Genomic DNA, 57,671 nt, shown 5'->3' on the forward strand with positions numbered 1-57,671 from the left:
CACGCTTCTGTCGACGCTCTGGGCGTGGCGCAAATCGGCGCGCCGGTAGGACGGGATACGGCTGAACAGGATGTGGTGATGGCAGCGCTCGATCACGTTGATGGTGTCGATCTGCACATAGCCGAGATGAGCGACCGCGTCCGCGACGGCCTGCGCTCCCTCGCCGAACGGGGCGCGCTCATCCAGCCGCTGGGCATCCAGCCAGATCTGCCGGGCCTGTGTCGTGGTGAGGTGGAGCGGTTTGGGCGCGCGTGACATTGCGGGGAGGAATGTAGCGGGATTCGCGCCAAGAAAAAGAAGAAGAAAAAGAAGACCTCGAGGCAGCAGTCAAAAAAACCGCGCTGCCATCTGCTGACAGCGCGGCCGGATGCGGCGCGCCTCGCGCCTACTTCATCGTCATCGCCTTCTGCGACTTCATATAGTGCATGCAGGCGCTCTTCATCTTGCCGTTGCTCATGTCGGTGTTGGCCATGGCCATTTCCTTGTTCGCCGCCATCTTGGCCGGCGTGTCGGGCGTACCGCCCATCATGGCTGCGGACTTCATCATGTTGTCCTTGGTGCACGCCATCATCGCGGCGGACGCGGGGGACAACGAAAGGGTGAACGCGACAAAGGCTGCAGACGTGAGCAAGATCTTCATCGAAAAGTCTCCTCCGTAAAACAAAACCGGCGTCATGCCGGCCTTCGCAATTACGTATTCTCTCGCGCCGACGTTTCGCGGAGAAGACAATTTTCTTGCTGCGGTGCGAAGGCGGAGGGCCTAGCGGCCATCCTTCGGGGTCTTGGGCCGGTCCCCGAGGCTTCCGGTGGCGACATCCGGCTCGCACAGGGCCTTGCCGCGCCCCTCCGCCTGGCAGCGATAGACGCTGCCGGTGAGGCGGTCGACCAGCCACACGTTCTCGTCGGTCGGCGCTTCGAGTCCGACATAGCGGGAGGTCAGCCCCGTGATCAGCGTCGACAGCAGGATCGCCACCGCGATCATGGCCGCACCGATATAGATGGGCATTGAGCTCAGGGACACTGTCCGATCCGGCGGGCCGCTGCGATTGAAGTAGTCACGCTGATAGTCACTTGGCCTCGGCACTGGACGGAACTCGGCTCCTTCATTCGGAGATTGGCGGGGACAACGTCCTGCTAGGCGCGCATCTGGCCGATTTCTTGTTCACGGCCGGGCCAAGCGGCGACGGCTTTGCGACGATCGGTGTGCAGAGGTTTCCGGCGCCGAGTCTGCCGGCCATCGCCTGCGCCGGGACCCTTGGTCAGCCACCTCCCACGGCACGGAGGGGAATGAGCCTGCTCGCAAGGTGATTTCAATCACACCGGGGATTGCCGCTGCTTGAACCCACACCGCGGAGCGTGCGACGACTGCTATTGGTCCGATCGGCCCTGTCCCCGGGGCCATCGCGAAACGCGCCGGTCCGATGCCCGAACGCCCGGGAATGCGCTAGGATGGGCCCGGAACCGGCTGTAGCCACCGTGACCAAGATCACATCAGGACCTTTGAACCTGCCCTATGCTCGCAGCATCAAATCGCTATCAGGCGTAACAGCGAGGATACGACAATGACCCGTTTTGATAAGTTCTTTGGACTGAACGCGATAACTCTTTCCGCCGCGCTGTCGATGACGGCGGGCCTGGCAGTGGCCGGTGACAACAATGTCTCCACGGGCCAGATCCTGGATGCACTGAAGCCGAAGCCGGCGACCCGCGGCCTGTCCGCCGGTCCGCAGGCCGATCCGGCGGTGCAGGCCAAGGAATCGACATTCCTGAACACCGTGCGCAACCGCTCGACCCGGTCGCTCTCGACGGGCGAGCGCGAGCAGATCGCCGAGCTCGCCGCGACCAAGCCGAAGATCGACCTGGAAATCCAGTTCGACTATAACTCCGCCGATATCGCCAAGACCTCGATGACCTCGGTGCAGGCGCTCGGCAAGGCGCTGTCCGATCCGGCGCTGAAGGGCTCGACCTTTGTGGTCGCCGGCCACACCGATGCGACCGGCGGCGAAGAGTACAATCAAGGCCTCTCCGAACGGCGCGCCGACACCATCAAGAAGTACCTGGTGCAGAACTACGGCCTCAACGGCACCGATCTGGTCACCGTCGGCTACGGCGAGACCAAGCTGAAGGACACTGCCAACGGCGCCGACCCGGTCAACCGCCGCGTCCAGGTCGTGAACATGGACACCAAGACCGCGTCTAAGTGATCTCGATTTGATCGCGACAGAAGACACGCCGCCTGCCACCCCGGCAGGCGGCGATGTCATATCCAGCTCTGGAACAGCATCAGCCGGCTGAAGCTCCGCATCGACGTGCCGATGAAGGCCGCAGAGATCGGCAGCATGACCGCAAAGCCGATCGCGGCGACACCGACATAGGCCCACAGCAGCCAGCGCGGCAGGCCGTCCCGGCGCAGCACATAGACCAGCGCGAGCGACGCCGCGGTGGCGGCCGGCAGGTAGTAGTAGATGAACCCGAGCGTACGCGGCAGCAACGCCCAGGCGAGCCAGGGACCGAAATAGAACGCCGCGATCAGGAACGCATCCCAGCGGCGCAGCACGATGAAATCGCGCAGCACGAGCGCGAGTGCGAGCAGAGCCGGCCACAACACCAGTGGATTGCCGAGGAAGACGATCGCGGAGACGTTGTCCTCTCCCGTCTTGTCGAACAGGAACCACACCGGGCGCGCAAGCTGCGGCCAGGATGGCCACGCGCTCATATAGGTGTGTCCGGCGATCGCGGTGGTGGTGTTGTCGGCGAAGATCCGGCGCTGCGCCTCGATCAGATCCGGCAACGACACGCCGTAGAGCGGAACGAAAGCCGCAAGATATGTCATCGCTGGCAGGACGGCGAAGCAGAGCGCGACATGATGCAGCCTCAGGCCGGGCCAGAGGTCCGGCCGGTACCAGTCGTCCGGCTTCGCGTCGGCGAACAGCGTGCGCCAGCCCTGCATCAGGCGGATCACCGCAACGATGACGATGCAGACGCCGAGCGGAAACAGGCCGCTCCATTTGCAGGCCGCAGCACAACCGAACAGGCTGCCGGCGAGCGCGAACAGCGCCTGCGGCCGCTCCCGTCGAAAGCCGTGCATGAAGGCGGCAGTCGCGAGCAGACCGAAGCCGAGCGCAAAGATATCGAGCATGGCGATGCGCGCCTGCACGTACAGCATCTGGTTCGAGGCGGCGATCAGCGCCGCGGCGATCGCGGGCCCTTGCGCGGAGAACAGCGCGAGGCCGCACAGATAGATTGCGACGATCGCCAATGCGCCGAACAATGTCGCGGGATAACGCCAGCCGAGCGCGTTGTCGCCGAAGGCCGCGATCGAGGCCGCGATCAGTTCCTTGGCAAGCGGCGGATGCATCGGATTGAGCATCGCCTGCGACATCGCCGGTGCCAGCATCTGCCGCGCCGCCGGCACGTAGTGCACCTCGTCGAAGACGAACTTCTCCGGCGTCGTCAGCCCGATCAGCAGCGCGAGATGGGCAGCTAGGAAAATAGCGACAGCAACCACTGCGCTTCGCGACAATCTCGGAACTGCGGACCGTTCAAGCGGCTGCTGTGGGGATGTTTTGCGTGGCAAATTTGCGTCACCGCGGACAAAAATAAGGATCGCGGTTTTCATTGAACGCATTCCGCCGCGGCTGTCACTAAGCATAACGCACGTCCGCGCCGCTTGTGATAATTTCGCCACATCAGAAGCGCGCGCGATCCGGTACGATCAGGGGCACCTCGATCGGTTGTGAAATGAATTTGCGTTTCTGGCTTTTCTCCACCCTGTTGTCGGCCGCACTGTGCGCGGCGCCTGCTGCGCTGGCGCAGACGCGCGTCGGCGAAGCCGTCGTGATCCAGAACGAAGTGGTGCGGGTGGCCGCGGCTACCACGCCGATCAGTGTCGGCGACAGCATGCTGCGCGACGAGACCGTGCGCACCGGCGCCGACAGCGCCGCGCGCTTCGTGATGGCCGACAGCACCAATCTGTCGCTCGGTCCGAGCGCCACGCTCAAGCTCGACCGCACCGTCTTCAACGACGAGCGCAGCTATCGCGACGTCGCGATCCGCATGACAACAGGCGCGTTCCGTTTCGTCACCGGACATTCCGAGAAGACCGCCTACAAGATCACGACGCCGCTTGCGACCATCGGCGTGCGCGGCACCACGCTCGACATCCTCTCGCAGCGGGGACGCTCCGTCGTCGTGCTTCAGGACGGCGCGGCCAGCGTCTGCACAACGAGCTCACAATGCGTGCAGCTCACCCAGCCGGGCGACACCGCAATCATCACATCGACCGGCGGCAAGGTCAGCATCACCAAGACCAACACGCCGCCCTGGACCTTTGCCGCCAACTGCGCCGCAAGTGCCGGGCTGTGCGCGGTGAACCAATATGCGGGCGCCTCGCCGACCATCACGCCGGCCGTCCAGGACGACGGCATGCTGTGCGGGCGCTGACGATGGCGAAAATCAGCTTTCGGCTCTTCGCCCTCACCGGCCTGCTGACCGCGGCCGCTGCGCTGGCGTTTGTCGCGCTCGACATTCGTCCCGCCGCAGCTCAAGCGACCTGCGAAATCGGATGCGGCGAGCCGACGCCCTACCCGACGTATTCACCGTCTCCGACGCCGACATATTCTCCGTCGCCCTCACCCTCCCCTTCGCCGAGCCCCTATCCTTCCCCATCGCCGAGTCCATATCCGTCGCCGAGCCCGACACCGACCGGGGCCGATTCCAGCGGCAATTCGATCGGCGGCCTCGCGGGCCAGCGCTTCAACCAGATGATCACCAACCGGGTGCTCGGCACGGTCCTGCTCGGCGTCAACGAGCAGGTCAATTGCAGCGACTGCATCAGCGCGTTCGGCTCGGCTGGATCGTTCTCGGCCGGCATCCACGGCCGCAAGGAGCTTACCAACAATCTGTCGCTGCTCGCCGGCATCGCCTACACGCACTACAACGAGGGCGGCTACAAGATCACGAGCGCGCCGATCGGCGCCTTTGCGCTGCGCTACGACTTCACCGATTGGGGATCGTCACGTCCGTTCTTCGACGTCGGAACGATCCTGACGCCGTGGGAGAAGGCGCGCTATACCCGCAGCTACAACACCAGCCTCGGTCCGGTGAGCGTGACGAGCTCGACCAACGCTTCGAACTACGCGGTCTACGGCCGCGCCGGCTGGATAAGCCGCGTGTCGCCGCGCGACGAGGTCGCAGCTTCGATCGAGGTCTGGCAGCTCTGGCAGCGCGTGTCCGGCTATAGCGACAATGCCGTGGCCTTCAACCCGTTCGACGCCACCATCGCGACCGGCACCGACCGTACCAGCCTGGTCAAGATCGGCGGCCAGTGGACGCATCTGTTCGGCAGCAACGTCGAGACCAACATCAATGGCGGCTGGGTGCAGTCGTTTGCGAGCCGCAGCGGCATCGTCGCCACCGTGACCGGCGACGGCGTGGTGGTGCCGACCATGGGCAACCAGGGCTGGTTCGAATATGGCGGGCGGCTCGGCTTCCGCGTGCAGAAGGGCTGGGTCGTGGATCTCTTCGCCAACGGCACGCTCGGCCCACAGCCCGTCGGCAACACCATCCACGGCGGCGTGGGGCTACGGATAAATTATTAGCGGCAAGCTCAGTCTCGTAGGGTAGGCAAAGCGAAGCGTGCCCACCAACTCTCTCAAACGGGGATGAATGGTGGACACGGCGCAAGAGCGCCTTTGCCCACCAAACGGCACCTGTGTCGTCGTCACGCCGCCGACTAGCCCTCGAACGCGCGGCGCAGCACGTCGACGTCCAGCTTCACCATCTTCATCATGGCCTGCATCGCGCGCGCGGCCGCCGCCCTGTCCGGGCTCGACAGGAATTCGAACATCACCTTCGGCACGACCTGCCAGGCCACACCCCAGCGATCCCGGAGCCAGCCGCATTGCTCTTCCTTGCCGCCATCGGCGAGGAACGCATTCCAGACGCTGTCGACCTGGGCCTGGTCGTCGCAATGGATCATCAGCGAAATGGCGTGGGTATATTCCATCTTCATCCCGCCGTTGAGCGCGACCAGCGGCTGACCAGCGACCGTGAACTCGACGACGAGCACGGAGCCTTCCTTGCCGGAGGGCCCGTCCGAAACATTGCGCTGAACGTGCGTGATCGTCGAATTCGGCACGAGCGAGACGTAGAACTTCGCGGCTTCCTCGGCATCGCCGTTGAACCACATGCAGGGTACGACCTTGGACATCGTGAATGTTCCTCGTTGGTTTAGCGTTCGACGGGCTGCGATCAGGCATTCGCCATGGCGGGCTGCGGAGGGACGGCCGCCATGTCCAGCCAGTTCACACCCCACATGTGACCATCCGGATCCTCGAAGCTGCGGCCGTACATGAAGCTGTATTCGTCCTTCGGGCTGGGATCGGCCACCCCGCCCGCCGCCTCTGCCTTGCCGACAATCGCGTCGACCTCGTTGCGGGTGTCGGCGGACAGGCAGAACAGCGCCTGGTTCGAGGTCCTGGCATCTGCGATCGGCTTCGGCGTGAACTGGCGGAATTTGTCGTGGGTCGCCAGCATCACGTAGATGGCCTCGGAAAAGACCATGCAGCTCGCCGTGTCGTCGCTGAATTGCGGGTTCCGGGTCGCGCCGACCGCCTCATAGAAGGCGGTCGCACGTTTGAGGTCGGTCACGGGAAGATTGAGGAAGATCATCCTGGGCATCGGAAGCTCCTTGGGCGGGTTCTGCCCAAGGACGGATCGCCGGGGGGCCACCCGACACAGCTTCCGAATATTTTTTCACCCCCCGGAGACGATCGCGCCTCCCATCGCGGGGCGGTCTTACTTCTTCTCGTTCGGATCCCGGTGGATGGGGTCGACCCACAGCACGGTCTCGGGCTTCTCAACCGGCTCGATGTCGAGGTTGATCGCCACCGCCTCGCCGTCGCTGCGCACCAGCACGCATTCAAGCACCTCGTCCGGGCTGGCATTGATCTCCTGATGCGGCACGTAAGGCGGGACGAAAATGAAATCGCCGGGGCCCGCCTCCGCGGTGAATTGCAGGCTCTCGCCCCAGCGCATCCGCGCCTTGCCCTTCACCACGTAGATGACGCTTTCGAGGTGGCCGTGATGGTGTGCGCCGGTCTTGGCATCCGGCTTGATGCTGACGGTGCCGGCCCACAATTTCTGGGCGCCGACGCGCGCGAAATTGATCGCGGCCGCGCGGTCCATGCCCGCCGTCGACGGCACGTTGGTATCGAGCTGGTTACCGGGAATGACGCGCACGCCGTCATGTTTCCAGCGATCGTCGTGATCGTGGTCATGGTGGGAATGCGAATGGTCATGGCCGGTCATGGGACTTGCTTTCTGTTGGTTCCGTGCGCGGCAACCTAACCCGAAGCCGCACTCGCGAGCCATGCCAAAATCGGAACCCTCGTAGCTGCGGGACGTTGTCTTTGCGAGCAGAATGGAAGGAGAGTTTCATGGGTAGCACGACCGACAAGATCAAGGGTAACGCCAACGAGGCGATCGGCAAGGCCAAGCAGGGCATCGGTGAAGCCACCGGTTCCGACCGCATGAAGGGCGAAGGCGTGGTCCAGGAAGTGAAGGGCAAGGGCCAGCAGGCCATGGGCGATGCCAAGGACGCCGCAAAGGACGCGATCGATCGCGCGGCGGCCGGGGCAAAGCGCGCGACGGAATAGCGCGCGCAGGACTGAACGCGAAAAGACCGGCCTTTCGGCCGGTCTTTTTGTTCGTATCGATTATCTCCGTCATGGCCGGGCTTGACCCGGCCATCCAAGTCTTAGCAGCACGAAGAAAGAACGTGGATGCCCGCGACAAGCGCGGGCATGACGACGTGGAGACGTCAGTTATTTCACCGCGAGCAATTCCACGTCGAACATCAGCGTCGCGTTCGGCGGGATCACGCCGCCGGCGCCGCGGGCGCCGTAGCCGAGCTGCGGCGGGATGATCAGCGTGCGCTTGCCGCCGACCTTCATCGAGGCGACGCCCTCGTCCCAGCCGGCGATGACACGGCCCTTGCCGATCGGGAATTCGAACGGCTCCTTGCGATCGACGGAGCTATCGAATTTCTTGCCCTTCTGGCCGTTCTCATAGAGCCAGCCGGTATAGTGCATCACGCAGATCTGGCCGGGCTGCGGCGAGGCACCGGTGCCGACGTTGGAATCGATGATCTGCAAGCCTGAAGCTGTGGTCATGGTCTTTCCTGCGGTCTGGGCCGAGGCCGTGGTGGAAACGAAATGCGACACGCCTGCGATCACCGTGATCGCGAGTGCCGACATCAGGGTGAGGAGCGCGCGCTGGAAACGCTGCATAAGGCACCTTCCGTTTGAGGCGGAAGGTGTCTAGCGCAACGCGGGTGCGGTTTCCACCCCTCACACCTCGATATTTTCCAGCCGAACCGGGAGCTTGCGGATGCGCTGGCCGGTGGCATGGTGGATCGCGTTGCAGATCGCGGCATTGGTGCCGACATTGGCGAGCTCGCCGAGGCCCTTCACGCCGACGGGATTGATGCGGTCATCCTGCTCGGAGAGCAAAATGACCTCGACGCCGGCGACGTCCGCATTCACGGGCACGAGGTAGTCGGCAAGATTGTCATTGACGTAGCGCGCATTGCGCTCGTCGATTTCGGTGCCCTCCAGCAATGCCGACGACATGCCCCAGATCAGTCCGCCCATCAGTTGGCTGCGCGCCGTGCGCGGATTCATGATCCTGCCCGCCGCAAACGCACCGACGAGGCGAGGACAGCGGATTTCGTGGGTGAAGCGATTGACACGGACCTCGACGAACTCGGCGCCGAATGCGTAGGCGATCTGGTCTTTCATGGCGTGACCGCCGACGAGCCGCACCTGCCCGTTGTGCATGGCGCGGAAGGAATCTAGCGGCGCGCCTTCCGGCTTCCACTCGCCATATTCCTCGACGACGCCGACACCGAGCCGATCGAAGGCCTTCTCGATATCGAGCGGACGATCGCCCTTCGCCGCTTGCGTGGCCGGTGTCTGGCCGAGACCCACGGTCTCCTTGGCCCGGTCGGTCAGGCTTTGAGCCGGCATCGCGGCCTTGAACAGGCGCTGGCGAATCTGGTCGCACACCATCATCACCGCCGAGCAGGTACTCGCGGTCGAGTTCGAGCCGCCGGCAACCGGCGCCGGTGGCAGATCGCTGTCACCCATGAAGACGGCAACTTTCTCGAGGGGCACGCCGAGGCGCTCGGCCGCGGTCTGGGCGATGACCGTATAGGCGCCGGTGCCGATCTCGTGGCCGGCGATCTCGACCCGGGTCCGGCCGTCGCGCTGGAGGCGCACGCGCGCGGCCGACGGCCCCATCTGCGTCGGATAGCAGGTCGCGGCACAGCCATAGCCGATCAGCCAGTCGCCGTCCGACATCGATTTCGGCTGCGGCGAGCGCTGCGCCCAGCCGAAGGCTCTGGCGGCCTCGTCGAAGCACGCCATCAGCGAGCGCGAGGTGTAGGGCTTGCCACCGATCGGCTCGACATTGGTGTCGTTGATGCGGCGGAGCTCGACAGGATCCATGTTGAGCTTGACCGCGAGCTCGTCCATCGCGCTCTCCAGCGCAAACAGATACGGCACCTCCGGCGGCGAGCGCATGAAGCCCGGCGTGTTGCGGTCAGCACGCACGATCGACACCAGGCTGTCGACGTTCGGGCAGGCATAGAGCCGCGTCGTCGTCTTGGTGCCGCCGACGCAATAGGCGTCGGCGCGCGAGGAGACCTCGGCGCCCTCATGCCTCAAAGCCAGCAGCTTGCCGTCCCGGTTTGCGCCAAGCTTGATCTCATGACGCGTCTCGGCACGATGGGTCGTAATGGTAAAACCCTGATCGCGGGTCGGGACCAGCTTGATCGGGCGGCCCAGGCGTTTGGCAATGCCGGCGATGATGGCGGTCCGCGGCGTCATCGGGCCGCGCGAACCAAAGCCGCCGCCGACATAGGGATTGACCACGCGTACCTTGTCGGCGTCGATACCGAGCTGCTCGGCGACGCCGTGCTTCAAGCCGTAGACGAATTGACTGCCTTCGTAGATGACGAGATTGTCGCCCATCCAGGCGCAGCTCGTCGAAAACAGCTCCATCGGATTGTGGTGCTGCGTCGGCGTGTCATAGGCGGCGGTGAGCTTGACCTCGGCCGCATCGAATGCCTTGGCGAAATCGCCGACCGCGGGGTCTTCCTTGAACTGCGCATTCTGGCCCTTTGCGGCTGCCGTGGTCGTCCCCGCCGAGCCGAAGCTCGCGCTCGGCGCCGTGGCGGTGTAGCTGACCTTGACACGATTGGCGGCCTCGCGCGCGGCCTCGTAACTTTCCGCGACAACGACAGCGATGATCTGGCCGTCATGGGCGATGTCGGCCGACTTTAGCGGCTGGATCGTGGTTCCGGCATAGCCGCCATTGCTGAACAGCTTCGACTCCTTCAGCTTCGGGGCGTTCTCGTGCGTGATGATCTCGATTACGCCGCGGACACCCTTGGCCTCATCGAGATCGAAACGGTCGATGCGGCCGTTGGCAATCGCACTGGTGACCAGGAATGCGTAGGCCGGATTGTCCAGCGGCATGTCGGAGGCGTAGGTCGCCCGCCCCGTGACCTTTGCAGCCGCATCATAGCGCGGCACGGGCTGGCCCATATTCGCCTTGGGCGAGGGAGCTGCAGCGGTCATGATCAGATCTCCATCGTTACGGCCTGCTGGAGCGCGCGCGCCACCACGCGCTTGCCGAGCGCGATCTTGAAGCTGTTGTGCCGGCGGCCGCGGGCGTCTGCAAAAGCGGCATCAGCGACGCGTTGCGCCAGAGCTTCGTCGAACTTTTGTCCCTTCAGCAGCGCCTCCGCCTCGCGCGCCCGCCAGGGCATGGTGGCGACGCCGCCGAGCCCGACGCGCGCATCCCGGATCGTGCCGTCTTGCACGTCAAGCGCGATCGCAGCCGATGACAGTGCGAACTCATAGGATTGCCGGTCGCGCGCCTTGAGATACACCGAGCGCGGCCAGCGGCCCGGGATCGAGAAGGCCGAAATCAGTTCGCCGGGCTGAAGCGTGGTCTCGATGTCGGGGGAATTGCCCGGCGCCTTGTGCAGCTCCGCGAACGGCATGCTGCGCATGCCGCCCTTGCCGGTGATTTCGACCACCGCATCGAGGGCGATCAACGCCTGCGCGAAATCGCCGGGATAGGTCGCAATGCACTGATCGGACGTCCCGAGCACGGCATGCATCCGGTTGACGCCGTCCATGGCGGCGCAGCCGGAGCCGGGATTGCGCTTGTTGCAATTCTCATAGGAGACGTCGCGGAAATAACTGCAACGCGTCCGCTGCATCACGTTGCCGCCGAGCGTCGCCATGTTGCGCAGCTGGGCGCTGGCGGCGAGCTTCAGGGAATTGGCGATCACCGGATAATTGCGCTGGATCTCGGCATGGGCGGCCACGTCGGACATCTTTGCGAGCGCGCCGAGCCGCAAGCCGTCGCTACCCGGCTCGATTGCCGACCAGGCTTGCGCGAGCGGATTGATATCGACGATCGCGGCGGGCCGCATCACGTCCAGCTTCATCAGATCGATCAGCGTGGTGCCGCCGGCAAGCGGCTGGGCTGTCGCCTGCGTCAACGGATTGTTGGCTGCTGCGGCGGCGCTCAGCGCCTGCACGGCCATGTCAGGGTCTGTTGCCCGCTGATACGAAAAGGGTCGCATGCGCCTAGCCTTTCATGATCTCGGGCGCGGCCTGCTTCACAGCCGCGACGATGTTGGGATAGGCCGCGCAACGGCAGATGTTGCCGCTCATGTACTCGCGGATGTCGGCCTCGTTCCCGGCATGTCCCTCCTTGACGCAGGCTACGGCGGACATGATCTGGCCGGGCGTGCAATAGCCGCACTGGAATGCATCGTTGTCGACGAAGGCCTGCTGCATCGGGTGCAGGCGATCGTCGGTCGCCAGCCCCTCGATCGTCGTGATCTCCTGCCCTTCCGCCGCGAGCGCGAGCGTCAGGCATGACACCACCCGCCGACCGTCGATCAGCACCGTGCAGGCGCCGCACTGGCCGTGGTCGCAGCCTTTCTTGCTGCCGGTGAGCTTGAGGTGATCGCGCAGCGCATCGAGCACCGTGGTGCGTGCGTCGATGCGCAGGCGCTTGTCCTTGCCGTTGACCTGCAGCGTGACGTCGACGGGAAGTGAGGGGTCCTGTGCAGCTGGGGCTTTGGCTTCCTCTGTGACCGCGCGCGCGGTGATCGGGACGAGCACACTGCCAGCCGCGCCGGCCATGAAGGCGCGCCGATCGAATGCTGATTGTTTGGAACTTGATGTGTCGGACATCGACGCCTCCGCCGCTTATCTGCAAAGCAGCGCACGCCTGCACCGCTCATCGCCCCTTAACCGGAAGCAATGAACTCTGTTCCGAACGAGAAAGGGCGACGCAGCAAATGCCGCGCCGCCCTTCGTCAACTTTTCCTGATCTTGCGCGCGGAACCCCGCGCGCCAACGCTCAATAGCCGAGCGCGCAGCCGTCCTTGCGCGGATCGGAGCCGCCGGTGAGCGTGCCCTTCTCCCAGTCGATCCAGATCGCCTGCGCGCCGCCGAGCGGGCCGACCACGCCGGTGGTCTTGTGGCCGAGCTTCTTCAGGCCCTCGACGATCGCAGCCGGCACGCTGTCCTCGAGCTGATACTGGCCCTCGTAGTGCAGGCCGCGCGGCATGTCGATCGCCTCCTGCACGTCGCAGCCATAGTCGAGGATGTTGGTCACGACGCGGGTCTGGCCGACCGGCTGGTACTGCCCGCCCATCACCGCGAACGGCATCACGGAGCGGCCGCCCTTGGTGAGCAGGCTCGGCATGATCGTGTGCAGCGGCCGCTTACCGCCGGCGATGCAATTGGGATGGCCCGGCTGGATGCGGAAGCCGCCGGCGCGGTTCTGGAACAGGACGCCGGTCTTATTCGAGACGATCGCCGAGCCGAAGGAATGCGCGATCGAATTGATGAACGAGCAGACGTTGCGGTCCTTGTCGACGACGGTGATGTAGATCGTCGACGGATTCATCGGCGGTGCGACGTTCGGCAGGTCGAGCATGCCGTCCATGCGGATCTTGGCGATGTGCTCGTCGCAGAATTCCTTGGCGAGGATCCTGGCGACCTCGACCTGCATGTGGTCGGGATCGGCGACGTGCAGCTCGCGGTGCATGTAAGCGATGCGCGCGGCTTCCGCTTCGAGATGGAAACGCTCGATGCTGAGCGGCGCGTATTTCGTCAGGTCGAACCGCGACAAGATATTCAGCATCAGCAGCATGGTGAGGCCGGGTCCGTTCGGCGGGCACTGCCAGACGTCGTAGCCCTTGTACATGGTGCCGATCGGCGTCGTCGTCTCGGTGGTGTGCGCGGCGAAATCGTCGAGCGTGTGCAGGCCGCCGATGCCCCTGAGGGTCTCGACCATGTCTTCGGCGATCGGACCCTTGTAGAAGGCGTCGCGGCCGTCCTTGGCGATCGCGCGCAGCGTCTTACCGAGCTCGGCCTGGCGGATGACGTCGCCGGCCACCGGTGGCTTGCCGCCCGGCAACAGGTAACGCACGGTGTTGGTACCGCCCTTCAGCTTCTCGAACTGGTTCTTCCAGTCGAAGGCGATGCGGGGGGCGACGACGTAGCCTTCCTCGGCTGCCTTGATCGCTGGCTGGAGCAGCCGGTCGAAGCCGAACTTGCCGTGGTCGCGCAAGACGGTCGCGAAGGCATCGACCACGCCGGGGATCGAGACGGCATGCGCCGAGGTCAGCGGCACCGAGTTGATCTTGCGCTCCAGGTACCAGTCGGCGTTCGCCGCCTTCGGGGCACGGCCGGAGCCGTTATAGGCGATGATCTTGCCCTCGCCGCGCGGCTGGATCAGCGCAAAGCAGTCGCCGCCGATGCCGGTCGATTGCGGCTCGATCACGCCAAGCAGGGCCGAACCCGCAACCGCCGCGTCCACCGCAGTGCCCCCTTCGCGCAACACCTCGATCGCGGCGAGCGAGGCCTGCGGATGCGAGGTCGCCACCATCGCGTTGGTGGCGTGGACCGTGGACCTGCCTGGGAAATGAAAGTTTCTCATCGAATTCTTGCTCTCTTGGGCCCGTGGCGCGGATGGCGCGCCATCTCGGAAAAACCGGGGTTACATGACACATTCCGGCGGCCTTCGGCAATGCTGGCATACCAGGGAAATGGCTGCCATCCGCTGAGCGAATAGACCTTTCGAGGCCGGCGGCCGTGCGGGTTTTCCGGGCCGCCTGCGCCTGCTAAACGAGCCGCCATGTCTGATCCAGATTCGATCAAGGTCGCCGCCTTCTACCAATTCGCCGCACTCCCGGATTACCGCGAGCTGCGCGAACCGCTGCGCGCGTTCTGCGCCGGTCTTAAGCTGAAGGGCAGCGTGCTGCTGGCGCAGGAGGGCATCAACGGCACGCTCGCCGGTGCGCCGGAGGCGATCGACGCCCTCGCCCACGAGCTCGCTCACGGCGACATGTTCGGCGGCAGGCTGAACAATCTCGAATTGAAATTCTCGACCGCCGAAGCGATGCCGTTCGGGCGGCTCAAGGTGCGGCTGAAGAAGGAGATCGTCACGCTTGGCGATGAGGCTGCCGATCCGACCCGCCAGGTCGGCACCTATGTCGATGCGAGCGAATGGAACGCGCTGATCTCCGCGCCCGACACGCTGCTGCTCGACACCCGCAACGCCTTCGAGGTGGCGATGGGAACGTTCGAAGGCGCCGTCGATCCCGGCATCAGGAGCTTTGGCCAGTTCAAGGATTTTGCCGCCGTCGAGCTTGATCCGGCAAAGCACCGCAGGATCGCGATGTTCTGCACCGGCGGCATCCGCTGCGAAAAGGCGAGCGCGCATCTGCTCGCGCGCGGCTTTGCCGAGGTCTATCACCTCAAGGGCGGCATCCTCAAATATCTGGAAGAGGTGCCGGAGGCGCAGAGCCGCTGGCGCGGCGAATGCTTCGTGTTCGACGAGCGCGTCGCGCTCGGCCATGGTCTGCAAGAATCTGGCTTGCAAGAATCCGGTTTGCGCGAACGGGACAAGGGACACGGCCGTGACGAATGAGATCAAGACGCTCGCCGAGCGCATGGACACGCTGGAAACGCGCCTCGCCTACCAGGACGATACGATCGAGACGTTGAACCAGACCATCACCGCGCAGTGGAAGCAGATCGATCTGCTGACGCGGAAGATCGCAGAGCTCGGCGAGCGGCTGCAGGAAGCCGAGGCCAATGCGCCGGGGCCGACCAACGAGCCGCCGCCGCATTATTGAGCCGTCTTACTGGCCGGAGGCCTTGGGCATCAAATTCATGAGCTCACCGGACATCACCAGGCGGTCGCGGCCTGCATCCTTGGCGGCGTAGAGCGCCCGGTCGGCAGCCTCAACCAGCGAGGCCACGCCCGCCGTGCGCTCCAGCGCCGGCCGACAGGTCGCACCGCCGACCGAGACGGTGACGCATCCGGATTCCAGATTGGTGGCATGAACGAGGCCGGCCTCGTGGATGGCGCTGCGGATCCGTTGGCCGAAAAGGGCGCAGCCGGCGGCATCGGTGTTGGGCAGCAGCATGGCGAATTCCTCGCCGCCATAGCGCGCCGCCAGATCGCCGGCGCGTTGCGTCTCGGCCGCGATGATCTTTGCGACCAGACGCAGGCAGGCATCGCCCGCCGGATGGCCGTATTCGTCGTTATAGGCCTTGAAGTGATCCACATCGATCATCAGCAAAGCAAGGCTCGAGCGGTCGCGATAGGCGCGCGCCCATTCCTCTTTCAGCCGCTCGTCGAAGCGTCGGCGATTGGCAAGGCCGGTGAGGCTGTCCTCGATCGCAAGCGTCTCGAGCCTGGTTTCCAGCTTCTTGTGCTCGGTGATGTCGCGGGAGATCGCGACCACGCCGTCGACGCGGCCATTGTCCTTGCGCGTCACCCGCATGGTCGATTCCAGCCAGACTTCGCCGTTCTGCCGGTGCGAGTTGCGATAAGTGAGGCGCGCCTCCTCCCGCTCGCCACGCTTCATGGCGTCGACGATCGCCTGGACCTCCGGCAGATCCTCCGGATTGATGCCCGCGAGCGCCGGCGTGCCGATCAATTGATTGGCGCGCCAGCCGACGACGCGCGCGGACGAGGGCGAGACATAGCGCAGCCGCTCGTCGAGCCCGATGCGCGTCACCATGTCGCTGGAGCCTTCGGCAAGCAGGCGGAAATGCGCCTCTTTCTCGACCAGGGCCGCGGCCATGCGCTGGCCCCGCTGCAACTGTCGCACCAGCACGGCACCGATGACCGCAATCAGCATCACCAGCGCGACGACGTAGAGCATGCGGGAGATTGCCGCGGCGCGCCAGGGCGCGAGCAACTCGTCCTTGTCGACTGTGGCAAGCAAAAGGAGCGGGAAACGGCTGCTGCGCTTGAAGAAGCTGACGCGCTCGGCGCCGTCCAGGGGGGACTTGAAATAGTAGGCCCCACTCGGCCGTTGCAGGCTCGCGTCGCGGAATAACGGCTTGTCGGAAACGCTGCGTCCGACGAATGTCTCGTTGCTGGGGTTGCGCGCGATGATCAGGCCATCGCCATGCGTGAGCGACACCGAGCTGTTGCGGCCGATCTCGAACTGCTCGTAGAAATGCGAAAGATATTTCGAGCTGATGGTCGCGAGCACGACCCCGCCGAAGCTGCCGTCGGGTTTGTTGAAGCGGCGCGACAGGGTGACGACCCATTCGCCGTCCAGGAGGCTCTTTACGGGACGGCCGACATGGGGCTCTCGTTTCGGGGAGAGCTGATGATAGCGGAAAAACGCATCGTCGCTGAGCGTTGAGCCGATTGTGCCGGGTGAGGTCAGCCAGTTGCCCTGGTCGTCGATGATGGCGAGGCTGTGAACACGCTCGATGGCCTTCTTGCGTACTTCCAGCAGGGTGCGCAGTTTGGCGATCGTGGCCGGTGCAGTGCCGTCCATCTCGAGCCGGCTGACGACGCCGACGACGCCGGAATCCAGCAGATCGAGGCTGTCCTCGGCATGCTGGGTCAGCGAGCGGGCAACGTTCGCCATCTCGGTCTCGGCGCCCCTGAGCACCGCATCGCGCGCAGCCCATTCCCGCCAGCCGCTGACGCCGAGGATGGTCGCGCAGGTCAGCACGACGAACGCCGCCGCGCGCAGCGGCAGGCGGCTCCATCCGGCTCTTTGGGTCGCAAGGCTCATGCGGCAGAATTCTCCGATCGTCGGAAACTCTGCCGCTTCTATTATTGAACTCTGAAATCACGACTGGAATACGCAGCCATCTACCCGGTTTCCAGTAGTCCTACGGACGCCGCGATCAGCACATCGCTAACAAGGTATTAGCAAGCCGATCGGAATCCCGGCGTCGCCTTCCGCTAGCTGAAGATTGCCTTCACCTTGTCCCAGAGCGAGGGACTGTCGGCTTCCGCATCGGCCTTCGAGGGCGTCGGCTGGGTGGCACTTACGGGATCGGATGCTGGGAAGCTGTCCCTGAGCCCGGCGTCGAGCTTGGCGTTGCGGTCGGCAACGAGCGCTTCGCGCAGATCGTCGGCGTGCTTGTCGTGCGGCGCGGGATTAAATGTCTCAGCCATGATGTCCTCCATCGGCTGGTCAACGCGGCCCGATTGCGGTGGTTCCCCTGTTCCGCTGAGGGCCGGAGCGGTGTATCAGAGGCCATAACCTTGCTCAGGACCATTCGTGCCCCAATCTGCGACGAAACCTTTCATCGACGTGCTCTCCGGCCAGCGCCAGAGCATCCCGCCCATGTGGATGATGCGGCAGGCCGGCCGCTATCTGCCGGAATATCGCGAGGTCCGCGCCAAGGCCGGCGGCTTCCTCGATCTGTGCTTCAACCCGGAGCTTGCGGCCGAGGTGACGCTGCAACCGATCCGCAGGTTCGGATTCGATGCGGCGATCATCTTCTCCGACATCCTGGTGATCCCCTATGCGCTCGGGCGCTCGGTGCGGTTCGAGGTCGGCGAGGGCCCGCGGCTGGATCCGCTGGATGACCCGGCGAAGGTCGCAACGCTCGCCGCGCGCGCCGACTTCGGCAAGCTCGAGCCGGTGTTCGAGGCGCTCAAGCTCGTCCGCGGCGCGCTCGATCCAAAGACCGCGCTGATCGGCTTCTGCGGCGCGCCGTGGACGGTCGCGACCTACATGGTCGCGGGCCAGGGCACGCCGGATCAGGCGCCGGCGCGGATGATGGCCTACCGGCACCCGGAGGCGTTCGCTGAAATCATCGACGTGCTGGTCGAGAACTCGATTCAATATCTGCTGTTGCAACTCGCCGCCGGCGCCAACGCCTTGCAGATCTTCGACACCTGGGCGGGCGTGCTGCCGCCGGCCGAGTTCGCGCGCTGGTCGGTCGAGCCGACCCGGCGCATCGTCGAGGGCGTGCGGGCCAAGGTGCCGGATGCGAAGATCATCGGCTTCCCCCGCGGCGCCGGTGCGCAATTGCCTGGCTATGTCGAGACAACCGGCATCAACGCGGTCAGCATCGACTGGACTGCGGAGCCGGGCTTCATTCGCGAACGCGTGCAGAGCAAGGTCGCCGTGCAGGGCAATCTCGATCCGCTGGTGCTGATCACAGGCGGCGCGGCGCTCGACCGCGCGGTCGACAACACGCTGGCCAATTTTGCCCAAGGGCGGCTGATCTTCAATCTCGGCCACGGCATCCAGCCGGAAACGCCGATCGCCCATGTCGAGCAGATGATCAAGCGCGTGCGGGGCTAGTTCGCTCGCCCCCAACAGGGGCGAAAACAAAAACGCGAAAACAACCCCATGCACAGTAGACAAGTCATTGAAAACTCAGGACCGGCCGCGCGTGGCTCAGACGCGCGTTTGACGCGTCGGGCAAAACAGGCGCACGCCTGCATGATCTCGTGATCGCGGCCGCCTAGCGCGGCCGGCTGCGCTCGATGATCTCGGCGGCGCCTTTCGTCAGCAGATCCAGACCCACGGCACGGCCGAGCTCGCGCGGGCGATTGGCGGGGCCTGCGCGCGAAGCCTCGATGATGGTATTGCCGGAGAGATCGAGCACGGATGCGGTCAGCGACATCTGATCGCCCGCGATGGTCGAGAAGCCCGCCACCGGCGAATTGCAGTGGCCGTTCAGCACCCACAACACCTCGCGCTCGGCGTCCGCGCTGGCATGCGCGGCGGGATCGTCGATCGACGACAGGATCTGCCGCGTCTGCCAGTCCTGCGCCGCGCATTCGACGGCGACGATGCCCTGCCCCGCCGCCGGCAACATCTCAGCCGCGGTGAATTCGTACGCGATGCGGCCGGCGAGGCCGACGCGGTCGAGGCCCGAACGCGCCATGATCAGCGCATCGGCCGGCCCCACCGTGCCGCCATCCGGCAGGCGCTGCTTCTCGCCATTGTCGAGCTTTCGCACGCGCGTGTCGGCGGCGCCGCGGAAGTGGATCACCTCTACATCCGGAAACAGGCGTCGCGCGTAAGCGGCGCGACGGACCGCATTGGTGCCGATTTTAAAACCCTTGCCGCGGGACTGGCGCAGCGCCTCCAGCGTCACCCCGTCGCGCAGCACCAGCGCGTCATTGGGCGGATCGCGCGACAGCGTGGCGCCGATGACGAGGCCGGGAGTATCCTCGTTGCCCGGCATGTCCTTCAGCGAGTGCATCGCCGCCCGCAATTCGCCCGACAGCACCGCGGCGCGGATCTGCGCCACGAAGGCGCCGCCCTTGCCGCCATGCGGCAGGAGCTTGCTGGTCTGGTCGAGATCGCCCGTGGTGTCGAACTTGACGATCTCGACGTCGAGACCGGGCACGGCGGCGGTCAGGCGGCGCGCGATCTCTTCCGTCTGTGCCAGCGCCATCGCGCTCTTGCGGGTGCCGATCCGAAATCGAATAGCCAAGCTCTCGTCCTTTCACTGCGCGCCGTTTTATTTGCGCATGATCTTGTCGGAAAACCGGTTCCCACTTTTCCGGATCCTGCTCTACCGCGCATCCTCCAATATCATGTCGGAGGCCTTTTCGGCGATCATGATGATCGGCGCATTGGTATTCCCCGATACGAGGTCCGGCATGACCGAGCCGTCGACGACGCGAAGGCCGTCGAGCCCCCTCACCTTCAGCCGCTGGTCGACCACCGCGAGCGCATCATTGCCCATACGACAGGTCGAGGTCGGATGGTAGATGGTGCTGCCGCGCTCGCGGCAATAATCCAGCAGCTCGGCATCCGTGGATACCTTCGCCCCGGGATCGTACTCATTGACCACGAACGGCTTCAGCGCCGGCGCATTCAAGATCTTGCGCAGGATCTTCAGACCTTCGACATTGGTGGTGCGGTCGGTCTCGGTCGACATGTAGTTGATGCGGATTTCCGGCGGCACCGTCGGATCGGCGCTCCGGATGCGCAGGGAGCCGCGGCTCTCAGGACGGAGCTGGCACACAGAGGCGGTGAAGCCGGAGAAATCGTGCAGCTTCTCGCCCATCTTGTCGGTCGAGAACGGCAGGAAGTGCACCTGGATGTCGGGCGAGGCCAGCCGCGGGCTGGTCTTGAAGAACGCGCCCGCCGTGCCCGCCGCAATCGTCAGCCACCCCTTGCGGAACAGCGCATATCGCGCGCCGGCCATGGTGCGGCGGAGCGGATGATTGACGGTGTCGTTCAGCGTGATCTTCTGCGAACAGCGCATCACGATGCGGACCTGCATGTGATCCTGGAGGTCGTGACCGACGCCCGGCGCATCCAGCACGACATCGATGCCATGCTTGCGCAGGAGGTCACCGGGGCCGACGCCGGAGAGCTGCAGCAGTTGCGGCGAATTGTAGGCGCCGCTCGACAGCACGATCTCTCTTCGCGCGCGGGCCCGGCGCACAGCTGCGCCTTGCCGATATTCGACGCCGACGGCGCGGCGGCCCTCGAACAGCACGCGGTGGCCGAGCGCGGAGGTTTCGATCTTGAGATTGCCGCGGGCCTTTGCCGGGCCGAGATAGGCCACCGAGGTCGAGGCGCGCCGGCCGTTGCGCGTCGTGGTCTGGAACAGGCCGACGCCTTCCTGCGTGGCGCCGTTGAAATCAGGGTTGTAGGGCAGACCGATCTCGACCGCGGCGTCGATGAAGGCCTTTGACAGCGGATCGGTCACGACCATGTTGGAAACCGGCAGCGGACCACCGCTGCCATGATACTGGTCGGCCCCGCGCGACTGGTTCTCGGCCTTCTTGAAATAGGGCAGCACGTCGTCGTAGCCCCAGCCGGTGTTGCCCAGCTGGCGCCAGCGGTCATAGTCCTCGTGCTGGCCGCGGACATAGAGCAGGCCGTTGATCGAACTCGAGCCGCCCAGCGTCTTGCCGCGCGGCTGAAACACCTGGCGCCCCTTCAGCTCGGGCTCCGGCTCGGTCTGGTACATCCAATTGACGGTCTTCTCCTTGAACAGCTTGCCGTAGCCGAGCGGCACGTGGATCCAGATGTTGGAATCCCTCGGGCCGGCCTCGAGCAGCAGCACGCTGTGCTTGCCGCTCGCCGATAGACGGTTGGCAAGCACGCAGCCGGCGGAGCCGGCGCCGACGATGATGTAGTCGAATTCGGGATCGGACGGCGCGAGGGAGGAGTTTATGGTCATGTCTTGTCAGTCTTCTTGTTGGTTGGGGCGTTTCCGTCCGCGTGGCTTAGCACAATCATTCCCGCAGGCGCAGCGCCTCGACCAGCGACCTGAACGCACGGGCATATTCCGCGCCCGCCCTTGCGATGTCAGCGCGTCCGGCGCAGGCGACCGCGGCCTCCGTCACCGCGCCGAGCAGCAGGCGGGCGAGCGGCTCGACCGGCTGCTTTGCGATCAGGCCAGCCTCCATCGCCACCGAAAGCGCCCGCGGCAGCTTGCCGCCAAAATGCTGTGCGTCGATCTCGCGCCAGCGCTCCCAGCCGAGCACGGCCGGGCCATCGCGCAGGATGATCTGGCCGGTCGGGCCCTTGGCGGTCGCCGCGAAATAATGCTGCGTGCCAGTGACCATCGCTGCAAGCACGTCCTTCTCGGCGCGAGCCGTTGCGTCGATCCCGACGACGAGGTCGCGCGAGACCTGGTCGAACACGGCTTCGAACACCGCCTCCTTGGTCTTGAAGTGATGATAGACCGCGCCCTTGGCGACGTGGGCTGCTTCCGCGATCTCGTCCATGGTGGTGGCAGCAAAGCCTTGCGTTCCGAACAGGCGGCGCGCCGCCGTCAGGATCGCCTCCGATGTCGCCGCCCGCCGCTCCGCCTGTTTCGCCATGGCTCTCGTCTAGTTGAATTCACCAAACACGGCCAGTTGACTTTTCGACTATCGGTCGGTATTTACCGACTATCAGTCGGTTTAATCGTGAGGTTTGCCATGCCGAGCCGTGACGTCGTTGAAGCTTTTGCGCAGCGGTTGGAGGCCGGGGATTTCATCGGTGCGATCGAACAGTTCTGCACGCCCGACGCCGCGACCTATGAGAACAACGGCGCCCCGACGATCGGCCGTGACAAGCTCGTCGCCAAGGAGCGTGCCGTGCTGGCGGCCTCGAAAGAGGTCAGGGCCGTCCGCATCGGACCGAGCCTGATCGACGGCGACCATGTCGCGACGCGCTGGAACTTCAGCTTCACCAACGCAGAGGGTGTCTCACGAACGCTGGACGAGATCGCCTGGCAAACCTGGCGCGGCGACAAGCTGGTCGAGGAGCGGTTCTACTACGATCCCAAGCAGCTCGGGCGGTGACGACGTCTCTCCACACAGGTGTCATCGCCCGGCTTGACCGGGCGATCCAGTATTCCAGAGACGGTTGTGATTCCTCGATAGGCCGCGGCGTACTGGATGCCCGGTCAAGCCGGGGCATGACGGCGAGCTAGTGGGGAGCGCCCTGCTCTCGTTACAACCGTAATCCGAAGTCCGCATTTGTATCGATTTGTTATCGATATCACGTCACGAACACGCAGAAGTGGTCGCGGGGAAGGCCGCAGTCAGGGATAATTCATAGTTCGTCAAAGGTTTGCGGCGAATTCTCCCTGGAGGAGCCGACCAACGGCCCGTCCTGCTAGGCTCTGAAATGCGGACTCAAACGACCAGCTATGTCGCGCGGCTGTTCGCGGGCGATTTATCGGCCTTTGGCGGTCCCGCAACCGACGAAGCCGTGGCCGGCCATATCCGCGCCGAACAGATGTCGCTGGTGCTCGGCTATTCGGTCGGCATCATGCTCGCCAATGCCTGCAACGCCATCGTGCTCGCCATCGCATTGTGGCAATCGCCGGACAGGATTTTTGCGTTGATCTGGGCATGCGCTGTGGCAAGCGGCGCGATCATGTTCGGCCTGCAATCCCGCGCGGCGCGCCGCATCACCAAACCGCAATTCGTCTCGCACCGCGCCATGCACCGGCTGGTGCGGAATGCCTTCGTTCTCGGCGCAGCCTGGGGCATCGTCCCGGTCGCCTTCTTCGCCAATGCTTCGACCGGCGGCCAGCTCGTTATCACCTGCCTGTGCTCGGGCATGCTGGCCGGCGGCGCGCTCGCCTTCGCCACCATTCCGATCGCAGCGATCGCCTTCACGGCCCCGATCTTCGTCGGGATCGCGATCTGCCTCGGCAGGAACGGCGATCTGGCCTTTCTGCTGATCGCCTTCCTCGTCGTGGTCTACGGCAGCGTGCTGCTGCGCGGCGTGTTCGTCAATTCGTTCTCGTTCGCGCGGCGCGTGATGCGGCAGATCGAGGCGGAGCGCACGGTGCGGCTCGATCCTCTGACCCACCTGCCGAACCGCGTCGCCTTCAACGAAACGCTCGAGGCCGCGCTCAAGCGACTGGCATTGTCCGGCGAGGAGTTTGCGGTGCTCCTGCTCGATCTCGATCGCTTCAAGGAGGTCAACGACAAGTTCGGCCATCCCGCCGGCGACGAATTCCTGGTCCAGGTGGCAAGCCGCCTGCGACGCTGCACGCGCGCCGCCGAGCATGTCGCGCGCATCGGCGGCGACGAGTTCGCGCTGGTGATGGCCAATCTGGCGCGTCCCGAGGATGCACTCGAGATCGCCGAACGCTTCGTCGCGGCCTTCACTGAACCGTTCCGCATCGAGGGCCGCCAGATCGTGGGCGCGACCAGCGTCGGCATCGTGCTGGCGCCGCGCGACGGCACCACGCCGCTCGACGTCATGAAGAATGCCGATGCCGCGCTCTACCGCGCCAAGAAGGCGGGCCCCGGCACGATCCGCTTCTTCGAGGCCAGCGACGACAGGGTGTCACGCGATCGCAAGGCGCTGCAATCCGACCTCGAGGGCGCGATCTCGCGAAACGAGCTGTTCCTCGTGTTCCAGCCGTTCCTCGATCTCGACGAAAGCCGGATCACCGGTTTCGAGGCGCTGCTGCGCTGGCAACATCCTGAGCGCGGACTGGTGCCGCCGAGCGAATTCATTCCGATTGCGGAAGAGACCGGGCTGATCCACGAGATCGGCGAATGGGTCGTCCGCCGCGCCTGCGCGACGGTGGCCGAGTGGCCGGACGACATCAGGGTCGCCGTGAACTTCTCGGCCGCGCAATTTCACAACGCCGGTATCCTCCAGATCGTCGTGCAGGCGCTCGCGGCGGCGAAGATCGCCCCGCACCGGCTCGAGATCGAGATCACGGAATCGATGCTGCTGTCGAAATACGGCTCGGCCGAGCCGGTCCTGAACGCGCTGCTGCAGCTCGGCGTCACTGTGGCGCTCGACGATTTCGGGACGGGCTTCTCCTCCCTCACCTATTTGCGCAAGCTGCCGTTCAGCCGCATCAAGATCGACCAGTCCTTCATCCGCGACATGCTGGTGCAGCCGGACTGTGCCGCCATCGTCAAATCGGTGATCTCGCTCGCACGCGACCTGCGCATCGCCGTCGTCGCCGAAGGCGTCGAGACCGCCGACCAGCTCGACTATCTCAGGCAGATCGGTTGCGACGAGGTGCAGGGCTATCTGATCAGCCGGCCGGTGTCGGTGGATGGCGTGCTGGCGCTGCTGGATACGAAGAAGCTTCGGGCGACGTTTGCGGCGTAGGTCACTTGCGGCTGACGCTTCGTAGCCCGGATGGAGCGGAGCGCAATCCGGGACGAGTGCGCGCCGGAGCAAGACCGCCCCGGATTTCGCTCCGCTCCATCCGGGCTACAATCCTTCAGACCCTGCCGGGTCTCGAGAGGCTGCCTCAGATCGCATCCGCCCGCAGCAGCGTGTCCACCGTGATCGTGCCCCGTGCCCGCGAGACGCAGGCGCAGATCTTCTGGTTGCTTTGCTTCTGGTGATCGCTGAAGAAGACGTCGCGGTGGTCGATCTCGCCGTCGACCTCGACCACGTCGATGGCGCAGAGGCCGCATTCGCCGCGCTTGCAGTCGTACATCACGTCGTGACCGCTGGCATTGAGCACGTCCAGCATCGAGCGCTCGCGCGGGATTTCGAGCTCGACGTCGGAGCCCTTCAGCCGCACGCGAAACGTCTCGGTGGGCAGCGTGCCGCTGGAGCCGAAGGTCTCGTAGCGGAGATCGGGCAGCGGATGGCCCGCGCCGATCCAGGCGTGGCGCGCGGCATCCAGCATCCGCATCGGGCCGCAAAACAACGCGAGCGCGCCTTGCGGCAATGACGCAAACACCGCATCGAGGTCGAGCCGTCTGCCTTCATCGCTGGCATGAACGACCAGGCGATCTCCGAGCATGGCGGCGAGATCGTCGAGATAGGCGGCTTCGCCGCGCGAGCGCACCGCATAATGCAGCGTGACGTCGGCCCCGCGCCGCGCCAGCGCCTGCGCGGCGCCGAGGATCGGCGTGATGCCGATGCCGCCGGCGATCAGGCAATAGTGTTCGCGCGCCCAGTCGACCGCGAGCAGCGAAGCGGGCTGAGTGATGTCGAGCCGCGCGCCCGGCGCGAGCTGCCACATGTAGCGCGAGCCGCCGCGGGAATCATCGGCGCGGCGCACCGCGATCTTGAAGCCAGCCGAGGTGGCTTCGCCGACCAGCGAATAGGACCGCGTCTCCGGCAGGCCGTCGATGGTCACGCTGATATTGATGTGGCTGCCGACCGGATAAGCGGCGGCGTCGAACTGATCCGGCCGGATCAGGAATTCGCGGATGCCGGGGGCGAGATCGCGCGTCGAAACGAGCGTCGCCGGAATCCAGGTTTCGATGAAGCGCATGGTGAAGCCTCAATCGGTTGCGGTCTTGATCAGCGCGAGCGCCGGCAAGAGGTCGAGATGGGTGCGGTTGCGCAGGGCGAGCCGCAGATTGCGCACCGCCAGCCGCGCATGCTCGCGCATGACGGCTTCGGCGCGCGCGCCTTCGCGGTTCTCGATGGCGTCGATCACGACACGGTGGTGCTCCTGGCCGATGATCAGGATCTGCTGCGCCTCGGGAAGCGCCGATTGCGCCATCACGAAGCCGCTCGGGGATGCGAACGGCAGCGCCGAAGCGCGGTCGATCTGGCGGATCAAGGGTGGGCTGCGCGACAATTCCGTGAGCAGGGCGTGGAAGCGCGCGTTCAGCGTGACATAGGACGAGAAGGCCTCGATCGAGATCGGCACCTGGCCCAGCAATTCGTCGATCGCAGCAAGACACTCCTTCAAAGGCTCGAGCTCGCGCGCCGAAACGCCGCGCTCGGCGGCGAAGCGTGCGGCGAGGCCTTCCAGCGTGCCGCGCAGCTCGATGGAATCGGAAATATCGCGCTCGGAAAACGCCTTCACCATGAAGCCGCCGGACGGGATCGCCTCCAGCAGGCCCTCCTCCTCCAGCCGCACCAGCGCCATGCGCACCGGCGTGCGCGAGGCGCCGGTGGTCTCCACCGCCTGGAGCTCGGAGATGCGCTCGCCCGGCCGCAGAGAGCCGGACAGGATCTGGTCGCGCAGCGCGAGTTGCGCCTTCACGGTCTGCGAGACGGAGCGGTCGACCTCACGTTCGGCCATGTCCTACTCCGCCGCCTGAAGGTGTTGCGGCCCGTTTTCCTTGGCCACCATCCGGTCGATCAGCTTGCGCGTCCACATCGCGCCGGCGTCGATGTTGAGGTTGTAGAAGATGCGGTCCGGGTTCTCGTCCATCGCGCGCTGCTGCGCTTCCAGGATCAGCTCGTCCTCGTGGAAGATGCCGGAGACGCCCTCGCGGATCTCGGTGGTGATGCGCTGCTCGCCGATCTGGTAGTTGCGCACGAAGGCCCAGAAATAATGGCAGGTCTTCTCGGTCTCCGGCGTGATGGTGTTGAGCACGAAGCCGTTGACGCCCTGCGAGCGGTCGCCTTCCGGCGCGCCGGTGCCTGTCGGCGCGACGCCGACGTCGATGGCGATGGTGCACGGGGCTTCGAAGCGGATGATCTGCCAGCGGTCGACAGGGCCGGTCTTGCCGAGCTGTTTCGCCCAGAACGGCGGTGGCTCGATGTTCCGCATCCAACGCGTCACCGTGACCGTCTTCTCGCCATGGGTGACGTCGAACGGCGCCTCGGCCACCGCCTCGTTGCCGATGGAGGAGCCGTGCACGAAAGTCTCGTGGGTGAGGTCCATGAGGTTATCGAGCACGAGGCGGTAGTCGCAATTGACGTGGATGGTCTTGCCGTCGCCGGCCCAGGCCGGATCGTGATTCCAGTGCATGTCGGGGACGAGCGCGGGATCGGCCAGCGCGGGATCGCCCATCCAGAGCCAGATGTAGCGGTGGCGCTCGACCATGGGATAGGCGCGGACGCAGGCCGAGGGGTTGATGGTCTCCTGCGAGGGCATGAAGGTGCAGCGTCCCTGCGCATTGTATTTGAGGCCGTGGTAGCCGCAGACGACGGTGTCGCCTTCGAGCCGGCCCTTGGACAGCGGCACCAGACGGTGCCAGCAGGCATCCTCGAGCGCAGCGACCGAGCCGTCGGCCTTGCGGTACATCACGACATGCTTGCCGCAGATCGTCCGCGGCAGCAGCGCAGCCTTCACGTCCGCGTCCCAGGCCGCGGCGTACCAGGCGTTCATGGGGAAGGGCTTTGTCATTGGTCTCACTCCCACGGCTTATGAATACGTTATGTATACAATAGCGCAGGAATGGAATCGTTCAAGGACGAATTATACGTATCTAAATACCGATGACTTAACTCCTGTATACACGCCAAGCAATCGGCGTCATTCCCACTAGGTTGGAGACGAGTCCGCGCTTTGGCCCTGGCGGCTACGCCGCGAACACCTTGGCCAGTCCCGCCTTGGCCTCTTCCTGAATCCGCGTCAGGTGCTCGGTGCTGCGGAAACTCTCGGCGTAGATCTTGTAGACATCCTCGGTCCCGGACGGGCGCGCGGCGAACCAGCCGTAGTCGGTCTCGACCTTGATCCCGCCGAACGGCTGGCCATTGCCGGGCGCCTTGCTCAGCGTTGAGCGGACGGGGTCGCCGGCGAGGTCCTTCAGGCCGAGCTGCTCGGGCGTGACGGATTTGAGGATGTTCTTTTGCGGCCCGGTCGCGGCGACGTCGATGCGGGCGTAATGCGGCACGCCGAACTCGGCGGTCAAATCATTGAAGAGCTGGCTGGGATCGCGGCCGGTCTTCGCCATGATCTCGGCGGCGAGCAGGCCAAGGATGACACCGTCCTTGTCGGTCGTCCACACCGTGCCGTCACGGCGCAGGAACGAAGCGCCCGCACTCTCCTCGCCGCCGAAGCCGAAGCCGCCGGTGAGGAGACCGTCGACGAACCATTTGAAGCCGACCGGCGTCTCGACCAGCTTGCGCCCGAGCTTCTTGGCGACGCGATCGATGATCGAGCTCGACACCACGGTCTTGCCGATCGCGGCATCCTTGCCCCAGTTCGGACGATGCGCGAACAGATAGGAGATCGCGGTCGCCAGATAATGATTCGGATTCATCAGGCCGCCGGAGCGTGTGACGATGCCGTGGCGATCGGCATCGGTGTCGTTGGCAAAGGCGACGTCGAAGCGGTCGCGCATCGCGATCAGGCTCGCCATCGCGTAGGGCGAGGAGCAGTCCATGCGGATCTTGCCGTCCCAGTCCACCGTCATGAAACGGAAGGTCGGGTCGATCGCCTCGTTCACCACGGTGGCCTTCAGGCCGTAGCGCTCGATGATCGGATGCCAGTAGTGTACGGCGGCGCCGCCGAGCGGATCGATGCCGATCTTGATGCCGGCGGATTTGACGAGGTCGAGATCGACGACATTGCCGAGATCGGCGACGTAGGGCGTGACGAAATCGGTGGCGTGGACGTTCGAAGACTTCAGCGCCTTGGCATAGTCGATGCGCTTCACGCCCTTGAGGCCGTCGGCGAGATAGGCGTTGGCACGCTTCTCGACCACCCCCGTGACATCCGTGTCGGCCGGGCCGCCATGCGGCGGATTGTATTTGTAGCCGCCATCCTCCGGCGGATTGTGCGAGGGCGTGATGACGACGCCGTCGGCGAGACCGTCAGTGCGGCCCCTGTTGTGAGTGAGGATCGCGTGCGAGATCACCGGCGTCGGCGTGTAGCCGCCGTCCTTGTCGATCATGATGTCGACGCCGTTGGCGGCGAACACCTCGACGGCGCTGACCAGTGCCGGCTCGGCCAGCGCGTGAGTGTCGATGCCGATGAACAGCGGTCCGGTCAGCCCCTTTTCCCGCCTGTAGTCGCAGATCGCCTGCGTGGTCGCGAGGATATGGCCTTCGTTGAAAGTGTTCTTGAACGAGGTGCCGCGATGGCCGGAGGTGCCGAACGCCACGCGCTGCGCGGGATCCGCGACGTCGGGCTTGCCGGCGAAATAGGCCGTCACCAGCCGCGGAATGTTGGTGAGCGCGTCCGGCGAAGCCTGCTTGCCCGCCGCGGGATGAACATCAGCCACTGAAAATATCCTCGTCCTGTCGTACAGAGATAGCGCGACACCATAGCATCGGCCGGGCCCCCGCCAAGGGCACAACACCCGCGGTGGGGAGGGCGTTCCCTGGGGTTTACCGTAGCCCGCATGAGCAAAGCGATATGCGGGACCATCTGCCCCGGATGTCGCTTCGCTCATGCGGGCTACGGGATCGTGCTATGCTCCAACCAAAGTGGCCCCTTCGAATCGTCCCATGGCTCTCCTGCACAAGCTGCTTCTGTTGATCGCCGGCCTCGCCGTGGCCGGCGCGCCGGCGCGTGCCGCGGAGTTCTACACCGAGGATCTCCGCATCCCCATGGCGGAGGCCGGGCCGCAGGGGCTGGAGGCCTTCCTGGTCCGCCCGGCCGGGACGAAGCGCTATCCGCTGGCGCTGCTCAGCCACGGCTCGCCGCGCAGCTTCGACGACCGCGCGACGATGTCCGCGCATAAATATTACGGCATCGCGCTCGAATACGCCCGGCGGGGATTTGCGGCGCTGATCGTGATGCGGCGCGGCTACGGCACCTCGCCCGGCGGACGCGTCGACAGCGTCGGCGGCTGCGCGAGGGCCGCTTACCTGCCTGCGGCCGCGGTCGCGGTTGCCGATTTGCGCGCGGCGATCGATGCGATGGCGCGCCGGACCGACGTGACGACCTCAGGCATGATCGCGGCCGGTCATTCCGCCGGCGGGCTCGCCACCGTCGCACTGACCGCGCAGGCGCCGGCCGGCCTCGTCGCCGCGATCAACTTTGCCGGCGGCCGCGGCTCGCGCGACGACGACGACGTCTGCAATCCCGATGGGCTGGCGCAGGCCTTCGCCACCTTCGGCAAGACCTCGCGCGTACCGACGCTGTGGATCTATGCGACCAACGATTCCTATTTCGGCCCCGACCTCGCGCGCCGCCTCCATGACGGATTTCGCACCAGTGGCGGCAATGCAAAATTCATCGCGGCGCCGCCGTTCGGTGACGACGGCCACTACCTCTATTCGGTGGCGAGCCGTGCGCAATGGACGCCCTATGTCGACGCCTTCCTGCGCGAGCGCGGCCTCGTCAGCCGCGACATCCTGAGCCCGCCCGATCCGCTGCCGCCGCCGCGCCAGCTCAATGAGGCCGCGCGGGCCGAGTTCGCGCGCTATCTCGCCAGCATGCTGCCGCACAAGGCGTTCGCGGTGTCGCCGAATGGCGGCTACGGCTGGCGCTCGGGGCACATCACGGCCGACGATGCCCGGCGCGACTCGCTGGCGGCCTGCATGAAATGGTCGCCCACCTGCACGCTCTATGCGATCGACGACCGGCTGGCTGAACCTGCGCAAGCGACGTCCACCGATCAGAGCGCCCGCGCGCGCTAGTCGCCGCAGCGGAGGCCGTTTTGTTAACTCCGGGGCTCTATGACGGACCGATGCTGTGGGATCGGGCAGGCTTCAATCTCGGCGCGACGTGGAGACACGTGGCGGTCGTCCTGCTGTTGTCGGCCCCGATCTGCGCACAGGCTGGAGACGGCGATCTGGACGGGCCGCACGCGACGTCGGCGATCTCCACCGGCAGGACGGAGCTCGGCGCCGGCGAAACGCCCTCATCCCGGGCCATGATCCGGAAGATCATCGAGCGAGAAACCGCAAACACAAATTTACCGGCCGATGTCGCCGAAGCGGTCGTCTTCGTTGAAAGCGGCTACAATTCGGCCGTCATCGGCAGCGTCGGTGAGATCGGCCTGATGCAGGTGCGGCCCAAGACGGCCGCGATGCTGGGCTTCAAGGGCAGCGAGGCGGAACTCGCCGAACCCGACATCAACATCCATTATGGGGTGCTTTATCTCAGCCAGGCGTGGCGGCTGGCTGGCGGGGACATGTGCCGCGCGCTCATGAAGTATCGGGCCGGCCATGGCGAAGAAGATATGACCGCGCGGTCGCAGGTCTATTGCAATCGGGCCCGCAACCGTCTTGCCGCCATGAATTCGAAGGCTCTTGAGACCGAGGTTGCGGCCGCTCCGGATCCGGCGCGCCGGCCCACTTCCGCAGCACCTGCGGCAGCTCCGGCAAAACCGGCGAGCCGCCCGAAGATGGCGGCGCAACCCAAAGCCGTCTATGCCCGCTATCGCCAAGGCACCGCGGCCGCCAGCCGCGCCTATTGGGCCGCCCACGAGGCCCGGGTCAGCCAGATCAAGGCTCGCATCGAAGCGCGATGGAAGCGCGTCGCATCGCGCTGACGACAAGTGCCCTACAGCCGCTCGCTGAGCGCGAGCTTGTAGCCGACGCCGGTGACGGTCGCGATCACGGGCGTACCGCTGCCGACGAGCTTGCGGCGCAGCCGCGCCACCAGCGCATCGACCGTGCGGATGTCGACCTCGGCCTGGCGGTTGCTGACGACCTCGATCAGATAGTCGCGGCTGAGCGGCCGTCCGTCGGCACCGACCAGCGCCGCGAGCAGGTCGAATTCGGCGCGCGTCAGCGCCACCGGCTTGCCGTCGCTGCCGAGCAATTCGCGCCGGGTGAGGTCGATGATCCAGTCGCCGAAGGCGATCGAATTGTGGTTGCGCGCCGCCTTGCGGTCGAGCGAGCGCCGCCGCAGCACGCTGCGTGCGCGCGCGAGCAGGTCGCGCAGATTGATCGGCTTGGTGACGTAATGGTCGCCGGCGATCTCGAGGCCGAGGATGCGATCGACGTCGGTGTCGCGGCGCGTCACGAAGATAATGCCGGCGTTGCTGGTCGCCTGGATCTCCTTGGCGAGCTCGAAGCCGTCGCCATCGGGCAGCTGCACGTCGAGGAAGATGAGATCGGTTCGGGCGCGCAACGCCTGGCGGCACTCCGCGCAGGAACTGGCGCCGACCACGTCAAAATTGTTCTCGCTGAAATAGCCGACCAGCATGGTCCGCGTCACCGGATCGTCCTCGACGACGATCAGCCGTTCGCGGCCGGCGGGACGCAACTCCTTAAGTGCGGGATCAACCACGGTCTTGGGTGTCCTGTGTGCCTGGGACCCGACCTGGAAATTCAAGTCACCGCGCAATGCGCTGTCATGTGAACGGACATTCACGACTTGTTCGAGCCCCCGAAATTGCCTGCCGGAATATTAGGCGCGTTGCGACGCGCAAACAATATTGCTCATGGTCTCTAGGGATTAAGTATGAATTGGCCCACAATTCTCATTCCGCGCACCATAGCGTAGGGCGGCGCCCGCAGGGGCCTTGTGCCGCCGATCCCTCACATTCGGCTTCGGACTCAACCGCCGGTTAACGTAAAAATGGCCTTCGGCTTCGGAAGGCCCACCTGCGCCTCTATTGTCCCGCCCGCACAATGTGGAACCACGGAGCAGACGCGATGCAGGGGCAGGCCCGGTTGGCTGCCGGTCGAACCGAGCAAGGCACGGCGCCGTGCGGCCGTTCGCACACGCTCGATGTCCTGCGCGGCCTCGCCATCGCCGGCGTGATGGCCATCCACGTCTCGCAGTCGTTTCCATCCAATATCCACGCCGTCGACTACGCCTTCATGTGCGGCTGGACCGGCGTCAACGTGTTCTACTTCGTCAGCGCCATGACGATGTGCCTGATGTGGACGCAACGGGTCGAAACCAGTCCGACGCGGAAGTTCTATATTCGCCGCTTCCTGCGCATCGCGCCACTGTTCTGGCTCGCGATCCCGATCTACCTCGTCATCAACGGCACCGGGCCGAGCGACAACGCGCCCAACGGCATCGGGCCAGCTCAAGTGATCCTCACCGCGACGTTCCTGCACGGCTTCTGGCCGGACAGCGTCAACAGCGTCGTGCCCGGCGACTGGTCGATCGCGGCCGAGATGACCTTCTATCTTGTCTTCCCGCTTCTGATCACCGCGTTCGGCTCGCGCCGCCATCTCTATCTCGCGCTGGCGATCGTGCTGCATCTCGTCAATGTCTGCCTGTTCAAGCCGTGGGCCTTCGCGCTGTTCTCCGCCTATTACGGTCCCGGTCACGAAGCGTTCGTCTGGACCACGCTGCACATCAGCTTCCTGAACCAGCTTCCGGTCTTCCTGGTCGGATGCGCGCAGTTCTTCGCGCTACGCGACGGGTTTGCCCGGTCGGACGCAGCGATCTACGCGGTCTTCATCGCGCTGTCCTTCGTCGCCAACCGCATAACCGGCTCGCACGAATTCAACTATCTCATGATCAACCTCGTGCTTGGCGCGCTGGTTGCCGGCTGCATCAAGCTTGCGATCCGCTTCCAACCGCTCGAGGCGCTCGGCCGCAATTCCTATTCGATGTACCTGTCGCACTTCGCGGTGATCTACGGCCTGCATCAGATCTGGCCGCTCGCCGATGGACTGGTCTCGCTGCTCATCGCCTATGTCGTCACCGCCACGCTGAGCTATCTCGTCGCGCGCGCGACCTGGCATCTGGTCGAACGGCGCGCGCAGGATTTGGCACACCGTCTGACATCGGCGGGATCGGACCGATCAATCCTCCCGCCGACCATCGCCGCCACTGCGGCCGGCACGCGCTGAACGCCCCTGCTCGGTCCCTGCCGGCCCGATGCGGCTTGCTTCATTGCCGCCTTAAACTCTACTGTGGAGGCTCTTCACGCTGGAGTAGGCACCATGGAGGTCATACTGCTCGGCACCGGCGGCCCGCGGCCGGACCCGCGCCGCATGGCGACGACCACCCTGATCAGGCTCGGCGACGAGAATATCCTGTTCGATGCAGGCCGCGGCGTTGTGGTGCAGCTCAGCAAGGCCGGCGTTCCGCTCGGCGCGATCAACACGGTTTTTCTCACGCATCATCACTTCGACCACATCGGCGACCTCTACGATGTGATGCTGAATTCATGGATGCATGGTCGCAAGGACGATCTGCGCATCTATGGACCGCCGGACACCGAACGGCTTGTCAACACGCTGATCACGCAGGTCTACGACAAGGACATCGCCTGGCGCGATAAGGGCGAGCCGACCTTCGGCGGCTGGAAACCCGTGGTCGCGACGGACATCATCCCCGGGCCCGTTCTCGACACCGGGCGCTGGAAGATCAGCGCCGAGCTGGTGTCGCATGGCGACGGCCTCGACATGCCGCCGGCCTTTCTCGCGCGATGGATGTGTCTCGGCTACCGCTTCGAGGCGGAGGGCAAGGTCATTGCAATTTCGGGAGACACGGTCCCCTGCCCCGGGCTCGAGCGGCTGGCTGAGGGAGCCGATTTGCTTGTCCAGTGCTGTTTTCTCGCAACGCCGGAGATCAACAACGAGCACCTCCGCCGCCTTGCGAAGTTCACGATCGCCTGCGGCGACACCGTCGGCAAGGTTGCGGCCAAGGCCGGCGTCAAAAAGCTCGCGCTGACTCATCACCGGCCGCGCGCCGACGATGCTATGCTGAACGCGCTGCTTGCGGATGTCCGGCAGGATTATGCGGGGCCGGTCGTGCTCGGCGAGGATCTCACGCGCATCGAGGTCTGAGGGCCGACGATCAGCTCGCCCTGTGGCCTCAAGACGATCCGACCTCGATCCGGAACGACAAGCGCTCTTCCGCACCCGGCGCGATATGCATCAGGCCCGGCTTGTCCGTGAACTCACCGTCAAAGCCGGCGGGACTGGCATAGCCGCGCCAGGGCTCGATACAGAGGAACGGCGCGCCCGACGGTTTCGACCAGACGCCGAGTTCGCGAAAGCCACGCCATGATATCTTCAGCCAGGGGCCGGAGGACGCAGCATAGCGGACCGCGTTGCTGTCGATTCGGTCGAAGATGATGGCGTCATCGACGAACAGGGACTCGGACAAGGTCAGCTGCGCACCCTTGACGGGACCAGGCTCCGCGGCCGCGCGCAGCAGCCCGCCATCGAGACGGCGGACGGGAGACGATTCCACCTTCGCAAAGGTCAGCGCGTAGTCCTCTTTCGCGCTTTCGGGCTGGAGGGGCCAATTGAAGGCGGGATGGCCGCCGATCGAAGCCGGCAATGTCTCCTTCCCGGTGTTGGCGATCGTAAGTGTCAGATCGAGGCCGGCGGCGTCGAGCGCATACGCGGCCGTCAGACGGAACGCGAACGGATAGAGCGCGCGGGTCGTCTCGCTGTCTTCGAGCACCAGCGTGCAGCGGCTTTCGCCGCGCTCCGTCCATGCAAAGCGGCTGTCGCGCGCAAAGCCATGCTGGGTCATCCGGTACGTCTTGCCCCGGTGCCGCAATTCGTCCCCGGCGAGGCGCCCCACGATCGGAAACAGCAGCGGCGCATGGCGCGGCCATTCCGGCCCGGCCTGCCAGACGAACTCGGTGACATTGTCCTTCAACGAGCACAGCTCGGCGCCGTGCGCCTTGATGGTCGCGGTCAGCCCTCCGCTGCGGAGGGAGTGGGTATCGTCACTCATGGCGGACATCTACACCGCGACCTCAAATGCAGCAAGGCAGCGCCAGCCATGCAGGCGGGGCGTCTCCACTGTGCAGGGCTGCGTCATATTTCTGTACCTAACGGTTGCTCCTTTGCGGTTCGTCCCCCGCCTGCTTGTTGCAGGGTCGGCCCGGACTCCGATCAACCATTGTGGTAGCCAATTGAAATTCTTCATCAACGGCCGCTTTCTGTCGCAAAAGCTCACCGGCGTTCAGCGTTATGCCGCCGAGATCGTCAAGGCGATCGACGTGCTTTTGGCGTCGGAGCAAACTCCCGCCTCGCTACGGAACGCAGACTGGCAGTTGCTGACGCCCGTGGATGCAAGCGAGCAGCTCCAGCTGGAGCGAATCAAGATTCACGCCGTCGGCCGCTTGCGCGGGCACGCCTGGGACCAAATCGACCTGGCGCGCGCCGCTGCGGGAGGCCGCTTGATCAGTCTCGCCAATTCCGGCCCCGTGTTCCATCGCGACCACATTGTGGTGATCCACGACGCACAGGTCTTTCGCAGGCCCGACTTCTTCAACTGGCGCTATCTGGCAGTTCACCGAACCATGGGCCGGCTGCTCGCCCGGCACGCAAGCATCGCAACCGTATCGGCCTTTTCGCGCAAAGAGCTTGCCGAGGTGCTGAATCTGTCAGCAACGGCGATCCCGGTTTTCCCCAATAGCGCCGAACACTTCGCCAGGACGAAGCCTGATCCCGACATCATTGCCCGGCTCGGCATTCGGCCGCAGAAGTTCTTTCTCTATGTGGGCTCCAGAACCAAGAACAAGAATCTTTCGGTCGCGCTCCGTGCCATCCAGCTGCTCGACCGGACTGACGTTCCCCTGGTCATCGTCGGCGGCGACAACAGCAAGGTCTTTCAAGACAATTCGGGCGAAGGCGCTGCCGGCCTGCTGCTCGCCGGGCGTCTGACGGACAGCGAGATCGCCGCGCTCTATGCGCATGCATCGGCGTTCGTGTTTCCCTCGCTGTATGAAGGCTTCGGCGTGCCGCCGCTCGAAGCCATGATCTTCGGTTGCCCGGTCATTTGCTCGACGGCCGATGCGGTCGTGGAGACGTGTGCCGACGCCGCTGCGTATTTTGACGCCAATGATGCCGAATCGTTGAAGCAACTGATGCTCGAAAGATTGGCAATCGGCGCCATCTCCGATCAGGAGCGCCGGCGGCAGCAGGAACGCGTTGCGTTCTTTTCGTGGCAAAAGTCGGCGAAGTCGTTGCTCGATCATCTCACACCATCGGCAAACGTTGCCAGCGCTGCTTGAAGTTCGATGCACTTCGCTTATCGCGCGCATCGGTTTTCGCACAAACAATTTGCAACTGGCTGCAACTCGCGCACGTCCGCATGGTTCCACGAAATGTTTTCGTTCTTCCTATGACAATCGTGCGCGCAAAGAGCTTGGCGCAACATCACCACATCGCTGCCCCAATATCGCTACGTATTCGAGGAACTGTCTCTCGCACTAGCGAACTCAAAACAGGGATACAGGATGTCCGGCTCTCCAACGCGGCCCTACGGAAGGCAAACGATGAAAGTGCTGCACATCGCCGAGACGATCCGGGGCGGGATTGCCAGCTACCTGAACGAGTTGCACCCACAGCAACAGGCGAGCTTCGGTACCGGGAACGTGCACTATGTCGTGCCGTCGGATCATCGCCGCGATCTTCCGGCGATCGATGACAACCAGATTACGACGTTCGAACGATCCGGCCGCGGCATCGCCGGGCTATTCCAGATGTTGCGCGCAAGCATGCAAGCGCTGGATGCTTTTCGTCCTGATGTCGTCCACCTGCATTCCTCGTTTGCAGGCCTCGTGCTGCGCCCGGCGCTGGCCGCCCGCTCCGACGGTCCGCGCGTCGTCTATTGCCCGCACGGCTGGGCGTTTTCACGCGAGACCGGCCGCCTCAGTCATCTCGTGACGAAAGCGGCGGAGAACCTCCTCGCCCGTACGTCGGACCGAATCATCTGCATCTCGAGCGACGAGTTCAACGAAGCCGTTCGCGCTGGAATTCCCGCCGAGCGCCTCACCCTCGTCCATAACGGCATCTCGAAGAGCCGCACGCCGCAGCCTGTCGCGGCCGACTGGACGTCCAAAAAGGTCAAGGTGCTGTTCATTGGACGCCTGGACCGCCAGAAGGGCTTTGATCTCCTGATCGAAGCGGCACGCTCGCTCGAGGATGTGCTGGAGATCCGCATGATCGGCGCCTCCGTCGTCAACAAGTACGAAGGTCCGAGCGTCCCGTCCAACGTGTCCCTGCTGGGCTGGCTCGATCGCCCGACCATCGAGACCCAGCTCGAGGCTGCCGACCTCGTCGTGATCCCATCACGATGGGAAGCCTTCGGCCTCGTTGCCCTGGAAGCGATGCGCGCGGCCAAACCCATCCTGGCGTTCCGCAGCGGAGCATTGCCCGAGATCGTCGTCGATGGCGTGACCGGCGTGCTTTGCGAGCCCGTCGCGGTCCAGCCGCTCGTCGACGGTTTCCGGCGAGCACTCGATCTCGACCTCAAGGTGCTGGGTCAGCGCGGTTACGACCGGTTCAAGCAGTTTTATGACGTTCAGAAGACGCATGGGCAATTGCAGCAGGTCTATGCCGAGCTGCTCCATGACGACCGGACACCGATCGACGCGAAGGCGGGGCTGCAGTCGGACCTCTCCAAGAATTTCTGATGGCTGGGCGACTCGACGTTCACACTTGCCCTCGCAGATGCAGGAGATCGCGATGGCGATGTCATTGACCGGACTGGGTGTCACCGCGAACGCAGCACGCGCGAGCATGAACTAGCCGATGATATTCTCACGCATCTTGGTTCGCGGCAGCTTCCGCCTCGCGGGCCTCATCGCATCGATTTTTCTGCCGGTCTCTGTCTGCGCACAGCAGGCGCAGCCGCTCGATGCCCGATTCATGCTGGGCGTCGGCACCCATCAGGGGCTGGGTGGCCCGGTGAGCGCGCGCGGATACGTTCCTTCGGAAAACGTCGCGCAGATCAAGCAGCTCGGCCTCAACGCCTTCCGCGATGATTTTCCCTGGTCCGATTTCGAGGTGGGGGGACGCCGGATGGGCTTCACGCCCAGGCTCGGCAGGCTCGAAGCGCAAGTCAGATCCGGCGTCGCGCGCCCCCTCCTGATCCTTGCGTTCGGTCATCATCTGGTTCCGAATTCCTCGCCACCGACAACCGATGAGGCCCGGCAGCGGTTCGCCGATTATGCTGCTGCGGCGGCGCAATCGGTCGTGGCACAGCATCCGGTCTTCGAACTCTGGAACGAATGGAATCTGGCGGCGAAGAAGGATCCGGCGTTCTCGCCGGAGAACTATCTGGCGCTCGCCGAGGCCGCGCGGCCGGCGGTGAAGCGCGTTGCACCGCATGCGCCTTTCCTGGTCGGAGCTCTCGGCGACGATCCGGGCTGGACATGGACTGAGAAGATGCTGCGAACCGGCATTCTTCAGCATGCGGACGGTGCTTCGATCCATCTCTACAATTTCTGCATGGGCCCGAGCAAACGCACGTCGGCCGAGATCATCGACCGGCTCACGGCGTTTCACCGTATGGTCGGCCAGGCCAGCGGAAATCCTGACTTCCCGATCTATGTCACCGAGACGGGCTGGACCACGGCCACCAACAAATGCGGCGTCAGCGAGCAGGCCCAGGCCGACAATACCGCGCAGCTCATCCTGTGGGCGTCGACCGCGACACGCTGGCTCAAGGGCATGTGGCTCTACGAGCTCAAGGACAGTGGAAAGAACCCGTCGGAGCTGGAGGATAATTTCGGACTCTATCGTTTCGATAATTCGCCAAAGCCGGTTGCCTGCGCGGCCCAGGGGGCCTGGGCCTTCATTCGCCCCAGCCTGAGTGCCGAGCGCCGCGAGCTCGCCAGCGGCGTCGTGTCGATCAATGCATCGACGGCTTCCGGCGGCAGAGTTGCGGTCTGGTCCGAGGCCCCGGACCGACGTTACGAGATCCGGCTCAAGGGCGATCAACAGGGCGCAAGCTTTGCGATGCCGTGCGACCAGGCGGCAAGGCCTGCGTCCGGGGTCTGGATCCCCGTTTCGAGCACACCGGTTCTGATTGCAGCCAATGACAGTGCCGTTCCCGCCCTGGAGATAAGGCCGGCGCGGTAGACGCGATTTTGCAGACATGAGGTTGACGCGATGAAAGTTCTTTTGACGTCCACGCTTTATCCGACGCCTCAGGCCCCAAAGATCGTCGGCGGCGCGGAGATCTTCGCCCGGCGCTTCGCCGAAGGCCTGGTGCAGCGCGGTGACGAGGTGGAAGTGATTCGGGCCGCATCCACGCCTCATCAGGCTCCGGAAACCTGCGACGGCATCAACGTCTATTCCGCGCCGGTGCGGAACGTGTATCTGCCCTTCACGGAGCAGAAGAACGTCGCGCTGCGTAGCATCTGGCACGCGGTCGACGACTGGCAGATGCAGGCCCCCCTGATTGCGGAACGCATCCGGGCCTTCAAGCCGGACGTGCTGCACTCCAACAATCTGTCGGGACTCACCACCGCGGTCTGGCGCGTTGCCGCCCAGCTCGGGGTCCCCGTGCTCCATACGCTTCACGACTATTACCTGACCTGTCCGCGCTGCTCCCGCTTCGAGAATGGACGGTCCTGCGAGCACACCTGCACGAGCTGCGGAATTCTGAGCTTTCACCGCAAGCGCGCCACGCATTGGCTCAGCGCCGTGGTCGGCGTGAGCGAGCGCGTCCTGTCCATTCATACCGACATGGGCATGTTCTCGGAGACGCCGATCCGCACCGTGATCCGCAACGCCTCGACCGAGCCGCCGCAGGAGCCCTACCCCCGCCCCATCTGCACCACGGAAGTGACGTTCGGGTTCATCGGCCGTCTCACGGAGGAAAAGGGCATCGAGAACTTGATGCGCGCCCTGGCCCTGCTGCCCAGGGATCGCATCCGCATGTTGATCGCCGGACGGGTCAGTGACGAGGAACAGCGACGCCTGAGGACGCTCGCGCCGGATGCGCGAATTGAGTTCATGGGCTTCGTGGCGCCGGACGATTTCTACAAGCAGGTCGACGTGGTGGTCGCGCCCTCCATCTGGCACGACCCCGGTCCGCTGGTCGTTGCAGATGCCAAGGCGGCGGGCAGGCCGCTGCTCGGAACGCGCTTCGGCGGCATGCCCGAGGTCATCGAGCACGGGATGACCGGCTGGCTGACCGAAGCCGATCCACAATCCCTCGCCAGGAGCATGCTCGCGGTCGCAGCCGATCCGCACAAGATCGACGAGATCAGCCGGCGCCTGATCGCCGATACCAACAAGTGGATATTCTCCGACGTGCTGTCATCATACAAGACACTGTATGAACAATTGCGCGAGCAGCGGATGTCGCACGTCCGCGCAGCAACGGCCGAAGCGCCACACGGACCGTCCGTCGTCGGCAAGGAGCGCCTCATTCCGCGATGACACGCCTCCTCGCGATGGCGGGCTACGTCTATCAGAGCGCCGCGGCGATCATCCTGATCTTCGCGATCAGCCATCTGTTGCCCGCCGCCGACTACACCAACTTTTCCCTCGCGCTGGCCTCGAGCCAATTGCTCTGCGTCCTGATGTTCGAGTGGCTGCAGCTGGCCGGATTGCGGTTTCTGGCGGCAGCCAAAGAGAACGAGGCGGCGCGGCTGAGGTGGTCGCTGTTTGCAGCAGGCCTGTCGAGCGCAGCCGCGCTCGTCGTGGTCGGGAGCTGCGCGTCTCTGGCCAGCGTGCTCCCGACCGGGATCGTCGCGTTGGGCCTCGGCATATCCGTGCTTCAGGGCCTAACGGATCTCTACTTCCTGTCGGTCCGCCTGTCCGACCGGCTGGGCATCGCATCCTTTCTGCTTGCGTTGCGTGCCACCGCCCTTCTGATCGGAGCCGCCGCGGGCGCGATGATCTCGGGAACAGCGGAAGCGGCGCTGCTCGGTATTGCCTCGGGTCACGCCCTCGGCCTTCTCGCCGGCCTGGTCGCCTATCGCACCCCGATGGAGCGCGTCTCGCTGCAGGCGATGCTGGCCGACTGGAAGGATTTCTCCCGCTACGGCATGCTCGCGGCGGGCGCGTCCGTCATCCATCTGTCGGTGCCGGTGCTGCTCCGTGTCATCGTCCTCGGCCGGCTGGGCGCGACCGGGGCCGGGGCCGGCTTTTCGATTGCGCTCGACCTCCTGCAACGTCCCTTCTGGGTCCTCAATGCCGCGATCCACACCGTGAGCTATCCCGAAGTGGTCAACGATTTCGAACACGGAGGCAGCGCAAAGTCGGTGCAGTCGGCGCGGCGAATGTTCGAATTCATGATCTGCACGACCCTCGTGCTGCTCGGTGGTCTCATTGGATTCATTCCAGATGCCGCCCGTATCCTGGTGCCGCAGGCGAGCCTGGATGGCTTTCTGGAGACGGCGCCAACGGTCGCCGCCTTCTATTTCCTGCACACCCATTTGCAGGCGACGATCGCGGTCGTTCCCCACCTCGAGAAGCTGGCGACCAGGCTCGTCGTCGTCGCGGCCAGCCAGCTCGCCCTCGTCGTGTCCTTCGCCGTGGTCGCGGTATCGACCGGCCTTTCGCCGCGAGCGGCGGTTAGCTATGCTTCGCTCGCCACGCTCGCGACCATACTGGTCGCACTCGGTCCTACGCTGCGGTTTGAGGCGTTGCCGCGCTGGCCGTTGGTCATGCAGGCGGGGGTGGCCGCAATCCTGATCGGATCGCTCGGTTCGATACCGACGGAGCCCGCGGCATGGCTGGCCGGCAAGATCGCGATCGCCGCGATTGCAACGGCGGTCATCGGATGGCGCGGAGATTTTCTGATGCTGGCCCGCCGCGGCTGATTGGTCGCACCACGTACGAAGCAGATCTGGTTCGATACGGAACCGGGCTGCATGGTCTTGATCAGCAGATCCCGCGGCGAACGCTGCACCATCCCTGAGCAACCACAACCATTACGAGTAAATTGATTGGTTTAACCGCCCATGGAAGCGGCATCTGCGAACTTCCCGTGCAGGAAAGCGCGAGCTGCGCGAGAAATGAGACGAAGATACTTCGATTGACGGCCAGCGAGAAAATGTCTTGCTGCTCCTTGCCGACCTCGCGCGCCGCGAGCGCGCCGACCGCTCGTTCAAAATCTATCATATAAAATCCAGTTCGCGCGGCCTGCGCATACATTCAGCAGTGCAAATCGCGAAAATCTTGAAAGCGCCTTCCTCACGCCATGCTGCCCGGGCATCGCATCAATATTCTGCTGCAACACAGAGCAAGTCTGTTCCTGCACAAGGAACCTCGTTTCGCTCACGATTTGTAGCTTCCATTTTTATCTGAAATTCACACTCGCCAGAGAAGCTTGAACGCAATCCCTGCGAGCAATTTCGTTCGCGCTGAAACTCGAGTGTACAATGTCCGATCAAACCATCCTGTCCGCCAGCGGCTTCATCGACTCCATCGGCGTCAACACGCACGCCGGCTTCGGCTGGACCGGCTACAACAATCTCGCGCTCATGGTCGATGACCTCGAGTATCTCGGCGTCACCCATCTCCGCGACGCCATGGGGACCAGCCCGGCCGCGCAACCCGTGGTCGAGGGGCTGGCCGCTGCCGGCTACAAGTTCGACTTCCTGGTGTCGTCCGCCTTGCCCCAGACCGGCACAACCGGGCTGCAGAACTACATCGCCTCGCTTCAGAAGTTCGCGGCGAGCCACCCCGGCAGCATCAGCGCCATCGAAGGGCTCAACGAGGCCAATCACCAGCCTTTCAGCTACAATGGCAGCTCGAGCCTTTCCGCCGCAGCTCAGTTCCAGAGCGCGCTCTATCAGGCCGTCAACGCCAACGCCGCGCTCGGCAGCATCCCCGTCTACAATCTGTCACTGGCCTACAACGATCCGCAGGGTTACAGCCAGCTCGGCAACATGTCGGGCTCGGTCGACTACGCCAACGCCCATGCCTATGTCAGCACCAGCCTGACGACCAGCAGTTCGATTGCGGCGACACTGAGCGCAGTGATGACCGCGGCACCGGGAAAGCCGGTCGTCATCACCGAAACCGGCTACACCACGCAAGCCAACACTCAATATCTCGGCGTCAACGAGACGGTGCAGGCCAAATCAATCCTGAACACCCTGGTCGATGCCTACAAGGCCGGCGTCAGCGCGACTTATCTCTACGAGCTCTTCGACCGCGACTCCTCCGCCGGCAATACCAATCCCGAGGCCAATTTCGGACTGTTCAATTCCGACGGGACGCCGAAGCTCGCCGCCACCGCCATTCACAACCTGACGACCATTCTGGCGGACGACGGCAAGGGCAGCCTGCAGCCGACTGATCCGTTGAACTACACCCTGAGCAACATGCCAGCCACAGGCAACAGCATGGTGCTCGGCAAGAGCAACGGCGCCTACGAGCTCGTCGTGTGGGCGGAGCCGAAGCTCTGGAAGGACGCCAACGACACCGAGATTTCCAATCCGACCGAGACCGTCACGGTGAACCTTGGCGGCGTGCATCATTCGGTGAAGGTGTACGACACGCTGACGGGGACCACGGCGATCGCCAGCTACACCGACGTCAGCACGATCACCATCCCGGTCAGCGATCACCCGCTGATCATCGAGATCGACGCGCCTCCGACCACCACGACTCCGCCGGACACAAGGACCAGTGTCAGCGGCACCGCCGCCGAGATCGTGCCGCAACTGTCCGACCTCAGCGACTCCACGGCCCTGCAGACCATCACGCTGACCGACTCCCACGTCCTGCCGGTCGCCTCGAAGGCGACCATGGACTACATGATCGCCCATTACGGCAGCGCCCTCTCCAAGATCCAGGGCGGCTACTCGTTCTCGGTGACGAACTCGGCTGCGACCTGGAGCAGCACGAAGACCTATAATTCCAGCGGAACGCTTGTGTCGAAGTCGGACACCGGCCTGAATGCGAGCGGACAGCCGACCTCGACCACCGTCGCCTACACCGATGGTTCCAAGGACCTGATCAGCTACACCGGCGGCGTGAAGACGAAATTCGTTCATGTCGACACCGACGCAACCAGGACCACCGACACCTACAACACGGCCGGAACCCTTCTGAGCGAAGTCGTCCAGAAGTCCGACGGCTATTACTCCACCACGCTCTACACGAGCGGCGTGAAGACGGCCGCCTACGTCAAGAATGCCGACGGCTCGCAGGACAATTACACCTACGGCATCACGGGCAAGAGCTTCACCACCCAGGTTCAGCACCTCGATGCATCCGGAAAGGTCACCTCGGTGACCCGCAGCCATGCCGACGGCTCGCTGGACTCGACGCAGGTCTACAACGCCGACGGCAGCAGCGTGATCACCACGTATAGCGCCACCGGCGTCAAGCTGGTCGAGACCGCCTATCATGCCGACCACAGCAAGGACGTCTGGACCTACAACATCACGGGCCAGAACTACGCGACCGAGCACGACGTCTACAATTCGACCGGCTTTCTCACCAGCCTGACGCGGCTGCACACCGACGGCAGCCTCGCCTTCAAGCTTACTCAGACGACCGACGGCACCAAGACGACCGATTGGTACAATGCGGCCGGCAGCCTCACCAGCGAGGTGATCCAGAAGGCCGACGGCTTCTCCTCGACCACGCTCTACAACAACGGCGTCAAGACCAACGCCTATGTCAAGAATGCCGACGGCAGCCAGGACAATTACGCCTACGGCATCACCGGCCAAAGCTACACCACGCTGATCCAGCACGTCGATCCGTCCGGCAAGGTCACCGCCGTCACCCGAAAGCATGCCGACGGCACGCTCGACTATACCCAGGTGATCAACGGCGACGGCAGCAGCGTCGTCACCAATTATGATTCCGCGGGAACGCGGACCAAGGAAACCGACTATCACGCCGACGGCAGCAAGGACGTTTTCCTCTTCAACATCACCGGCCAGACCTACACGACCGAACACGACATCTACGATGCGACCGGCTTCCTCACCACGCTGATTCGCAAGCACGCCGACGGCAGCATGGCGTTCAAGCTGGTGCAGAGCGCCGATGGAGCCAAGACCACGGACTGGTACGATGCCAGCGGCGTGCTGACCAGCGAGGTCGTCCAGAAGCCGAGCGGTTACAGCTCGACCACGGTGTACACCAATGGCGTGAAGACCGCGGCTTACATCACCAACGCGGACATGAGTCACGACAACTACAGCTACAACATCACCGGGCAGAGCTATACCACGCAGTATCAGCACCTCGATCCATCGGGCCAGACCACCGAGGTGACCCGCTGGCATGCCGACAACTCGCTCGACTATACCCAGGTCGTCAACAGCGACGGCAGCAGCGTGGTCACCAACTACGATGCATCAGGCGTCAAGAAGACGGAAACCGACTACCACGCCGACGGGTCGAAGGACGTCTTCCAGTTCAACGTCGTCGGCCAGAACTACACGAACGAGCACGACAGTTACGATTCGACCGGCTTCCTCACCGATATTGTTCGCACCCACGCGGACAACAGCCTGGCCTTCACGCTGGAGCAGAGCGCCGACGGCACCAAGACCTCCGACTGGTACGATGCCAACGGCGTCATCACCAGCGAGGTGACGACCAAGAGCGATGGTTACAGCTCCACGACCGTCTATGCCGGCGGCGTGAAGAGCGCTGCCTACATCAAGAACGCCGACGGCACATCCGACAACTGGAACTACAACATCACCGGGCAGTCCTATACGACCCAGCATCAGCACCTCGATGCCTCGGGCAAGATGGTCGAGCTCACCCGGACCCACGCCGACGGCACTCTGGACTATACCCAGGTCATCCATGACGACGGCAGCAAGCTGACCGACATCTACAACAGCTCCGGGACCAAGACCCAGGAGATCGCCAACAACGTCGACGGCTCGAAGGACGTCTTCCTGTTCAACTTCAACGGACAGACCGGTACGACGCAGCACGAGAACTACAACTCCGCCAGCGCGCTGCAATTCTTCGATCAGAGCAAGGCCGACGGCACTCACAATGTCACGGCTGTCGCCGGCGGCGTGACGATCCAGGGCGGGGCCGGCAATGACGTGTTCTCGGCCGCGCCAAACTCGACCACGGTCGCCTACGATCATGGCCAGGACCAGATCCTCAACTTCCAGGCCGGGGACGGCACAACTCATGACGTGGTTCAGATCTCGAAGCTCCTGGCTGCGGATTACAGTCATCTGCAGATCACGCAGTCCGGCACGAATGCGCTGATCACATTTTCGGCCAATGATTCGATCCTGCTGAAGAACGTGTATGTCAGCAGCCTGACGAGCCACGATTTCTTGTTCGTCTGAGCGCGGCGCACTGACGACAGGACGCATCAATGTTGACACGGGCCGGGACCAGCCAAGGTCCCGGCCCGCTCATTAGGCGCCTGCCTCATCAAGAGGCAGAGTTGGGACAATGAAGTCGTTCCCTTCCCGGGAAAGATGGTCTCGAGGAACTCAAGGCCGATCGATCCGCGATCACGCCACCTCCGCCGCTCCATCCAGCGAACTTGCGTCACAATTCGTCTCTAGAAGCGAGACGAACCGCGCAAGGACTCCGAGGCCCGATGGAAGCAAGTGAAGCAAGACGTTTTGTCGTTCTCGACTTCTACCGCTTCGTCGCCGCGCTCGGGGTCTTCATCTTCCACCTGAAGCTGATCGACACGGGCATTTCGCCGGCCTGGAACGGGTCCTACGGCCTGTTCGTGGACATGTTCTTCATCCTGTCCGGCTTCGTGATCTCCTATTCCTACCCGTCCGATGCACGTGGCGTGGCGGCCTATTCCCGGTTCATGATCCGGCGTATTGCGCGGATCTATCCGCTGCATCTGCTGAGCTTGCTCATCTTCGTGGTGCTCATCGGCGTCGGCCTGGAGCGCACGGCTCGCTCGACCCCGCTGGACTTCCTGTACAACCTTCTGCTGCTCCAGGCGTGGGGCGTCACCGACCATCTCAGCTTCAACTCGCCGTCCTGGTCCATCAGCGCGGAGTTCTTCTGCTATCTGGTCTTTCCGCTGCTGATGCTGCTTGCCCGCAAGGTTCAACCGATCGTGCTCGGCGCGATCGTGGCCGCGCTCTATCTGGTCCTTGCCCACGGCCATTTGCCGCTCTGGCAGGAACGGTCGCAGATGTATGGCGCCAATTTCGACTACGGGATGCTCCGCGCGCTGCCGAGCTTCCTGAACGGTATCCTGCTCGCCATTCTATTCCGGATGTCGCATCCCTACCGGCACAAGCGGATGATCTTCGCCGGCATCGGCACGTTCGGCCTCTCCGTGCTCGTTCTCAACGTCTTCGCCAAGCCCGACCTCGCCATCCTGCTGTTCTCCTGCGCCATCCTGCTCACTGCGGTCGGCGAAAGCGCCTTCAAGGAGTTTCCGGGCGCCCGCCTGCTCGGACGGCTCGGCAACACCTCATATGCGATCTACATGCTGCACGATGCCATTCTCATTGCCGTGTTCAAGCCGCTGTGGATCTGGCTCGGACTGCGTCCTGATCAGTTCGGCCTGTTCGCCCTGGCGTGTTGCGCGGTCCTGACTATCGCCGCGGACCGCACCTACGCCTACTTCGAAAATCCGGCGCGGCGCTTCATCAACCGCTGGGCCGACATTGGTGCCACGTCCTCGGGTGCCACGTCCTCGCGCAAGCCGGCCGCAGCCGACAGCTCCGTGCGCTTTGAAAACACCGAGCGGGCGGTCAACTGACGCCTGCCGGCGACATGAGGGCGTTCAGGCGACCTTGCCGCCGGCCTTCTGCACCGTCCGCATCGCGCTCTCGCCCAGTAGCGGTGCGATGTTGGCGCGGGACAGCTCCATGACATCCGGCAGCATCTGACGTACCTTCTCACCGACGGCTTCGTGCGCGCCAAGGAACTGCAGCACGAACTTCTCAAAACTGTCGTCGACCAGGAACTGGGCCGGCGACAGCAACAGCGATTCGCTGACGCCAAAGTGCGCAAACAGGCCCTGGAACTTGTCCTGATAGGTAATCGCTGCGACGGGCGTTCCCTGCCCCAGCGCCGCAATCGCCAGATGCATGCGGCCGGTGATCACGCCGTCGACCAGACCGACAACGGCCTTGATCTCGCCCGCCGACAGCGCCTGATCGACATGATGCACGTGATCGCCGAGCGTTGGCTTCAGGCGGTCAGCCAGTGGCCGCAGGCAATTGTCGTCGGCGATCTCGGGGCGGTAGTCATGAGCGAGCAACAACCAGCTCGCATTGTGCTCGCGAGACAGCCGCTCCATGGCGCCCGCCGCGAGCTCCATCATTCGCCGCAGCTTGGCCGGCTCCGGCTTCCTGAACAACATCGGATGAATGTTGAAGACGAAGACCTTGCGACCCTGCTCGCGCTGTCGTGCGATCGTCGTCGCGATCTGCTTCACTGCGGCCGTATCCGCCCGCGGCGTCAGCATGAACGCCGCATCGGCAACCAGACGGGCGCGTTTCCGCGCGAAATCGTCGAAACGCTGAAGAGATATCGCATCACGCAGATTCAGGACCACGCCCGGGTCCAGCAGCCGGAACACCTCGCGTAGCGCCTTCGCCGGGCGGGAGTTGAAACTGAAGCCGAGCACGCTGACCTTGGCGCCGAATGCAGCCATCAGGTCGGCCACGAGCAGCATGCGCGCGGCATCCACCGGAGAATAGTAGCCGTCGAGCACGTCGGCCCCCAAAACAAGTCCGAAATCCGGCCTGGTGAGCGACAGCTCCTGCGCGACCGTCTCGTATGAGAACGGCTGTCGCCAGAGTTCGAGCGGCTTGAAACCCATCGCGCGCACGTCCGCACTGGCCGCTGCGGTAGCGGTCACGATGTAGACCTCGAGGTTCGGATAGGTCTTCTTCACCTCCCCAGTGGCCGCTTCGATCATCGCCTCATCGCCGCGCGATTGACGAACGCTCCAGGGATCGGAGGGGAGCACGACGAGCCGGCGCGGAGTGTTGCGCGGCGCGGCGTTGACGCCGACGTCCCTCCGGGCGATCTGCCATCTGCGCAGCTCGAGCAGATCGAGTGCCAACGGCGTATTCTTCGCGCTGTTGAGCCAGCCTCGGAGCTGCCTGCGTACGGGCACCGGGATCAGTTGCTTCACGACATCCTCCTCGTCTTCATCAAGCGGTCGCACCGCGCTTCACGACGAAATCAATCAGGGAAAGGAGCTGCTTCCGCCAGAACAGCAAAATGCCTGTCAGATAAGTCGCGCCAAAACAGGACGACAGCAGTCCAATCCGCAAGTACGGGTTCATGCCCGGCGTCGCCTCCCGGCACAGCACGACCGCGCCGTAGGCCAGAGCGATGGCGCAAAGGCATCCCGCAATGGGACGCAGAAACTGACTCCAGCTCAAGCCCAGCAGCCGGAGCGCCAGCGCAAACGTGACGGGGGTCACCACGAGCTGCGAGAACGCGAAGATCGTGGCCAGTTGACCAATGTCGCGCGAGGGAAGCAGGAACATTGCCGGCACGACCGTAGAGAATTTGAGAACGTTGAGCAGAAAGGCGTAGTTCGGCTTGCCCAGAGCGCCAAAATAGGCGCTGTTGACGAACTGCACCGTCTGGACCGCGCCAATCAGCATCAGCGGCCGCATCACCGCTTCGCTGCCACCCCACTTCGCACCGAACAGCAGCAGGGAGAACTCCGGCGCGATCGCCGCGAGGAGCACGAAGACCGGAGATCCGATCAGTGCACCGAGACTGACGCTGCGCAAATAGGCGCCCGCGATGCGGTCCCGCTCGTGCGCGATTTTGGACAAGGCGCTCAGCGCCACGTCCATGACCGCCTGGGTGAGCAACTGCATCAGGATGATGTAGACCCTTGCGCCGACCGTATAGATGCCGAGGGCCGCGACGCCATAGAGCGACAGGATGATCATGTCGATCGTCCGAACGATGGCGAAGTCCAGCAGCCTGTTCAGCAGGACGTGGATGCTGTAGCCGGAGAGTTCGCGAAAGCTCTTCAGGTCGTAGCCGCGCATCGGCAACCATCGCGGTTGGCTCCAGAGCCATAGGCCGCTGATCGCGCTCTGAACGACCACCTGGATCACGAGGCTGAGGGCGCCGAACCCTGCATAGGCACAGGCGATCCCCACGACGCCGGAGATGGCTGTCGCCACCATGGTCCTGACCGCGAGCACCCGAAAATCCATCTGGCGCTTGTAGAGCGCCTCCTGGAACAGGGTCGCGGTGCCGATCGGAAGCGAGAGACTGGCGGCCGTCAGCAGCGGCGCGAGCCCCTTCACGTCGAACCAATGCTCGATATGCGTCGCGAGCAATGCGATCAGAACGGCCAGGAGCACTGAGGCTGCAAACGAACAGAAGAACGGCAGCGTCACATCGGCGGGCTCGAGCGTCCGCCGCTGGATCAATGCATCACCGAAGCCGAATTCCGCGATGGAGCTCAAAAGCAGCAGGATAAAGGCGACCAGCGCCGCGAGACCGAAATCCGCGGGATCGAGCAGCCGTGCCAGCACCAGGAACAGCACGAACGACAATGCGCGGCCGCCCCAATTCTGCGCGAGCGACCAAAACAGCGCCACCACGACCTGATGTTGCCTGCCTCGAGTGACGTTCATCAACAATTCGACCCAATTCCGATCCAGACGACGCGACAATGATGATGACACGCCACCGCTTGTCGCCGCTCACAACGGCGACTGATTGCTCGCTACAATACGACGGAGTGATGGCAATCAGATGAGCGCCATCACGATTCCGATTTAGAGTGGAAGTGAGTTCAAATCGTGGATTACACTCCAATCGCTCTCTGCGATGTGATGCAAAATGGATGCCTTGATGAATTCGCCGGCCCCGCGTTCTCTCCGTAGCTCCAAACGCTTGCGCGTGGCGATTTACGCCCCGCATTTTGCGGAATATTCCTATCGACTCGCTTCGGGATTGGCTCATCATTGCGACGTTAGGCTCGTGCTCAACCGCAAGGACGCCAATCAGCAATGGGAACTGGCCGATATCGCCGTGGCGGCTCCCTTCGAGACCCGGGTTCGCGATTTGAGCCTGCGCCGCGGCGGCGTGATCGGCATCCCCGCCTCTTTCCTCGACATAATTTCGTTTCGTCCAGACGTCGTTCATTGTCACGAAGTTCCGGAGATCTACACGTCCAAGCTGATCCAGTTCCTTCGTCCACTCGGCATTCCCCTGGTGCTGACAGTTCACGATGCTATCCCGCATTCGGAAGGCGGCTCCGGCACCTCGCCACGCGAGGACGGCTGGCGCGGACGCATGCGTGCCGCCGCGTCGATCGTCACGACGCATGGCGAGAGCTGTATTGCGGATTTTCGTCGCGCCTCGCCCGACTTCAAGGGCGGAACGGTCTCAAGCATGCACGGCGTGCTCATGGTTCCGCCGGCCCGAGGTGCGGTCGCTGCGCCTGAAGCCGCACGCATCCTGTTTTTTGGGCGGATGTGGGCCTACAAAGGCCTCGACGTCTTCATCGACGCGATCGACATGTTGGCCAAGCGCGGTGTGGCGCATGAGGCGATCGTCGCCGGGCGCGGCCCCGAGATGACACGGCTCGGCGCGCGGATGGAAGCGATGCCGACGGTCAAGACCATCAACGCCTACATTTCGCCTGCGGACACCGGACAGTTGTTTCAATCCGCCACCGTGGTCGCCTTGCCGTACAAGGATGCAACACAGAGCGGCGTGCTTGCCTCCGCTTACGGCAATTCTCGTCCCGTCGTTGCCAGCGCCACCGGCGGCATACCCGACGTCGTCACCGACGGCGTTAACGGGCTGCTGGTTCCTCCAGGGGATGCCCCTGCATTGGCCGATGCACTCGAACGCGTGCTGACTTCCAAGCCGCTCGCCGCGACATTGACGGATGGCGCACGGCAGACCGCGGCCGGCCTCCTGAACTGGGACCGCATCGCCGAACAGCTGCTGGGATCCTATCGCAAGCTCGCCGGCCGTACCGTAAGCTGACCGCGACGGGCACGCGGTCGCTCAAACCGATTGCCCGACCTTCAACGGTCGAAAGAACATGCCGCGGATCGCGCCGTCCAGCAGGCGCCTCAGCCTGACCTCGATCAGCTCATAACTGATCGCGCTTGCGACCAATGACATCACCAGCCCGAGCACGATGAAGGCAGCCCACAGCAGCCAGCGATCGACGCCGGCGGCGACCAGCTTCAGGCCGATCACCTGCAACGGGAAGAGCACGAAGGGATGCACGAGATAGAGGCTGTAGCTGATCTTGCCGACATATTGCAGGGCCGGGGCGCTCAGAGCCCTGCCAAGGCCGGACTCCGGGGCAAGCACCATGCCGAACAGCAGGAATCCGGGAAGGAGTCCCACGAACGGGTGAAACAGCACGAGGCTCGCATACAGGGCGGCTCCGCAGGCGAGGCCCGCGAGCAGGCCGACCCGTCCGGGAATGGAGATGCGAAACCCGGTGGCGCTGAACAGCATGCCGATGCAGAAGAACGCCGTGATCGGCCAGTGCATCAGGCAGGCCAGACCCAGCAGGATCAGGGGCGCCGCCAGCAGCTTGCCCCCGCCGCGCCACATGGAGAATGTCAGCGCAAACCAGATGTAGAATGCCCACTCATAGGTCAGTGTCCAGGCATTCTGCTGGGCAATGGGCAAGCCAAGCGCGTCCTGCACGAAGAACAGATTGGCCGCGAAAATCCCGAGATAGCTCGTCAGATCGATCCCACGGAAGAACTTGTAGCCGACGATCGGACCTATCGCGAACAGAGCAAGATGCAGGACGACGAACACCGGCATGATGCGCAGGACGCGGTCGAAGAAGAACCGTGGCAGCGAGCCGTGCCGCACCAGGCTCGCCGGGATCAGGAAGCCGCTGATCATGAAGAACAGCTCGACGCCATGCCCGCCGACATTGATCACCGATTGCAGCCAGAGCCAGAGCGGCGGCAGGAAGCCGGGATCCGGGATGTCGTACATGCCTCCCTTCGGCATGTCGTAGAAATGATCCATCAGCACGCTCAGTGCGGCAATCCCCCGAAGCCCCTGGACCGAGGGAACGAACGATCCGTCGTAGGCGGCGCCCGGCTGGTGCAGCGCGTTACTCACTCTGCAGCACCCTGAGTACTGAGGGCGGGCTCGAGAACGACCTTCTTTCGCCGTGCTGATCGGAACCTTTGTCCGAAGGCGATGCTGGGCTTCTCGACGAATGTAAACGTCATCCAGCTGACGAGGATCGACAACGCCAGGATTAGGGTCATGAAGATCGACCATCCGAGCGGCCCATCGCCGAACCAGAAAAGGCGATGGATGAAGACGAGCACGAACGGCGACATCAGGTAGACCGAATAGCTGATAACGCCGACGAATGCCATCGGCCGCCACGCCATTCGCTCACCGAACACGGCAAAGCCGATGAAGACGAGCGCCGCGCAGACATAGGCCGATGCGATCGAATAGCTGTAGAAGAAGTTCTCGTGATATACGCCTCCGAACCGCCGGTCGGCCAGGGTGATGGCGAAGATCGCATAAAGGAGCGTGCAGACCGCCACGTGAGACCATCGCAGCTTTCCGCCGACGACGGTGTCGCGGATGATCTTGCCCAGGAACATCGCCGACAGATTCAGCCCGACCTCCATCACCGAGGAAACCGCCCTGTTCTCCACCAGGAGCGCAGCGGTGGTTCCGACCAGCGCGGCCGCAACGACGATCGTCACCGCCGTGAAGCGTCGGTTCAGCAGCCCCATCGCAAAGAGAATAGTACATCCGACATAGAACAGCAGCTCGATCGCCAGCGTCCAATAGAACACCCAGAGGTTCGGGACGTTCACGAAGGTCTGCAACATCGTCACGTTCGCGGCGATCTGACCGAGCGGATAGATCTTCGAATCCATCAGCTGCATCGTCACGAGCCCGACCACGAGCGAGGTCCAGTAGGCCGGGTAGAGCCGGAAGAAGCGGCTGATCGAAAAATCCCGCACGGGCGTGGCGCTGTCCGGGAAGCTGAACGGAATGACGAAGCCGCTGACGAAGAAGAACAACACCACGCCGAACCGGCCAAAGTTCATGTAGTAGCCGAACAAATCGTGGATGGGCCAGTAATAGGCACCCGTCGGGTGCTTCTCGACGATCACCTCGAACACATGCTGGACCAGGACCGACAACACGGCAATGCCGCGCAGCGTGTCGATGAATGCGAGCCGTTTATGCATTATTCGTTCTCACCTGCTTCCGCTCGCCGCCGGTATGTCCTGGCGGAAGCCTTCCAATGACGGCATCGGCGGCCGCATGACAATCGGCACGGCGTCGCCCGCCCGTGCGGAGGCCGCGCGGCGCGAAAACACGTCGCTGAAGCTCAATGCGATGATCAGGAGGCCGGACGCCGGGCCGTAATTCAACACCGTGATCGTGAACAGGTTGACGACGAAGATCAGCGTCAGCTTGTACACGTCCGTCGCTCCGAATGTCGCCCTGAACACCATCACCATGAACGCGACGAACGGCAGACCGAACATCAGGTAGGTCCCGATGTAGAAATTGTCGACGGGCACCCAGAAGTGCGCGAGCGGCGAGAACAGCTTCTGCGGATAGTTGAAGCAACCCGCGCCGCAGCCCGTCACCAGACCGATCGGCATGAGCTGGTTCATGTAGACGAACGGCAACTGCCAGCTATTGTTGATGCGATCGACGATGCTGAACAGGGTCGAGTGCGGGACGGCGGCGGTTCCGGAAGCGATCACGATCATGAAGAACGGAACGAAGATCGCGGCAAAGGACCATTGCGCGATGCCCCTGATTGCGGGAAAGCGCGACTTCTCCGGCAGCATACGCACGAACACGAGCAGGAGCAGATAGAGCACGAGGACGATCATCGTCGTCTTGCTCGTGGTCAGCTTGATGACATAGACCGCGAGCGAGCCGAACAGAAGGCACCACGTCGTGCTCTTGCGAATCGAGGTGATCGCAAACGACACGAGAATGAAGAAGGCGGCCATGGTGTTGTCGGCCGCAAAACCCATGAGCCGCTGGTCGTCGCCGCCATAGGCCCACCACAGCCGGCCCGCCTCTCGAACTGCGCCAAAGGACTCATATTTATACCCGACCCAGGGCATGAGGTAGAACTTCGTCAGCAACACCCCGATGACCGAGAGGTAGAAGGTCACGGCGATGACCGATAGCAGCTTCTTGTACGAGCCGAGACTCGAATCACAGAAGCAGAAGCCGACGAACACCGGCAGCATCATCTTGAAGGACGAGATCGCCGCGTTTGCCGTTCCCATCATGAAATAGCCAAGCACGAGCGACAGCATGATCTGGACCAACACCAACAGGGCCATGGTGCTGCGATTGCGCAGGATGCAATGCACGATGAACTGGATCAGACACGCAAGCGCGACCGCATCGGGCAGATACCAGAGCGCATCCATGTGATAGATGCTGGTGTAATAGCGGATCACGCCACCAAAGGCGTCGCGGACCAGATAGACGCCGAGCGCGATCGCCTCGATGCTGAGGCTGATCAGGATCAGCCGCGGCCGTTGCAGTGCGAGGATGCTCATGACCGACTCAGTTCGTCAGCCGCGCCGATGGCGCGGGGGTTCGCGCAAAATCCCGACGGCTTCCGAGCGCATTTCGCATGAACTTGCCGCCGGGAATTTCGATGTAGAGATAAGTGAAGTGCGAGACCGCTAGCACGGCAGCCAGCGAGACGACGAGATTCAGCGTGGCCGGCAGGCCTGCCCAGACCGAATCCAGGGCGGCGATCCGCCCCGCCCCCACTGCCCGCACGAAATATTCAGCGAGTAGCACCACGAGCGCGTGCACCATGTAGATGGAGTAGGAACGTTTCCCGAGCCAGACCAGCGGCCCGGCCACCAGCATCCGCGGCACCAGCAGCGCATCTGGAAAGGCCATCAAACTGCCGAGGAAGATCGCGAACGTCACCGGCGCGAGGAACGTTGCCGCGGGATTGGTCTCCGCCAGGGACACCAGAGCGATGCTCGCGACCATGGCGGCGAACTGCAGTACGCCCTGCACGGCAGGGCCCGGCTTGGCCGGCAGGCGATCGACGATTCTCACCGTCAGCACGCCCAGAAAGAAGCTCACGAAACAGCGCAGGATGCCGAAGTCGGTCTGAAGCCCGAGGCTCCTCTTGTCCAGCACGAAGATGATGAAGACCAGACTGCCGATCGCAAGCGCCCCGCAGAGGACGTAGAACCAGAGCAGGGAACGCAAGCGCTGGGCCAGCAGCACGATCAGGCCAAATACCAGATATGTGTAGAACTCGACGCTGATGCTCCAACTCGGCGCATTCCAGCTGAGATAATCGATGAACCCCATCGAATGCAGCAGCAGGACGTTGAGACCGAAGGAATAGGCATTATTCACTTCGAACGCCGCCGGCGCGGCCACCACGACACCGGCCATGACCAGACCGATCCGCAGGAGGCGAAACAGAAGATTTGCCATCAGCATGACGATGTGCAGCGGATAGACCCGCGCCAGGCGCCGCACCATGAACTCGCGCAGCGAGAAGCGCCCGAAGTCGCTCTCGACGTAACTGAGCGACATGACGATCCCGCTGAGGACAAAGAACAAGTCGACCAGCAGCCAGGAGCTTCTGAAGAACGAGCAATTGATCCACGCATTGTGCGGGAACGCCGCGAGGAATGTCGGCATCAAGAGGAGATGGTGAATCACCACCGAC

The 57,671-nt window shown here is 63.9% G+C and carries 51 protein-coding genes (1 of these 51 running past the window's edge); 21 read left to right on the forward strand and 30 right to left on the reverse strand.

What is annotated here, in order from left to right; genetic code table 11:
- From CV770_RS12165 to CV770_RS12175, 3 genes are all read right to left on the reverse strand, one after another.
- On the reverse strand, window positions 1-258 hold a 258-nt coding region (locus CV770_RS12165; RefSeq protein ID WP_201759818.1), incomplete at its 3' end, for a DNA glycosylase AlkZ-like family protein.
- Window positions 259-385: 127 nt separating this feature from the next.
- On the reverse strand, window positions 386-640 hold the full coding sequence (locus CV770_RS12170; RefSeq protein WP_028141758.1) for a hypothetical protein: 255 nt from the start codon (window positions 638-640) through the stop codon (window positions 386-388).
- Between the two features lie 120 nt (window positions 641-760).
- Window positions 761-1,006, reverse strand: coding sequence for a hypothetical protein (locus tag CV770_RS12175; protein ID WP_091956132.1), 246 nt, complete (start codon window positions 1,004-1,006; stop codon window positions 761-763).
- 556 nt (window positions 1,007-1,562) lie between these two features.
- Between CV770_RS12175 and CV770_RS12185 the strand changes: the two genes are divergently transcribed.
- Complete coding sequence (locus CV770_RS12185; RefSeq protein WP_104462513.1) at window positions 1,563-2,204, forward strand: OmpA family protein; 642 nt, start codon at window positions 1,563-1,565, stop codon at window positions 2,202-2,204.
- A gap of 56 nt (window positions 2,205-2,260) precedes the next feature.
- On the opposite strand, the gene CV770_RS12190 is transcribed toward CV770_RS12185, so the two are convergent.
- Window positions 2,261-3,619 carry a phospholipid carrier-dependent glycosyltransferase gene (locus CV770_RS12190; protein ID WP_245453744.1) on the reverse strand — a complete coding sequence of 453 codons (1,359 nt, stop codon included), beginning with the start codon at window positions 3,617-3,619 and terminating at the stop codon, window positions 2,261-2,263.
- Between the two features lie 122 nt (window positions 3,620-3,741).
- Here CV770_RS12190 and CV770_RS12195 point away from each other — a divergent pair, with 122 nt between their 5' ends.
- Both CV770_RS12195 and CV770_RS12200 read left to right on the forward strand, forming a co-directional pair.
- Window positions 3,742-4,443, forward strand: a complete 702-nt coding sequence (locus CV770_RS12195; RefSeq protein ID WP_201759819.1) for a FecR family protein — start codon at window positions 3,742-3,744, stop codon at window positions 4,441-4,443.
- 2 nt (window positions 4,444-4,445) lie between these two features.
- Window positions 4,446-5,600 carry a hypothetical protein gene (locus CV770_RS12200; RefSeq protein ID WP_201759820.1) on the forward strand — a complete coding sequence of 385 codons (1,155 nt, stop codon included), beginning with the start codon at window positions 4,446-4,448 and terminating at the stop codon, window positions 5,598-5,600.
- A gap of 134 nt (window positions 5,601-5,734) precedes the next feature.
- Here the strand turns inward: CV770_RS12200 and CV770_RS12205 are convergent, their stop codons facing one another.
- The 3 genes from CV770_RS12205 to CV770_RS12215 form a co-directional block, all read right to left on the reverse strand.
- Complete coding sequence (locus tag CV770_RS12205) at window positions 5,735-6,211, reverse strand: VOC family protein (protein ID WP_104462517.1); 477 nt, start codon at window positions 6,209-6,211, stop codon at window positions 5,735-5,737.
- A gap of 41 nt (window positions 6,212-6,252) precedes the next feature.
- Entirely contained in the window at window positions 6,253-6,681 is a 429-nt protein-coding gene (locus CV770_RS12210) for a VOC family protein (RefSeq protein ID WP_091956138.1), read from the reverse strand.
- Window positions 6,682-6,798: 117 nt separating this feature from the next.
- Window positions 6,799-7,311, reverse strand: coding sequence for a cupin domain-containing protein (locus tag CV770_RS12215; protein ID WP_007606929.1), 513 nt, complete (start codon window positions 7,309-7,311; stop codon window positions 6,799-6,801).
- Between the two features lie 128 nt (window positions 7,312-7,439).
- Here CV770_RS12215 and CV770_RS12220 point away from each other — a divergent pair, with 128 nt between their 5' ends.
- Window positions 7,440-7,658, forward strand: coding sequence for a CsbD family protein (locus tag CV770_RS12220; RefSeq protein ID WP_091956139.1), 219 nt, complete (start codon window positions 7,440-7,442; stop codon window positions 7,656-7,658).
- 168 nt (window positions 7,659-7,826) lie between these two features.
- Here the strand turns inward: CV770_RS12220 and CV770_RS12230 are convergent, their stop codons facing one another.
- The 5 genes from CV770_RS12230 to ggt all read right to left on the reverse strand — a co-directional run bounded on the left by CV770_RS12230 (window position 7,827) and on the right by ggt (window position 14,037).
- Entirely contained in the window at window positions 7,827-8,291 is a 465-nt protein-coding gene (locus CV770_RS12230) for an FKBP-type peptidyl-prolyl cis-trans isomerase (RefSeq protein ID WP_091956140.1), read from the reverse strand.
- Between the two features lie 60 nt (window positions 8,292-8,351).
- Window positions 8,352-10,643: a xanthine dehydrogenase family protein molybdopterin-binding subunit gene (locus CV770_RS12235; protein WP_104462519.1), complete on the reverse strand. Its 2,292-nt coding sequence runs from the start codon at window positions 10,641-10,643 to the stop codon at window positions 8,352-8,354.
- A 2-nt stretch (window positions 10,644-10,645) separates the two neighbouring features.
- Window positions 10,646-11,662, reverse strand: a complete 1,017-nt coding sequence (locus CV770_RS12240) for an FAD binding domain-containing protein (RefSeq protein ID WP_104462520.1) — start codon at window positions 11,660-11,662, stop codon at window positions 10,646-10,648.
- 4 nt (window positions 11,663-11,666) lie between these two features.
- Window positions 11,667-12,281 carry a (2Fe-2S)-binding protein gene (locus CV770_RS12245; protein ID WP_104462521.1) on the reverse strand — a complete coding sequence of 205 codons (615 nt, stop codon included), beginning with the start codon at window positions 12,279-12,281 and terminating at the stop codon, window positions 11,667-11,669.
- A 169-nt stretch (window positions 12,282-12,450) separates the two neighbouring features.
- Complete coding sequence (gene ggt, locus CV770_RS12250; RefSeq protein ID WP_104462522.1) at window positions 12,451-14,037, reverse strand: gamma-glutamyltransferase; 1,587 nt, start codon at window positions 14,035-14,037, stop codon at window positions 12,451-12,453.
- 198 nt (window positions 14,038-14,235) lie between these two features.
- On the opposite strand from ggt, the gene trhO reads away from it, so the two are divergent.
- Together trhO and CV770_RS12260 are read left to right on the forward strand one after the other, a co-directional pair.
- Entirely contained in the window at window positions 14,236-15,030 is a 795-nt protein-coding gene (gene trhO / locus CV770_RS12255; RefSeq protein ID WP_104462523.1) for an oxygen-dependent tRNA uridine(34) hydroxylase TrhO, read from the forward strand.
- The gene (locus CV770_RS12260; protein WP_104462524.1) at window positions 15,020-15,238 is read left to right on the forward strand and encodes a SlyX family protein; all 219 of its coding nucleotides are present in this window, start codon (window positions 15,020-15,022) and stop codon (window positions 15,236-15,238) included. Before trhO ends, CV770_RS12260 begins: the two co-directional genes overlap by 11 nt.
- A 6-nt stretch (window positions 15,239-15,244) precedes the next feature.
- Here CV770_RS12260 and CV770_RS12265 read toward each other — a convergent pair whose 3' ends face one another.
- Together CV770_RS12265 and CV770_RS12270 are read right to left on the reverse strand one after the other, a co-directional pair.
- Window positions 15,245-17,149, reverse strand: a complete 1,905-nt coding sequence (locus CV770_RS12265) for a sensor domain-containing diguanylate cyclase (RefSeq protein ID WP_104462525.1) — start codon at window positions 17,147-17,149, stop codon at window positions 15,245-15,247.
- Between the two features lie 173 nt (window positions 17,150-17,322).
- The gene (locus tag CV770_RS12270) at window positions 17,323-17,538 is read right to left on the reverse strand and encodes a hypothetical protein (protein ID WP_201759821.1); all 216 of its coding nucleotides are present in this window, start codon (window positions 17,536-17,538) and stop codon (window positions 17,323-17,325) included.
- A 106-nt stretch (window positions 17,539-17,644) separates the two neighbouring features.
- Here CV770_RS12270 and hemE point away from each other — a divergent pair, with 106 nt between their 5' ends.
- On the forward strand, window positions 17,645-18,679 hold the full coding sequence (gene hemE, locus CV770_RS12275; protein ID WP_091956148.1) for a uroporphyrinogen decarboxylase: 1,035 nt from the start codon (window positions 17,645-17,647) through the stop codon (window positions 18,677-18,679).
- A gap of 163 nt (window positions 18,680-18,842) precedes the next feature.
- Here the strand turns inward: hemE and hemC are convergent, their stop codons facing one another.
- From hemC to CV770_RS12290, 3 genes are all read right to left on the reverse strand, one after another.
- Complete coding sequence (hemC, locus tag CV770_RS12280; protein WP_104462527.1) at window positions 18,843-19,823, reverse strand: hydroxymethylbilane synthase; 981 nt, start codon at window positions 19,821-19,823, stop codon at window positions 18,843-18,845.
- A gap of 81 nt (window positions 19,824-19,904) precedes the next feature.
- Window positions 19,905-21,530: a GMC family oxidoreductase gene (locus CV770_RS12285; protein WP_104462528.1), complete on the reverse strand. Its 1,626-nt coding sequence runs from the start codon at window positions 21,528-21,530 to the stop codon at window positions 19,905-19,907.
- A 55-nt stretch (window positions 21,531-21,585) separates the two neighbouring features.
- Window positions 21,586-22,176, reverse strand: a complete 591-nt coding sequence (locus tag CV770_RS12290) for a TetR/AcrR family transcriptional regulator (protein ID WP_104462529.1) — start codon at window positions 22,174-22,176, stop codon at window positions 21,586-21,588.
- Window positions 22,177-22,275: 99 nt separating this feature from the next.
- Between CV770_RS12290 and CV770_RS12295 the strand changes: the two genes are divergently transcribed.
- Complete coding sequence (locus CV770_RS12295; RefSeq protein ID WP_091956152.1) at window positions 22,276-22,641, forward strand: nuclear transport factor 2 family protein; 366 nt, start codon at window positions 22,276-22,278, stop codon at window positions 22,639-22,641.
- 328 nt (window positions 22,642-22,969) lie between these two features.
- On the forward strand, window positions 22,970-24,931 hold the full coding sequence (locus tag CV770_RS12300; RefSeq protein WP_104462530.1) for a putative bifunctional diguanylate cyclase/phosphodiesterase: 1,962 nt from the start codon (window positions 22,970-22,972) through the stop codon (window positions 24,929-24,931).
- Between the two features lie 145 nt (window positions 24,932-25,076).
- Here the strand turns inward: CV770_RS12300 and CV770_RS12305 are convergent, their stop codons facing one another.
- From CV770_RS12305 to pgm, 4 genes are all read right to left on the reverse strand, one after another.
- Window positions 25,077-26,057 carry a PDR/VanB family oxidoreductase gene (locus CV770_RS12305; protein ID WP_104462531.1) on the reverse strand — a complete coding sequence of 327 codons (981 nt, stop codon included), beginning with the start codon at window positions 26,055-26,057 and terminating at the stop codon, window positions 25,077-25,079.
- Between the two features lie 9 nt (window positions 26,058-26,066).
- The gene (locus tag CV770_RS12310) at window positions 26,067-26,819 is read right to left on the reverse strand and encodes a GntR family transcriptional regulator (protein ID WP_104462532.1); all 753 of its coding nucleotides are present in this window, start codon (window positions 26,817-26,819) and stop codon (window positions 26,067-26,069) included.
- 3 nt (window positions 26,820-26,822) lie between these two features.
- The gene (locus tag CV770_RS12315; RefSeq protein WP_104462533.1) at window positions 26,823-27,872 is read right to left on the reverse strand and encodes an aromatic ring-hydroxylating dioxygenase subunit alpha; all 1,050 of its coding nucleotides are present in this window, start codon (window positions 27,870-27,872) and stop codon (window positions 26,823-26,825) included.
- Between the two features lie 175 nt (window positions 27,873-28,047).
- Window positions 28,048-29,694, reverse strand: a complete 1,647-nt coding sequence (gene pgm, locus CV770_RS12320; RefSeq protein ID WP_104462534.1) for a phosphoglucomutase (alpha-D-glucose-1,6-bisphosphate-dependent) — start codon at window positions 29,692-29,694, stop codon at window positions 28,048-28,050.
- Between the two features lie 226 nt (window positions 29,695-29,920).
- Here pgm and CV770_RS12325 point away from each other — a divergent pair, with 226 nt between their 5' ends.
- Entirely contained in the window at window positions 29,921-31,057 is a 1,137-nt protein-coding gene (locus CV770_RS12325) for an alpha/beta hydrolase family protein (protein WP_104462535.1), read from the forward strand.
- 98 nt (window positions 31,058-31,155) lie between these two features.
- The gene (locus CV770_RS12330; protein WP_104462559.1) at window positions 31,156-31,914 is read left to right on the forward strand and encodes a transglycosylase SLT domain-containing protein; all 759 of its coding nucleotides are present in this window, start codon (window positions 31,156-31,158) and stop codon (window positions 31,912-31,914) included.
- Between the two features lie 11 nt (window positions 31,915-31,925).
- On the opposite strand, the gene CV770_RS12335 is transcribed toward CV770_RS12330, so the two are convergent.
- Window positions 31,926-32,741, reverse strand: a complete 816-nt coding sequence (locus CV770_RS12335; RefSeq protein ID WP_038951059.1) for a response regulator transcription factor — start codon at window positions 32,739-32,741, stop codon at window positions 31,926-31,928.
- 284 nt (window positions 32,742-33,025) lie between these two features.
- Between CV770_RS12335 and CV770_RS12340 the strand changes: the two genes are divergently transcribed.
- Together CV770_RS12340 and CV770_RS12345 are read left to right on the forward strand one after the other, a co-directional pair.
- Window positions 33,026-34,183, forward strand: a complete 1,158-nt coding sequence (locus CV770_RS12340) for an acyltransferase family protein (protein ID WP_104462536.1) — start codon at window positions 33,026-33,028, stop codon at window positions 34,181-34,183.
- Window positions 34,184-34,276: 93 nt separating this feature from the next.
- Window positions 34,277-35,125: an MBL fold metallo-hydrolase gene (locus CV770_RS12345; protein WP_104462537.1), complete on the forward strand. Its 849-nt coding sequence runs from the start codon at window positions 34,277-34,279 to the stop codon at window positions 35,123-35,125.
- A gap of 28 nt (window positions 35,126-35,153) precedes the next feature.
- Here the strand turns inward: CV770_RS12345 and CV770_RS12350 are convergent, their stop codons facing one another.
- Complete coding sequence (locus CV770_RS12350) at window positions 35,154-36,029, reverse strand: aldose 1-epimerase family protein (RefSeq protein ID WP_104462560.1); 876 nt, start codon at window positions 36,027-36,029, stop codon at window positions 35,154-35,156.
- A gap of 181 nt (window positions 36,030-36,210) precedes the next feature.
- Between CV770_RS12350 and CV770_RS12355 the strand changes: the two genes are divergently transcribed.
- The 5 genes from CV770_RS12355 (at window position 36,211) to CV770_RS12375 (ending at window position 42,864) form a co-directional block, all read left to right on the forward strand.
- Window positions 36,211-37,314, forward strand: coding sequence for a glycosyltransferase family 4 protein (locus CV770_RS12355; RefSeq protein ID WP_104462538.1), 1,104 nt, complete (start codon window positions 36,211-36,213; stop codon window positions 37,312-37,314).
- 264 nt (window positions 37,315-37,578) lie between these two features.
- Window positions 37,579-38,718: a glycosyltransferase gene (locus CV770_RS12360; protein ID WP_104462539.1), complete on the forward strand. Its 1,140-nt coding sequence runs from the start codon at window positions 37,579-37,581 to the stop codon at window positions 38,716-38,718.
- 118 nt (window positions 38,719-38,836) lie between these two features.
- A complete protein-coding gene (locus CV770_RS12365; RefSeq protein ID WP_104462540.1) occupies window positions 38,837-40,168 on the forward strand; it encodes a hypothetical protein in 1,332 nt (443 codons plus the stop codon).
- Window positions 40,169-40,198: 30 nt separating this feature from the next.
- Entirely contained in the window at window positions 40,199-41,476 is a 1,278-nt protein-coding gene (locus CV770_RS12370; protein ID WP_091956164.1) for a glycosyltransferase family 4 protein, read from the forward strand.
- Complete coding sequence (locus CV770_RS12375) at window positions 41,473-42,864, forward strand: hypothetical protein (RefSeq protein ID WP_104462541.1); 1,392 nt, start codon at window positions 41,473-41,475, stop codon at window positions 42,862-42,864. The genes CV770_RS12370 and CV770_RS12375 overlap by 4 nt, the downstream gene beginning before the upstream one ends.
- Before the next feature lie 61 nt (window positions 42,865-42,925).
- Here the strand turns inward: CV770_RS12375 and CV770_RS12380 are convergent, their stop codons facing one another.
- A complete protein-coding gene (locus tag CV770_RS12380; RefSeq protein WP_104462542.1) occupies window positions 42,926-43,198 on the reverse strand; it encodes a hypothetical protein in 273 nt (90 codons plus the stop codon).
- Between the two features lie 227 nt (window positions 43,199-43,425).
- On the opposite strand from CV770_RS12380, the gene CV770_RS12385 reads away from it, so the two are divergent.
- The gene (locus tag CV770_RS12385; RefSeq protein WP_104462543.1) at window positions 43,426-47,334 is read left to right on the forward strand and encodes a hypothetical protein; all 3,909 of its coding nucleotides are present in this window, start codon (window positions 43,426-43,428) and stop codon (window positions 47,332-47,334) included.
- A gap of 260 nt (window positions 47,335-47,594) precedes the next feature.
- Complete coding sequence (locus tag CV770_RS12390) at window positions 47,595-48,731, forward strand: acyltransferase family protein (RefSeq protein WP_104462544.1); 1,137 nt, start codon at window positions 47,595-47,597, stop codon at window positions 48,729-48,731.
- Window positions 48,732-48,755: 24 nt separating this feature from the next.
- Here CV770_RS12390 and CV770_RS12395 read toward each other — a convergent pair whose 3' ends face one another.
- Both CV770_RS12395 and CV770_RS12400 read right to left on the reverse strand, forming a co-directional pair.
- The gene (locus CV770_RS12395; RefSeq protein WP_245453745.1) at window positions 48,756-50,117 is read right to left on the reverse strand and encodes a polysaccharide pyruvyl transferase family protein; all 1,362 of its coding nucleotides are present in this window, start codon (window positions 50,115-50,117) and stop codon (window positions 48,756-48,758) included.
- Window positions 50,118-50,136: 19 nt separating this feature from the next.
- A complete protein-coding gene (locus CV770_RS12400) occupies window positions 50,137-51,594 on the reverse strand; it encodes a lipopolysaccharide biosynthesis protein (RefSeq protein ID WP_104462546.1) in 1,458 nt (485 codons plus the stop codon).
- Between the two features lie 220 nt (window positions 51,595-51,814).
- On the opposite strand from CV770_RS12400, the gene CV770_RS12405 reads away from it, so the two are divergent.
- Complete coding sequence (locus tag CV770_RS12405) at window positions 51,815-52,960, forward strand: glycosyltransferase family 4 protein (RefSeq protein WP_283811305.1); 1,146 nt, start codon at window positions 51,815-51,817, stop codon at window positions 52,958-52,960.
- Window positions 52,961-52,981: 21 nt separating this feature from the next.
- On the opposite strand, the gene CV770_RS12410 is transcribed toward CV770_RS12405, so the two are convergent.
- The 4 genes in view from CV770_RS12410 to CV770_RS12425 are tightly spaced (at most 9 nt apart) and all read right to left on the reverse strand, a layout consistent with a single transcriptional unit that may run on beyond the window.
- Window positions 52,982-54,073, reverse strand: a complete 1,092-nt coding sequence (locus tag CV770_RS12410; RefSeq protein ID WP_091956171.1) for an acyltransferase family protein — start codon at window positions 54,071-54,073, stop codon at window positions 52,982-52,984.
- On the reverse strand, window positions 54,070-55,176 hold the full coding sequence (locus tag CV770_RS12415; protein ID WP_091956172.1) for an acyltransferase family protein: 1,107 nt from the start codon (window positions 55,174-55,176) through the stop codon (window positions 54,070-54,072). The genes CV770_RS12410 and CV770_RS12415 overlap by 4 nt, the downstream gene beginning before the upstream one ends.
- Before the next feature lie 9 nt (window positions 55,177-55,185).
- A complete protein-coding gene (locus tag CV770_RS12420; protein ID WP_104462548.1) occupies window positions 55,186-56,523 on the reverse strand; it encodes a hypothetical protein in 1,338 nt (445 codons plus the stop codon).
- Window positions 56,524-56,530: 7 nt separating this feature from the next.
- Window positions 56,531-57,671: the 3' portion of an acyltransferase family protein gene (locus CV770_RS12425; RefSeq protein ID WP_104462549.1), read on the reverse strand. 62 nt of this gene lie beyond the right edge of the window; only the last 1,141 of its 1,203 coding nucleotides appear in the window; the start codon falls outside the window, past its right edge — the gene reads right to left on this strand; the stop codon is at window positions 56,531-56,533.

Origin of the sequence: Bradyrhizobium sp. AC87j1 (assembly GCF_002936975.1) — a bacterium.
Classification (GTDB): Bacteria; Pseudomonadota; Alphaproteobacteria; order Rhizobiales; family Xanthobacteraceae; genus Bradyrhizobium; species Bradyrhizobium shewense.

Coding starts and splice junctions, on each gene's coding strand:
- CV770_RS12195 (WP_201759819.1), top strand. CDS start 3,742: ATGAATTTGCGTTTCTGGCTTTTCTCCACCCTGTTGTCGGCCGCACTG.
- CV770_RS12420 (WP_104462548.1), bottom strand. CDS start 56,523: ATGAGCATCCTCGCACTGCAACGGCCGCGGCTGATCCTGATCAGCCTC.
- CV770_RS12305 (WP_104462531.1), bottom strand. CDS start 26,057: ATGCGCTTCATCGAAACCTGGATTCCGGCGACGCTCGTTTCGACGCGC.
- CV770_RS12240 (WP_104462520.1), bottom strand. CDS start 11,662: ATGCGACCCTTTTCGTATCAGCGGGCAACAGACCCTGACATGGCCGTG.
- CV770_RS12405 (WP_283811305.1), top strand. CDS start 51,815: ATGAATTCGCCGGCCCCGCGTTCTCTCCGTAGCTCCAAACGCTTGCGC.
- CV770_RS12230 (WP_091956140.1), bottom strand. CDS start 8,291: ATGCAGCGTTTCCAGCGCGCGCTCCTCACCCTGATGTCGGCACTCGCG.
- CV770_RS12245 (WP_104462521.1), bottom strand. CDS start 12,281: ATGTCCGACACATCAAGTTCCAAACAATCAGCATTCGATCGGCGCGCC.
- CV770_RS12175 (WP_091956132.1), bottom strand. CDS start 1,006: ATGCCCATCTATATCGGTGCGGCCATGATCGCGGTGGCGATCCTGCTG.
- CV770_RS12300 (WP_104462530.1), top strand. CDS start 22,970: ATGCGGACTCAAACGACCAGCTATGTCGCGCGGCTGTTCGCGGGCGAT.
- CV770_RS12220 (WP_091956139.1), top strand. CDS start 7,440: ATGGGTAGCACGACCGACAAGATCAAGGGTAACGCCAACGAGGCGATC.
- CV770_RS12295 (WP_091956152.1), top strand. CDS start 22,276: ATGCCGAGCCGTGACGTCGTTGAAGCTTTTGCGCAGCGGTTGGAGGCC.
- CV770_RS12315 (WP_104462533.1), bottom strand. CDS start 27,872: ATGACAAAGCCCTTCCCCATGAACGCCTGGTACGCCGCGGCCTGGGAC.
- CV770_RS12370 (WP_091956164.1), top strand. CDS start 40,199: ATGAAAGTTCTTTTGACGTCCACGCTTTATCCGACGCCTCAGGCCCCA.
- CV770_RS12415 (WP_091956172.1), bottom strand. CDS start 55,176: ATGCATAAACGGCTCGCATTCATCGACACGCTGCGCGGCATTGCCGTG.
- CV770_RS12360 (WP_104462539.1), top strand. CDS start 37,579: ATGAAAGTGCTGCACATCGCCGAGACGATCCGGGGCGGGATTGCCAGC.
- ggt (WP_104462522.1), bottom strand. CDS start 14,037: ATGAGAAACTTTCATTTCCCAGGCAGGTCCACGGTCCACGCCACCAAC.
- CV770_RS12185 (WP_104462513.1), top strand. CDS start 1,563: ATGACCCGTTTTGATAAGTTCTTTGGACTGAACGCGATAACTCTTTCC.
- CV770_RS12215 (WP_007606929.1), bottom strand. CDS start 7,311: ATGACCGGCCATGACCATTCGCATTCCCACCATGACCACGATCACGAC.
- trhO (WP_104462523.1), top strand. CDS start 14,236: ATGTCTGATCCAGATTCGATCAAGGTCGCCGCCTTCTACCAATTCGCC.
- CV770_RS12235 (WP_104462519.1), bottom strand. CDS start 10,643: ATGACCGCTGCAGCTCCCTCGCCCAAGGCGAATATGGGCCAGCCCGTG.
- CV770_RS12400 (WP_104462546.1), bottom strand. CDS start 51,594: ATGAACGTCACTCGAGGCAGGCAACATCAGGTCGTGGTGGCGCTGTTT.
- CV770_RS12340 (WP_104462536.1), top strand. CDS start 33,026: ATGCAGGGGCAGGCCCGGTTGGCTGCCGGTCGAACCGAGCAAGGCACG.
- CV770_RS12385 (WP_104462543.1), top strand. CDS start 43,426: ATGTCCGATCAAACCATCCTGTCCGCCAGCGGCTTCATCGACTCCATC.
- CV770_RS12290 (WP_104462529.1), bottom strand. CDS start 22,176: ATGGCGAAACAGGCGGAGCGGCGGGCGGCGACATCGGAGGCGATCCTG.
- CV770_RS12345 (WP_104462537.1), top strand. CDS start 34,277: ATGGAGGTCATACTGCTCGGCACCGGCGGCCCGCGGCCGGACCCGCGC.
- CV770_RS12210 (WP_091956138.1), bottom strand. CDS start 6,681: ATGCCCAGGATGATCTTCCTCAATCTTCCCGTGACCGACCTCAAACGT.
- CV770_RS12380 (WP_104462542.1), bottom strand. CDS start 43,198: ATGTATGCGCAGGCCGCGCGAACTGGATTTTATATGATAGATTTTGAA.
- CV770_RS12310 (WP_104462532.1), bottom strand. CDS start 26,819: ATGGCCGAACGTGAGGTCGACCGCTCCGTCTCGCAGACCGTGAAGGCG.
- CV770_RS12190 (WP_245453744.1), bottom strand. CDS start 3,619: ATGAAAACCGCGATCCTTATTTTTGTCCGCGGTGACGCAAATTTGCCA.
- CV770_RS12325 (WP_104462535.1), top strand. CDS start 29,921: ATGGCTCTCCTGCACAAGCTGCTTCTGTTGATCGCCGGCCTCGCCGTG.
- CV770_RS12270 (WP_201759821.1), bottom strand. CDS start 17,538: ATGGCTGAGACATTTAATCCCGCGCCGCACGACAAGCACGCCGACGAT.
- CV770_RS12285 (WP_104462528.1), bottom strand. CDS start 21,530: ATGACCATAAACTCCTCCCTCGCGCCGTCCGATCCCGAATTCGACTAC.
- CV770_RS12200 (WP_201759820.1), top strand. CDS start 4,446: ATGGCGAAAATCAGCTTTCGGCTCTTCGCCCTCACCGGCCTGCTGACC.
- CV770_RS12205 (WP_104462517.1), bottom strand. CDS start 6,211: ATGTCCAAGGTCGTACCCTGCATGTGGTTCAACGGCGATGCCGAGGAA.
- CV770_RS12390 (WP_104462544.1), top strand. CDS start 47,595: ATGGAAGCAAGTGAAGCAAGACGTTTTGTCGTTCTCGACTTCTACCGC.
- CV770_RS12350 (WP_104462560.1), bottom strand. CDS start 36,029: ATGAGTGACGATACCCACTCCCTCCGCAGCGGAGGGCTGACCGCGACC.
- CV770_RS12365 (WP_104462540.1), top strand. CDS start 38,837: ATGATATTCTCACGCATCTTGGTTCGCGGCAGCTTCCGCCTCGCGGGC.
- CV770_RS12375 (WP_104462541.1), top strand. CDS start 41,473: ATGACACGCCTCCTCGCGATGGCGGGCTACGTCTATCAGAGCGCCGCG.
- CV770_RS12265 (WP_104462525.1), bottom strand. CDS start 17,149: ATGAGCCTTGCGACCCAAAGAGCCGGATGGAGCCGCCTGCCGCTGCGC.
- CV770_RS12170 (WP_028141758.1), bottom strand. CDS start 640: ATGAAGATCTTGCTCACGTCTGCAGCCTTTGTCGCGTTCACCCTTTCG.